Annotated in this window: 61 protein-coding genes and 2 tRNA genes (1 of these 63 running past the window's edge); 33 read left to right on the top strand and 30 right to left on the bottom strand. The window is 60.1% G+C overall.

Annotated features, from left to right (window positions below; genetic code table 11):
- Positions 1–708, top strand: the 3' portion of a protein-coding gene (locus ACTJLA_RS15735) for a substrate-binding domain-containing protein (RefSeq protein ID WP_070415480.1). 51 nt of this gene lie to the left of the window's left edge; the window shows 708 of its 759 coding nt (coding positions 52–759); its start codon lies beyond the left edge, outside the window; the stop codon is at positions 706–708.
- On the opposite strand, the gene ACTJLA_RS15730 is transcribed toward ACTJLA_RS15735, so the two are convergent.
- Positions 700–1602, bottom strand: coding sequence for a LysR family transcriptional regulator (locus ACTJLA_RS15730; protein WP_034127031.1), 903 nt, complete (start codon positions 1600–1602; stop codon positions 700–702). The two genes, ACTJLA_RS15735 and ACTJLA_RS15730, sit on opposite strands and share 9 nt — an antisense overlap.
- Before the next feature lie 210 nt (positions 1603–1812).
- On the opposite strand from ACTJLA_RS15730, the gene ACTJLA_RS15725 reads away from it, so the two are divergent.
- Positions 1813–2217, top strand: a complete 405-nt coding sequence (locus tag ACTJLA_RS15725) for a ribbon-helix-helix domain-containing protein (protein ID WP_440841557.1) — start codon at positions 1813–1815, stop codon at positions 2215–2217.
- Positions 2214–2567 (top strand): type II toxin-antitoxin system RelE/ParE family toxin, encoded by a 354-nt coding sequence (locus ACTJLA_RS15720; RefSeq protein WP_054917741.1) that lies wholly within the window; start codon positions 2214–2216, stop codon positions 2565–2567. The genes ACTJLA_RS15725 and ACTJLA_RS15720 overlap by 4 nt, the downstream gene beginning before the upstream one ends.
- A gap of 18 nt (positions 2568–2585) precedes the next feature.
- Here ACTJLA_RS15720 and ACTJLA_RS15715 read toward each other — a convergent pair whose 3' ends face one another.
- The 3 genes from ACTJLA_RS15715 to ACTJLA_RS15705 form a co-directional block, all read right to left on the bottom strand.
- On the bottom strand, positions 2586–3638 hold the full coding sequence (locus ACTJLA_RS15715) for a histone deacetylase family protein (protein ID WP_314549525.1): 1053 nt from the start codon (positions 3636–3638) through the stop codon (positions 2586–2588).
- 115 nt (positions 3639–3753) lie between these two features.
- Positions 3754–4986: a Zn-dependent hydrolase gene (locus tag ACTJLA_RS15710; RefSeq protein ID WP_127881265.1), complete on the bottom strand. Its 1233-nt coding sequence runs from the start codon at positions 4984–4986 to the stop codon at positions 3754–3756.
- Between the two features lie 11 nt (positions 4987–4997).
- Complete coding sequence (locus ACTJLA_RS15705; RefSeq protein WP_054897601.1) at positions 4998–6314, bottom strand: MFS transporter; 1317 nt, start codon at positions 6312–6314, stop codon at positions 4998–5000.
- A 156-nt stretch (positions 6315–6470) separates the two neighbouring features.
- Here ACTJLA_RS15705 and ACTJLA_RS15700 point away from each other — a divergent pair, with 156 nt between their 5' ends.
- Together ACTJLA_RS15700 and ACTJLA_RS15695 are read left to right on the top strand one after the other, a co-directional pair.
- Positions 6471–7412, top strand: a complete 942-nt coding sequence (locus ACTJLA_RS15700) for a LysR family transcriptional regulator (RefSeq protein ID WP_096143713.1) — start codon at positions 6471–6473, stop codon at positions 7410–7412.
- Positions 7413–7545: 133 nt separating this feature from the next.
- A complete protein-coding gene (locus ACTJLA_RS15695; protein WP_054897603.1) occupies positions 7546–8772 on the top strand; it encodes an MFS transporter in 1227 nt (408 codons plus the stop codon).
- Between the two features lie 72 nt (positions 8773–8844).
- Here the strand turns inward: ACTJLA_RS15695 and ACTJLA_RS15690 are convergent, their stop codons facing one another.
- Positions 8845–9099 carry a DUF6124 family protein gene (locus ACTJLA_RS15690; RefSeq protein WP_314549516.1) on the bottom strand — a complete coding sequence of 85 codons (255 nt, stop codon included), beginning with the start codon at positions 9097–9099 and terminating at the stop codon, positions 8845–8847.
- Positions 9100–9504: 405 nt separating this feature from the next.
- On the opposite strand from ACTJLA_RS15690, the gene ACTJLA_RS15685 reads away from it, so the two are divergent.
- Positions 9505–9744 (top strand): type II toxin-antitoxin system RelB/DinJ family antitoxin, encoded by a 240-nt coding sequence (locus ACTJLA_RS15685; protein ID WP_014717442.1) that lies wholly within the window; start codon positions 9505–9507, stop codon positions 9742–9744.
- Positions 9734–10027 (top strand): type II toxin-antitoxin system RelE family toxin, encoded by a 294-nt coding sequence (locus tag ACTJLA_RS15680; RefSeq protein ID WP_034126587.1) that lies wholly within the window; start codon positions 9734–9736, stop codon positions 10025–10027. The genes ACTJLA_RS15685 and ACTJLA_RS15680 overlap by 11 nt, the downstream gene beginning before the upstream one ends.
- Positions 10028–10122: 95 nt before the next feature.
- Here ACTJLA_RS15680 and ACTJLA_RS15675 read toward each other — a convergent pair.
- From ACTJLA_RS15675 to dapA, 5 genes are all read right to left on the bottom strand, one after another.
- Positions 10123–10212 (bottom strand) — tRNA-Ser (locus tag ACTJLA_RS15675).
- An 83-nt stretch (positions 10213–10295) separates the two neighbouring features.
- Positions 10296–11009 (bottom strand): phosphoribosylaminoimidazolesuccinocarboxamide synthase, encoded by a 714-nt coding sequence (purC, locus tag ACTJLA_RS15670; protein WP_027604309.1) that lies wholly within the window; start codon positions 11007–11009, stop codon positions 10296–10298.
- A 27-nt stretch (positions 11010–11036) separates the two neighbouring features.
- Positions 11037–11795 carry an MBL fold metallo-hydrolase gene (locus ACTJLA_RS15665; RefSeq protein ID WP_054897606.1) on the bottom strand — a complete coding sequence of 253 codons (759 nt, stop codon included), beginning with the start codon at positions 11793–11795 and terminating at the stop codon, positions 11037–11039.
- A gap of 4 nt (positions 11796–11799) precedes the next feature.
- The gene (gene bamC, locus ACTJLA_RS15660; protein ID WP_314549508.1) at positions 11800–12915 is read right to left on the bottom strand and encodes an outer membrane protein assembly factor BamC; all 1116 of its coding nucleotides are present in this window, start codon (positions 12913–12915) and stop codon (positions 11800–11802) included.
- A gap of 17 nt (positions 12916–12932) precedes the next feature.
- Complete coding sequence (gene dapA, locus ACTJLA_RS15655; RefSeq protein ID WP_054897607.1) at positions 12933–13811, bottom strand: 4-hydroxy-tetrahydrodipicolinate synthase; 879 nt, start codon at positions 13809–13811, stop codon at positions 12933–12935.
- A 262-nt stretch (positions 13812–14073) separates the two neighbouring features.
- On the opposite strand from dapA, the gene ACTJLA_RS15650 reads away from it, so the two are divergent.
- Together ACTJLA_RS15650 and ACTJLA_RS15645 are read left to right on the top strand one after the other, a co-directional pair.
- On the top strand, positions 14074–14634 hold the full coding sequence (locus tag ACTJLA_RS15650; RefSeq protein ID WP_003189463.1) for a glycine cleavage system protein R: 561 nt from the start codon (positions 14074–14076) through the stop codon (positions 14632–14634).
- Between the two features lie 14 nt (positions 14635–14648).
- Positions 14649–15122: a peroxiredoxin gene (locus tag ACTJLA_RS15645; protein WP_057701165.1), complete on the top strand. Its 474-nt coding sequence runs from the start codon at positions 14649–14651 to the stop codon at positions 15120–15122.
- A 19-nt stretch (positions 15123–15141) separates the two neighbouring features.
- On the opposite strand, the gene ACTJLA_RS15640 is transcribed toward ACTJLA_RS15645, so the two are convergent.
- Positions 15142–15381, bottom strand: coding sequence for a sulfurtransferase TusA family protein (locus tag ACTJLA_RS15640; RefSeq protein ID WP_054897608.1), 240 nt, complete (start codon positions 15379–15381; stop codon positions 15142–15144).
- Positions 15382–15476: 95 nt separating this feature from the next.
- Between ACTJLA_RS15640 and ACTJLA_RS15635 the strand changes: the two genes are divergently transcribed.
- Positions 15477–16910 (top strand): M48 family metalloprotease, encoded by a 1434-nt coding sequence (locus ACTJLA_RS15635; protein WP_314549496.1) that lies wholly within the window; start codon positions 15477–15479, stop codon positions 16908–16910.
- A 68-nt stretch (positions 16911–16978) separates the two neighbouring features.
- Here ACTJLA_RS15635 and ACTJLA_RS15630 read toward each other — a convergent pair whose 3' ends face one another.
- The 4 genes from ACTJLA_RS15630 to rpoE form a co-directional block, all read right to left on the bottom strand.
- A complete protein-coding gene (locus ACTJLA_RS15630) occupies positions 16979–18415 on the bottom strand; it encodes a DegQ family serine endoprotease (protein ID WP_014717365.1) in 1437 nt (478 codons plus the stop codon).
- A gap of 234 nt (positions 18416–18649) precedes the next feature.
- The gene (locus ACTJLA_RS15625) at positions 18650–19609 is read right to left on the bottom strand and encodes a MucB/RseB C-terminal domain-containing protein (RefSeq protein WP_314549492.1); all 960 of its coding nucleotides are present in this window, start codon (positions 19607–19609) and stop codon (positions 18650–18652) included.
- A 16-nt stretch (positions 19610–19625) separates the two neighbouring features.
- On the bottom strand, positions 19626–20213 hold the full coding sequence (locus ACTJLA_RS15620) for a sigma-E factor negative regulatory protein (protein WP_034126575.1): 588 nt from the start codon (positions 20211–20213) through the stop codon (positions 19626–19628).
- 32 nt (positions 20214–20245) lie between these two features.
- The gene (gene rpoE / locus ACTJLA_RS15615) at positions 20246–20827 is read right to left on the bottom strand and encodes an RNA polymerase sigma factor RpoE (RefSeq protein WP_003172477.1); all 582 of its coding nucleotides are present in this window, start codon (positions 20825–20827) and stop codon (positions 20246–20248) included.
- A gap of 461 nt (positions 20828–21288) precedes the next feature.
- Here rpoE and nadB point away from each other — a divergent pair, with 461 nt between their 5' ends.
- Complete coding sequence (nadB, locus tag ACTJLA_RS15610) at positions 21289–22905, top strand: L-aspartate oxidase (protein WP_220382847.1); 1617 nt, start codon at positions 21289–21291, stop codon at positions 22903–22905.
- Here nadB and ACTJLA_RS15605 read toward each other — a convergent pair.
- Positions 22874–23320 carry a protein YgfX gene (locus tag ACTJLA_RS15605; RefSeq protein ID WP_198791469.1) on the bottom strand — a complete coding sequence of 149 codons (447 nt, stop codon included), beginning with the start codon at positions 23318–23320 and terminating at the stop codon, positions 22874–22876. The genes nadB and ACTJLA_RS15605 overlap by 32 nt on opposite strands.
- Entirely contained in the window at positions 23304–23558 is a 255-nt protein-coding gene (locus tag ACTJLA_RS15600; protein WP_003189444.1) for an FAD assembly factor SdhE, read from the bottom strand. The genes ACTJLA_RS15605 and ACTJLA_RS15600 overlap by 17 nt, the downstream gene beginning before the upstream one ends.
- 140 nt (positions 23559–23698) lie before the next feature.
- Here ACTJLA_RS15600 and ygfZ point away from each other — a divergent pair, with 140 nt between their 5' ends.
- The gene (gene ygfZ, locus ACTJLA_RS15595) at positions 23699–24640 is read left to right on the top strand and encodes a CAF17-like 4Fe-4S cluster assembly/insertion protein YgfZ (protein ID WP_314549480.1); all 942 of its coding nucleotides are present in this window, start codon (positions 23699–23701) and stop codon (positions 24638–24640) included.
- Between the two features lie 35 nt (positions 24641–24675).
- The gene (locus tag ACTJLA_RS15590; RefSeq protein WP_034126564.1) at positions 24676–25497 is read left to right on the top strand and encodes an HDOD domain-containing protein; all 822 of its coding nucleotides are present in this window, start codon (positions 24676–24678) and stop codon (positions 25495–25497) included.
- Here the strand turns inward: ACTJLA_RS15590 and ACTJLA_RS15585 are convergent, their stop codons facing one another.
- Positions 25498–26883 carry a sensor histidine kinase gene (locus ACTJLA_RS15585; RefSeq protein WP_003189439.1) on the bottom strand — a complete coding sequence of 462 codons (1386 nt, stop codon included), beginning with the start codon at positions 26881–26883 and terminating at the stop codon, positions 25498–25500.
- Complete coding sequence (locus tag ACTJLA_RS15580; protein ID WP_014717358.1) at positions 26876–27547, bottom strand: response regulator; 672 nt, start codon at positions 27545–27547, stop codon at positions 26876–26878. The genes ACTJLA_RS15585 and ACTJLA_RS15580 overlap by 8 nt, the downstream gene beginning before the upstream one ends.
- Before the next feature lie 235 nt (positions 27548–27782).
- On the opposite strand from ACTJLA_RS15580, the gene ACTJLA_RS15575 reads away from it, so the two are divergent.
- The 5 genes from ACTJLA_RS15575 (at position 27783) to ACTJLA_RS15555 (ending at position 33245) form a co-directional block, all read left to right on the top strand.
- Positions 27783–29075: an OprD family porin gene (locus tag ACTJLA_RS15575; RefSeq protein WP_054897614.1), complete on the top strand. Its 1293-nt coding sequence runs from the start codon at positions 27783–27785 to the stop codon at positions 29073–29075.
- Positions 29076–29103: 28 nt separating this feature from the next.
- A complete protein-coding gene (locus ACTJLA_RS15570) occupies positions 29104–30093 on the top strand; it encodes a Bug family tripartite tricarboxylate transporter substrate binding protein (protein WP_161793218.1) in 990 nt (329 codons plus the stop codon).
- A 147-nt stretch (positions 30094–30240) separates the two neighbouring features.
- Entirely contained in the window at positions 30241–30699 is a 459-nt protein-coding gene (locus ACTJLA_RS15565; RefSeq protein ID WP_003189430.1) for a tripartite tricarboxylate transporter TctB family protein, read from the top strand.
- A gap of 1 nt (position 30700) precedes the next feature.
- Positions 30701–32215, top strand: coding sequence for a tripartite tricarboxylate transporter permease (locus ACTJLA_RS15560; protein ID WP_003189428.1), 1515 nt, complete (start codon positions 30701–30703; stop codon positions 32213–32215).
- Complete coding sequence (locus ACTJLA_RS15555; protein ID WP_198791467.1) at positions 32208–33245, top strand: AbrB family transcriptional regulator; 1038 nt, start codon at positions 32208–32210, stop codon at positions 33243–33245. The genes ACTJLA_RS15560 and ACTJLA_RS15555 overlap by 8 nt, the downstream gene beginning before the upstream one ends.
- Positions 33246–33274: 29 nt before the next feature.
- On the opposite strand, the gene ung is transcribed toward ACTJLA_RS15555, so the two are convergent.
- Entirely contained in the window at positions 33275–33967 is a 693-nt protein-coding gene (gene ung / locus ACTJLA_RS15550) for a uracil-DNA glycosylase (RefSeq protein WP_020301023.1), read from the bottom strand.
- Between the two features lie 136 nt (positions 33968–34103).
- Here ung and ACTJLA_RS15545 point away from each other — a divergent pair, with 136 nt between their 5' ends.
- Positions 34104–35216, top strand: coding sequence for an enoyl-CoA hydratase/isomerase family protein (locus ACTJLA_RS15545; RefSeq protein WP_057975658.1), 1113 nt, complete (start codon positions 34104–34106; stop codon positions 35214–35216).
- Here ACTJLA_RS15545 and ACTJLA_RS15540 read toward each other — a convergent pair.
- Together ACTJLA_RS15540 and ACTJLA_RS15535 are read right to left on the bottom strand one after the other, a co-directional pair.
- Positions 35202–35654, bottom strand: coding sequence for a DUF3757 domain-containing protein (locus tag ACTJLA_RS15540; protein ID WP_054897618.1), 453 nt, complete (start codon positions 35652–35654; stop codon positions 35202–35204). The two genes, ACTJLA_RS15545 and ACTJLA_RS15540, sit on opposite strands and share 15 nt — an antisense overlap.
- Before the next feature lie 157 nt (positions 35655–35811).
- The gene (locus ACTJLA_RS15535; protein ID WP_019818497.1) at positions 35812–36171 is read right to left on the bottom strand and encodes a hypothetical protein; all 360 of its coding nucleotides are present in this window, start codon (positions 36169–36171) and stop codon (positions 35812–35814) included.
- Between the two features lie 67 nt (positions 36172–36238).
- Between ACTJLA_RS15535 and ACTJLA_RS15530 the strand changes: the two genes are divergently transcribed.
- The 7 genes from ACTJLA_RS15530 (at position 36239) to ACTJLA_RS15500 (ending at position 39925) form a co-directional block, all read left to right on the top strand.
- Positions 36239–36406, top strand: a complete 168-nt coding sequence (locus ACTJLA_RS15530) for a hypothetical protein (protein WP_155290838.1) — start codon at positions 36239–36241, stop codon at positions 36404–36406.
- Positions 36407–36414: 8 nt separating this feature from the next.
- Positions 36415–36627, top strand: a complete 213-nt coding sequence (locus tag ACTJLA_RS15525) for a cysteine-rich CWC family protein (protein WP_034126556.1) — start codon at positions 36415–36417, stop codon at positions 36625–36627.
- Positions 36617–37309, top strand: coding sequence for a pseudouridine synthase (locus ACTJLA_RS15520; protein ID WP_314549454.1), 693 nt, complete (start codon positions 36617–36619; stop codon positions 37307–37309). Before ACTJLA_RS15525 ends, ACTJLA_RS15520 begins: the two co-directional genes overlap by 11 nt.
- Before the next feature lie 304 nt (positions 37310–37613).
- On the top strand, positions 37614–38498 hold the full coding sequence (locus ACTJLA_RS15515; RefSeq protein WP_096143733.1) for an alpha/beta fold hydrolase: 885 nt from the start codon (positions 37614–37616) through the stop codon (positions 38496–38498).
- Between the two features lie 113 nt (positions 38499–38611).
- Positions 38612–38685, top strand: a tRNA-Gly gene (locus ACTJLA_RS15510).
- Positions 38686–38994: 309 nt separating this feature from the next.
- Positions 38995–39327: a hypothetical protein gene (locus ACTJLA_RS15505; RefSeq protein WP_314549450.1), complete on the top strand. Its 333-nt coding sequence runs from the start codon at positions 38995–38997 to the stop codon at positions 39325–39327.
- Between the two features lie 97 nt (positions 39328–39424).
- Complete coding sequence (locus tag ACTJLA_RS15500) at positions 39425–39925, top strand: methylated-DNA--[protein]-cysteine S-methyltransferase (RefSeq protein ID WP_034126552.1); 501 nt, start codon at positions 39425–39427, stop codon at positions 39923–39925.
- A gap of 91 nt (positions 39926–40016) precedes the next feature.
- On the opposite strand, the gene ACTJLA_RS15495 is transcribed toward ACTJLA_RS15500, so the two are convergent.
- The 4 genes from ACTJLA_RS15495 to ACTJLA_RS15480 all read right to left on the bottom strand — a co-directional run bounded on the left by ACTJLA_RS15495 (position 40017) and on the right by ACTJLA_RS15480 (position 42701).
- A complete protein-coding gene (locus ACTJLA_RS15495) occupies positions 40017–40544 on the bottom strand; it encodes a DUF4142 domain-containing protein (protein ID WP_003189402.1) in 528 nt (175 codons plus the stop codon).
- Positions 40545–40663: 119 nt separating this feature from the next.
- Positions 40664–41305 (bottom strand): LysE family translocator, encoded by a 642-nt coding sequence (locus tag ACTJLA_RS15490; protein WP_198791464.1) that lies wholly within the window; start codon positions 41303–41305, stop codon positions 40664–40666.
- Between the two features lie 46 nt (positions 41306–41351).
- Complete coding sequence (fos, locus tag ACTJLA_RS15485; protein ID WP_314549444.1) at positions 41352–41768, bottom strand: fosfomycin resistance glutathione transferase; 417 nt, start codon at positions 41766–41768, stop codon at positions 41352–41354.
- Positions 41769–41783: 15 nt separating this feature from the next.
- Positions 41784–42701, bottom strand: a complete 918-nt coding sequence (locus ACTJLA_RS15480) for a LysR family transcriptional regulator (protein ID WP_440841541.1) — start codon at positions 42699–42701, stop codon at positions 41784–41786.
- Positions 42702–42778: 77 nt separating this feature from the next.
- Here ACTJLA_RS15480 and ACTJLA_RS15475 point away from each other — a divergent pair, with 77 nt between their 5' ends.
- Positions 42779–43255 carry a DMT family transporter gene (locus tag ACTJLA_RS15475; RefSeq protein WP_054917607.1) on the top strand — a complete coding sequence of 159 codons (477 nt, stop codon included), beginning with the start codon at positions 42779–42781 and terminating at the stop codon, positions 43253–43255.
- On the opposite strand, the gene ACTJLA_RS15470 is transcribed toward ACTJLA_RS15475, so the two are convergent.
- Both ACTJLA_RS15470 and yiaY read right to left on the bottom strand, forming a co-directional pair.
- Positions 43227–43901 carry an epimerase gene (locus ACTJLA_RS15470; RefSeq protein WP_060764400.1) on the bottom strand — a complete coding sequence of 225 codons (675 nt, stop codon included), beginning with the start codon at positions 43899–43901 and terminating at the stop codon, positions 43227–43229. The two genes, ACTJLA_RS15475 and ACTJLA_RS15470, sit on opposite strands and share 29 nt — an antisense overlap.
- Before the next feature lie 86 nt (positions 43902–43987).
- Positions 43988–45136 carry an L-threonine dehydrogenase gene (gene yiaY, locus ACTJLA_RS15465; protein ID WP_072446836.1) on the bottom strand — a complete coding sequence of 383 codons (1149 nt, stop codon included), beginning with the start codon at positions 45134–45136 and terminating at the stop codon, positions 43988–43990.
- A gap of 123 nt (positions 45137–45259) precedes the next feature.
- Between yiaY and ACTJLA_RS15460 the strand changes: the two genes are divergently transcribed.
- Entirely contained in the window at positions 45260–46276 is a 1017-nt protein-coding gene (locus ACTJLA_RS15460; RefSeq protein ID WP_198791463.1) for a DUF4917 family protein, read from the top strand.
- A 97-nt stretch (positions 46277–46373) separates the two neighbouring features.
- Here the strand turns inward: ACTJLA_RS15460 and ACTJLA_RS15455 are convergent, their stop codons facing one another.
- Positions 46374–46901, bottom strand: a complete 528-nt coding sequence (locus ACTJLA_RS15455; protein WP_014717336.1) for a helix-turn-helix domain-containing protein — start codon at positions 46899–46901, stop codon at positions 46374–46376.
- Between the two features lie 160 nt (positions 46902–47061).
- Here ACTJLA_RS15455 and ACTJLA_RS15450 point away from each other — a divergent pair, with 160 nt between their 5' ends.
- On the top strand, positions 47062–47844 hold the full coding sequence (locus tag ACTJLA_RS15450) for an aldolase (protein ID WP_034126544.1): 783 nt from the start codon (positions 47062–47064) through the stop codon (positions 47842–47844).
- Positions 47845–47874: 30 nt separating this feature from the next.
- Positions 47875–48753 carry a dihydrodipicolinate synthase family protein gene (locus ACTJLA_RS15445; protein ID WP_314549421.1) on the top strand — a complete coding sequence of 293 codons (879 nt, stop codon included), beginning with the start codon at positions 47875–47877 and terminating at the stop codon, positions 48751–48753.
- 48 nt (positions 48754–48801) lie between these two features.
- On the opposite strand, the gene ACTJLA_RS15440 is transcribed toward ACTJLA_RS15445, so the two are convergent.
- Positions 48802–49134: a YegP family protein gene (locus ACTJLA_RS15440; RefSeq protein WP_034126542.1), complete on the bottom strand. Its 333-nt coding sequence runs from the start codon at positions 49132–49134 to the stop codon at positions 48802–48804.
- Between the two features lie 168 nt (positions 49135–49302).
- On the opposite strand from ACTJLA_RS15440, the gene ACTJLA_RS15435 reads away from it, so the two are divergent.
- From ACTJLA_RS15435 to ACTJLA_RS15425, 3 genes are all read left to right on the top strand, one after another.
- Entirely contained in the window at positions 49303–49842 is a 540-nt protein-coding gene (locus tag ACTJLA_RS15435) for an RNA polymerase sigma factor (protein ID WP_034126541.1), read from the top strand.
- Positions 49839–50807, top strand: a complete 969-nt coding sequence (locus ACTJLA_RS15430) for a FecR family protein (protein WP_089041247.1) — start codon at positions 49839–49841, stop codon at positions 50805–50807. The genes ACTJLA_RS15435 and ACTJLA_RS15430 overlap by 4 nt, the downstream gene beginning before the upstream one ends.
- A gap of 127 nt (positions 50808–50934) precedes the next feature.
- Complete coding sequence (locus tag ACTJLA_RS15425; protein WP_314549413.1) at positions 50935–53493, top strand: TonB-dependent receptor; 2559 nt, start codon at positions 50935–50937, stop codon at positions 53491–53493.
- Positions 53494–53751: the final 258 nt, after the last annotated feature.

Genomic DNA, 53751 nt, shown 5'->3' with positions numbered 1-53751 from the left:
CTATCAGCCCAGGCTGAACAACTCAAGGTCATGACCTCGGGCGGCTTCACCGCCGCGTATAAATTGCTCGGCCCGCAATACGCCGAGCAAAGCGGTGACACCCTCGACACCATCCTTGGCCCGTCCATGGGCAAGGCGCCGGAAGCGATTCCCAACCGCCTGGCCCGTGGCGAACAGGCCGATGTGGTGATCATGGTCGGCTATGCCCTGGATGAGTTGATCAAACAAGGCAAAGTCGACCCCGCGTCCCGCGTGGAGCTGGCGGACTCGCGGATCGGCCTGGTGGTGAAGGAAGGTGCGGCCAAACCTTCGATCAATACCGATTCCGAGCTCAAGGCTGTGTTGAGCCAAGCCAAATCGGTGGCCTATTCGGATAGCGCCAGCGGCGTTTATGTCGAGAAGGAATTGTTCAAGAAGCTCGGCATGCCTGCCAAGGGCACCATGATCCAACGCGTGCCGGTGGGCGAACAGGTGGCCAAGGGTGATTACGAGGTCGGCTTGCAACAAGTGGCGGAATTGTTGCCAGTCAAGGGCGTGACGTTCGTAGGCAAGATCCCGGAAGACGTGCAGTCCGTTACCCGTTTCGCCGCCGGTATTCCAGTGAACGCCAAACACCCTGAGCAGGCCAAGGCACTGTTGCAGTTCATGGCATCGCCCGAGGCCCAGCAGGAGGTGCAATCCACCGGCCTGGACTCGGTGTCACGCTGATCGGAACGGCATCTCCCGCACCAGTCGCTCCAACTCCAGCGCCGCCGGTGGCAACGTCCGCCCGCGGCGCTTGATCAAGCCCACATTGCGCAACACCTGGGGCTCCACCAGCGGCACACTGACCAGAATCGGGTGAGTGTGCGCCGGCATCGCAATCGACGGCACCATCGCCACGCCCAGCCCCGCCTCCACCAGTCCGATCATGGTGGTCACATGGTGCGTCTCGCAGATACTCGGCTTTTTCACCCGCACGCCACGCAGGGCCTGGTCGAGCAGGAAGCGGTTGCCCGACGTCTTGTCCACCTCGATGTAGTCATGCTCATAGGCCTCGGTCCAGCTCACGCTGTCACGCCCGGCCAGAGGGTGATCACGCCGGCAGGCCAGCACGTAGCGCTCCTGCAGCAGCAACTCGAATTCCACCTCATCGGCCAGGCTACCGCTGAAACTCACGCCAAAGTCTGCCTCGCCGCTGGCCACCGCATTGCACACCTCGCCGGCACTGGCATCCAGCACCCGCAGGCGAATCTTCGGATACAGCTTGTGGAACTCGGAGATCACATGGGGCATGAAGTAGTACGCGGTAGACGGCACGCAGGCGATGGTGACATTCCCCATGCGCGTCGAGGCGACGTTGCTGATACCCATCAGCGCGATGTCGAGATCGTCGAGCATGCGCTCAACCTGGGGCAAAAACGCGCGCCCGACCATGGTGAGGCTGACCCGCCGTGTGGTGCGTTCGAACAGCTTTACATCCAGTGCGGATTCGAGCTTTTCGATACGCCGGCTGAGGGCCGGTTGCGAGATACGGATGGCCTCGGCAGCGCCACGAAAACTGCCCTTGTCCACCACGGCGCGGAAAGCTTGGAGGTCGTTGAGGTCGAAGTTGATGATCACGGGAGGCAGGCCAAAGGTGGTCGAGGTGGCGAGCATTATCGTATGGGAGCCGGTGGGACGCCATGTGTGCCGAGACGGTTTGCCGAGATCATCCTGTTACACATATGAAGTCATACATATCAGCAGGTTATCGGCCGCCTGCGGCCACGCGATCGCCAAAACGGGTCAATACTTTCGGCCTGACCTACACAACTGGAGACGTAGCAACTCATGGAAACCTACCCCTTCTGGATGGACGACGAGGCGCCGGGCATCGGCATCGATCAGTTGCTTCTTGCATCGCGCCAATGGTCGAGTAGGATTGAATCCCACTCAGCTCAGGCGGATACACCCATGCGCTCAACCCAGCAAATGAGCATCACCTTGCCCCTTGAAATGGCGGCTCTGGTCAAAGCCAAGGTGGCTGCTGGCGAATATGCCAGCGAAAGTGAAGTGATTCGCGACGGCCTGCGGGCGTTGCTGGCGCGTGATCGTGCCATGGAGGATTGGCTCAGAGCCGAAGTCATCCCCGCAGCGACCGCCCTTGAGGCGAAGCCTGAGCTTGGGTTATCGCCAGAACAGGTCCGCGAACATATGGCCGCCAGACGTCAGCGCAAAGGCACAGGGGAAGCGTGAGCTACTCGGTAGTTTTTTCGCCCGAGGTCTTGGCGCAACTCGATGCCCTTGAAGACTACATCAGCGATGTCGGCTCCCCTCCTGAAGCGGCGCGTTTTATCGACAATCTTGTCAGCTACTGTGAAAGCCTTGCCCTGTTTCCCTTGCGTGGCATGCGCCGTGACGACCTGCTGAAAGACTTGCGCATCACTCACTATCGTCGCAGCACCATTATTGCTTTCAGGGTGAAGCCTGACTTCAAAACGGTATCAATAGTGGGGGTGTTTTACGGCGGGCAAGATTACACGGCGTTGTTGCACGCAGATCAGAACGAGCACCCGACAAGGGCTGAAAAGCCTGCTGAAAACTGATCAGCAGGCTTTTAGCGTTCAAACACCCTTTAATAAAGGGTCTGATAGCGTGTTCCAAGCCGCTGGTGCACCGAAAAACGCCTGGGCATTACTGTCCAACGTTTCCAAGTGATACCCGCCTTCCTGCACGATCACGCAGGGCAACCCCAGCGCACGGATGCGGGCTCCCAACCGCGCAAAGCCTTCCCGCGTCACCGCGACTTTGCTTTGTGGGTCCAGCTCATAGATATCGAAGCCCAGTGACAACACCAGCACATCCGCCGAGAAGTCCTTCACCGCTGCCAGGGCCTGCTCCAGTTTTTCAAAGAACACCGCTTCGCTGGCACCATGGGGCATCGGCAGGTTGAGGTTGTACCCCTCGCCGGCGCCGTTGCCTTTTTCCTCGGCAAAGCCTGCGACGCCAGGATAGAAGTTGGTCGGGTCGCCGTGGATCGACACATACAGCACGTCGTCGCGGTCGTAGAAAATTTCCTGGATGCCTTGGCCGTGATGCATATCGGTATCGAGCACGGCGACACGCTGGAAACCTTGGCGCAGTGCCTGCGCAGCCACGGCCGCATTGTTGATGTAACAGAAGCCACCGGCCGCGTCGAAGCGGGCGTGATGGCCCGGCGGCCGGCACAAGGCGTAGGCGGCAGGGGCGCCATCGAGGATTTCTCCCGCTGCGGCGATGGCGCTTTGGGCTGACCAATAAGCCGAGCGCCAGGTCAACTCACCGATGGGGCAACTGCCATCGGCCAGGTAGCGTGCCGCCTGGGCCAGGATGCCGCGCAAGGCATTGGGTTCACGCACGAAGATGTTGGACATGACTTCGTCGCCCCAGTCTTCGGGGATTTCTTTCCAGCGCTGGTGAGCTTCTTGAAGAAAAGCCAGGTAGTCGCCGCCGTGCACGGCGAACAACGGATCCATACCGTAATCAGTCGGTTGCTGGATATCGAAGCCCAGGGTTTGCGCAGCCAGCAGCAAGTTGCGCGCTCGCTCGGGAACCTCCTGGGGCGTGCGCATCTGGCCGCGGGAATAGTAGCTACGCGGGTGATGCAGGAGTTGTTCGGGGTGAAAAAACGTCTTCATGAGTTGCTCCTGGATAAACACAGAACCTGTGGGAGCTGGCTTGCCTGCGATGGCGGTGAATCAGGCAATACATTGCTCTCTGNAGCCAGCTCCCACAGGGGTGCGGCGTCGGCCTTTAGAAATGAACATGCCCGGCGCGTTTCAAGACGGCGTTTAGCAAGACATCGGTACCCTGGCGCACATCGTCGGGCAAGACATCCTCGGCTTCGTTGTGGCTGAGGCCGCCGACGCAGGGGATGAAGATCATCGCGGTGGGGCAATAGCGCGCCAGGTGAATCGCATCGTGGCCGGCGCCGCTGACGATGGTCTGCTGGCTGTAGCCCAAGCCGTCCACCGCAGCCTGCACGCAAGCCACGCACTCGGCGTCGAACGGCGTAGCCGGGCTGATCCAGTGAGGCGTGATGGTGACGCTCAGGCCACGGTTGTCCGCGATAGCCTGCAGGCGTGCACGCACTTGCTGCTCCATGGCGTCGATGTCGGCGTCGCGGTGATGGCGCAGGTCGACGGTAAAGTTGAGCAAGCCGGGGATGGTGTTGCGCGACGACTTGGCGATGCTCAGTTCACCCACAGTGGTAAGGCCCTGCGGGGCAAAATCGGCAGCGAGGTTTTCCAGGGCCTGGATCATTTTTGCCGCGCCGTACAGCGCATCTTTACGCAACGGCATCGGCGTGGTGCCAGCGTGCGCGGCCATGCCTTCGACCCGTACATCGAGCCAGCGAATCGCTTGACCACCGGTGACTACGCCGATGCTGTTGGCGTTGTCTTCCAGAATCGGGCCTTGCTCGATATGCGCTTCGAAATACGCATCCACTGCGCCACCCAACGGGCGCTCACCGTTGTAGCCGGTGGTGCGCAACGCCTCGTTCACGCTGATACCGTCTACATCAGCGGTTGCCAGTGCCATGTCCAGGGCAAGTGTGCCGGTGAACACTGCCGAGCCCAGCATCGCCGGGGTGAAACGGGCGCCCTCCTCGTTGGTCCACACTGCAATTTCCAACGGCTTGCGCGTCTGGATGCCGTGGTCGTCGAGGCTGCGGATGACCTCCAGGCCAGCCAACACGCCGTACACCCCATCGAAGCGTCCGCCTTCGGGCTGGGTATCCAGGTGGCTGCCCATCATCACCGGGGCGGCGTCATTGTCGGTACCCGCGCGGCGGGCGAACAGGTTGCCGATGGCATCCATGCTCAACGTCAGGCCGGCTGCTTTACACCAGTGGCTGAACAGCTCACGACCGGCCTTGTCTTCAGCGCTCAACGCCAGGCGGCAGCTGCCACCGCGTGCGGTCGCGCCGATCTCGGCCATGTCCATCAGGCTACGCCACAGGCGCTCGCCATTAATCTTCAACATTGCTGACTCCCTCAACTGTGTGCCATTTCCAGGCGGTGGGCCGTGGCATGGCGGCGGGACAAGGCCAGTACGCACACCAACGAAACCGCCGCGATCACGCTGTAAAACACTGCCATCGGCCACCATTGGCCCAGGTATTGATGGGCCAGCCAGGTGCCGATCAACGGTGTCAGGCCGCCGGCCAGCGCGCCGCATACCTGGTAAGCCAGGGAGATCGCGGTGTAGCGCACACGGGTTTCAAACAGGCCGCTGACAAAACCTGCGATGACGGCGTAGAACGACGCCATGCACACCACCGCCAGGGCAATGCCGAGGATGATCAACGGTGCCTGAGCGCTGCTGACCAGGACGAACATCGGGTACGGCGAGGCCATTGCCAGCACGCACATGGCGCACAGAAACCGGGTAGCGCCGACCTTCTCCGCCACCCAGGCGGCCAGCGGCTGGACGCAGAACTGAATAATGGCGACGAAGAACAGGCACTCCAGAATCAACGAGCGCGGCAGGTTAAGTTGCTGAGTGCTGTAGGCAATCATGAAGGTGTTGGTGAAATACACGCCGGCAATCCCCAACGTATTGGCGCCAATGCACAACAACAGTGGACGCCAAGCGGTCTTCAGCACTTCCAGCACGGGGGCTTGGTCCTGCTTGATCGCTCGCGCTTTTTCCGCCAGGGCCTTGTCTTCGAGGAACTCCGGCGACTCGTTCACACCCAGGCGAATCGCGAGGCCGACGATCAACAGCAAGGCACTGGCCAGGAACGGCAGGCGCCAGCCCCAGCTGAGCAGGTCCTCTTCAGGTAAACGAGTGACGGCACTGAACGCCAGCAAGGAAAGAATCAAACCGGCCGGGCTGCCCAACTGCGCGAAGGATGCAAAGAAATTACGCCGCCCTTTCGGCGCGTGCTCGCCAGCCATCAACACCGCCCCACCCCACTCGCCGCCAACCGCAATACCCTGCACCACCCGCAACAGGATCAACAGCACCGGTGCGGCAGCGCCGATCTGGGCATAGGTCGGTAACAGGCCGATGCACACCGTGACCACGCCCATCATCACGAGGGTAATCACCAGGGATTTCTTGCGGCCGATGCGGTCGCCGATATGACCGAACACGATGCCGCCCAACGGCCGCGCAAAAAAGCCGACGGCGAAGGTGCCGAACGCGGCCATGGTGCTGAACAATTTATCGTCGGAGGGGAAGAACAGTTGACCGAACACCAGCGCTGCAGCGGTGGCATAGATGTAAAAGTCGTACCACTCGATCATGGTGCCGATAAAGGCGGCGGCCGCAGCACGGCGAGGCTGCGGCGAAGCGGAAGGCTTCATGGGGCTGGCTCCTTTGTTTATTTTTTTGGCAGGAGAAAGTCAAACCGGTGCGCTCTGGTGGCGCTCGTTAAACCCGATTTTTCGGCCAGGGGCTATGATTAGTCAATTTTCTATTTATTATCTTGATTATAAGAACTGCTTATATCGAGCGCCGCCATGCCCGAATTTCGCCGCGATATTCACCCTCTGCTCAATGACCGCCTGGACTGGAACCTGCTGCGCACCTTCCGCGTGATCGGCCAGGAACTGAGCATCAGCCGCGCCGCCGCCCGCCTGCATCTGACGCAACCGGCCATCAGCCAGGCGCTCAAGCGCCTGGAAGAACAGCTGGATTGCCAGCTCATCCTGCGCCGTGGCCCGCGCTTCGTGCTCACCGAAGCCGGTGAGCAGATCTTCGCCATTGCCGGAGAGATGTACGGCCAGGTCTCGCAGATGAGCAACGCCCTGCAAAAGCCGGGTGATGAAGTGATCGGCAAAGTGCGCTTGCTGATGATCAGCCGGATTAATTCCGACACTTTCGATGACTTTCTCGCGGGTTTTCATCGCGAACATCCACGGGTCGATCTGGAAGTAGAAGTGATGCGCAGCTCCGACATTGTCGCCGCGCTGCTGGAAAAAACCGCGACCCTGGGGCTCAGCCTCAATCGCCGGCCACAACCGCGCCTGGAACAGCACCTGTTTTTGCGTCAGCGCTACGCGTTTTTTTGTGGAAAACATCACCCCTTGTTTGGGCGCACAAACCTGGCCGAGGGGGATTTGCAGTCGGAAAATTTCGTGAGTTTTACCAGCGACCAGATCGGCGGAATGCTCTCGCCGCTGACGATTTTTCGCGATCAGCAAGGGTTCGGCGGGCGGATCGTGGCGTCGTCATCCAGCCTGGAAGAAGTGCGGCGATTGGTCATTGCCGGGTTTGGCTTGGGCTGCTTACCCACTCATGTGGTGGCGGACGATGTGGAGCGCGGGCTGCTCTGGCGGTTGCCGCCGGATGACGGGATTGCGGATGTGGATATTCATCTGTTGTGGAACCGGGAGCAGAAGTTGAGTCGGGCGGAGGGGGTGTTTATTGAGTGCCTTCTGGAACGGTTGGCCGAAAAATGATTGCTCACATCGATAGCACTGATGATTACTATCGAAACGAGCGCCTGAACGATTGCCGACACTGATTCCTATAATCGCCCCACATTCCCTCCTCGCCTGGCTTCAGGCGACATTCCTCCCGGAACCCAATCCCATGCCAAGCGCGAGCCAGGCCCCTAGCGGGCATCCTGAACATAATCAACAAAGCGTCAAACAGCAGTGGTTGGCGATTCTTTCGGTCGCCGTGGGTGCTTTCGCACTGGTGACCAGTGAATTCCTGCCGGTGGGCGTACTCAACGACGTCGCCAGCGACCTGGGCATCAGTGCCGGTCATGCCGGATTGATGGTGACATTGCCCGGCATCATGGCTGCCCTCGCCGCGCCGTTTCTGTCGGTCAGCATTGGCGCCATGGACCGTCGTTACTTGCTGATCGGCCTGACATTGGTGATGATCATCGCCAACTTGGTGGTGGCCTTCGCTAATGATTTCAGCCTGCTGCTGTTCGGCCGCGTATTGCTCGGCATCAGTATCGGCGGCTTCTGGGCCACGGCCATTGCCCTCAGCGGGCGGCTGGCGCCCAAGGGCGTGGGCGTAGCAAAGGCCACCTCGATCATCATGATGGGCGTGACCCTGGCCACCGTTCTGGGCGTGCCTGTGGGTACCTGGCTCAGCGGCCTGATGGGCTGGCGGATGACCTTCCTGGTCACGGCGTTGGTGGGCATTCCGGTGCTGTTGGCGCAAATCTTCCTGCTGCCGCGACTCACTCCTGAGAAAGCCATTCAGATCCGTGACCTGCCAGCTTTGTTTATCAACCCACAAGCGCGGGTCGGGTTGATCGCCGTACTGCTGATTGGCCTGGCGCACTTTGCTGCGTATACCTATGTCGCGCCGTTCTTCAAACACAGCTCCGGCTTCGACGGGCCAACGATTGGCTCATTGTTGCTGCTGTATGGCGTGGCAGGCGTGCTGGGCAATGTGTTCGCCGGCTTCGCCGCCAACCGCAGCGTACGCAACACCCTGCTGCTGGTCGCGCTGATGATCGGTACCAGCACTGCACTGTTCCCCTACTTCGCCACCGGTATGACAGGCGCCGTGGTGCTGATCGCGCTCTGGGGCTTTGCCTTTGGCGCCTTCCCGGCCTGCGCCAGTATCTGGATGTTCGTGGTAGCGCCCAAGGATGTGGAGCGAGGCATGCCGCTGTTCGTGGCGCTGTTTCAGGTGATCATTGCCCTGGGCTCGTTCTTTGGTGGGCGGATCGTCGACCAAATGGGCAGCTCGGTGTTGTTGAGCCTGGCCACTGTGTTGGTGGGGTTGGGGTTTGCGACCGTGCTGGTGTTGGGCCGCAAGGTGAGTAATAGCCTGGTGGCGCAGCCTGCCTGACCGGGTTGTAGGCGCAAAAAAGCCTGCTGAGCGTTGAGTTCAGCAGGCTTTTTTCGTTTCGGGAGCAGGTATTTATTTGGCCGTGGGGAAATCACGCTCCAAGACAGCGTCCACCAAGGCTTGCGCGTTATCAATCAATTGAGCCAGGGCCATGATCACGGGCGACTGCGTGCTGACTGGATCTTCGGCGCATTGGTAGGCGGATTGAAGGGCGGATGAGAGGGTTTCGGTGGCGTTTATAAGGGTTTCTTCGGTGCCGACATCATCGGCTACGCAAAAGATTTTGCGTGCGTGCCCTTCGGTAGAATCAGCGGTGATCTTATTCATGATGTAACCCCAGCCAACGCAACCCTGCACGAAAACTGCCGAACCTGCACAACGTAAGCACCTGTTTCGGAAAAGCTTGGTAACCAGAACCCCACCAGGAACCTTGTGTGCATAAGCCTGCAAGCTAGCCTCAAAAGGTCGCCGCCGTGGCGACATACTGTCAAGGGTGCTGATATGCCAACGAGATATCGCGATGCGGTCACTGGTGAATACGTAACAGAGCAAGAGGCGAAGAGAAGACCAAGGGAAACGGTGAAGGAAACCGATAAAAAGCGCCCGGCAAAGCCGACGGCCAAGAAGTAGGATTAACAGATGAGAGCGACTGCCGTATGTCCAGACAGACTTGCCAATGAAACCCGATTGCTCCAATGTAATGACCAACGTCATTACACAAGGAGCTATCTCTTGGCATCTATCAACATCCGTATCGATGACGACCTGAAAGCTCGTGCCTACCTAGAACTGGAGAAACTCGGTGTCACACCTTCTGAACTGATACGTCAGGCGTTGCAATATGTTGCCGAACGCGGCCAGTTGCCATTTAAGCCTGTGCTGATGACTGAAGAGGATGAAGCCTTGATGGCGACCGTACGTGAGCGTCTTGCATCGCCTCAACGCGTAAGGGTTTCTTTGGATGACCTATAGCCTTGATTTTGATGCGCGTGCATTGAAGGAATGGCAGAAACTCGGCGACACCCTCCGTCAGCAACTCAAGAAGAAGCTGGTCGAAGTCCTGAACAACCCACGTATTGAGGCTAACCGCCTACATGGGCTGCCTGACTGCTACAAGATCAAACTGCATAGCAGCGGATACAGGCTGGTGTATCAAGTGATAGATCAGGAAGTTACGGTGTTCGTGGTCGCCGTCGATAAACGTGAACGAGATCAGGCTTATCGCAAAGCGTCTGAGCGCCTTGTTCAGCGTTAGGCAGGACTACAACAATTCCCTGAAGCAGCCGTTAATAAAGGCTGAAAACGAAAAAGCCCCGCAGTTTATTCAGCTACGGGGCTTTTTCTATGTAATGGCGGAGAGATAGGGATTCGAACCCTAGGTACCGGTGAAGGTACAACGGATTTCGAATCCGTCCCATTCGGCCACTCTGGCATCTCTCCAACGGCGCGCATCATAACAGCATGATTGATGGATGCAAAGCGCCGAAGCGATTTTTTTCCGTGCTATCAGATGCTTGCGTCGATTACAGCGGTACGCCGAGGCGCTTGGCGACTTCTTCGTAGGCTTCGATCACGTCACCGAGGCCTTGGCGGAAGCGGTCTTTGTCCATCTTCTTCTTGGTGTCCTTGTCCCACAGGCGGCAACCATCCGGGCTGAACTCGTCGCCCAGGACGATGGAGCCGTCGTGGAACACGCCGAATTCGAGCTTGAAGTCCACCAGCAACAGGCCGGCGTCGTCGAACAGCTTGCTCAGCACGTCGTTGACCTTGAGGGACAACTCCTTCATGCGCGCCAGTTGCTCAGCGGTGCCCCAGCCGAACGCCACGACGTGGGATTCGTTGATGAACGGGTCGCCCTTGGCGTCGTCCTTCAGGAACAGTTCGAAGGTGTAAGGGTTGAGCTTGAGGCCCTCTTCCACGCCCAAACGCTTGACCAGGCTGCCGGCGGCGTAGTTACGCACGACGCATTCCACCGGGATCATGTCGAGCTTCTTGACCAGGCACTCGTTGTCGCCCAGCAGTTTGTCGAATTGGGTCGGGATGCCGGCCGCTTCGAGCTTCTGCATGATGAAGGCGTTGAACTTGTTGTTCACCATGCCTTTGCGATCCAGCTGTTCGATGCGCTTGCCGTCGAACGCCGAGGTGTCGTTGCGAAACAGCAGGATCAGGCGGTTGGCGTCGTCGGTCTTGTACACCGACTTGGCTTTGCCGCGGTAGAGTTCTTCACGTTTTTCCATGATGGGCTCCGCTTTGAGTAAGGTGGGCTAGGCGATGTGTCGCCAGTCGAGCCCTGAATCTTGATCGGCCAGTTGCAGCCAGTCCGGGTCGCACCCTAGGGTGTCGACAAAACATTGCCGGGCAAGCGTCGGCAGGTTGTTCTTGCTGCTGAGGTGAGCCAGGACCAGGTGTTGCAGGTCTTGCCAGCCCAACTCGTACACCAGATATGCCGCCTGGTGATTGTTCAAATGTCCCAGCTCGCCGCCCACCCGTTGCTTGAGAAAGTAAGGGTAGTGACCGCGTGCCAGTAGATCCCTGCAGTGGTTGGACTCGATCATCAAGGCATCGAGGTCCCGGTATCCGTCCAGCACCCTGGCGCAGTAGGAACCCAGGTCGGTCAGCACGCCGAAACGCCGCTGGCCGTCACTGAATACGTATTGCGTGGGCTCCTGGGCATCGTGGGCAACCGCGACGACATTGATGCTCAGGGCACCGATTTGCAGTTGCTCGCCACCGGCCAGAAAACCTGCCGGCTCAATGGGTTTGCGCATCCCGCGCAACGTGCCGCGACTCAAGTACACCGGCAGATTGTAGCGCCGAGACAGCAAACCCACGCCATGCACATGGTCGGCATGTTCGTGGGTTACCAGAATCGCGCTCAGTTGCGTGGGGTGAACCCCCAGGCGCAACAGGCGCCGCTCGGTTTCCCGCAGGGAGAAACCACAATCGACCAGCACGTACGTGTCATCATGGGCGACCAGCGTACCGTTCCCTTGGCTACCGCTGCCGAGAACGGCAAAACGCATCGGATCAGCCCAGGTTGTCTTGAATCACGCCCAACACTTTGCGCGCTGTTTCAGCTGGCGCGACGGTGTTGATGTTTTTCTCGACGGTGACTTGCACGCTGTCGCCCACCTTGCTCAAACGAACCTGATAACGCTCGGCACGGGTTTCGATCTCTTCCTTGGTCGGCGCGCTGCCGAACAATTTGCCGAAGAAACCTGGCTCATCGTCTTTCTTCTCGGCCTTTTCAGCCACGTTGATGTAGTACAGGCCCAGGCTGCGGTTGATGTCTTCAACGCGCCAAGGGCCCTGCTCCAACGCACGGCCAACACTGGCCCAGGCACGGTCGAGGTCTTCACCCAGGTTCAGCACGACGTTACCGCTGCCGTCTTCGGTGAGGCTGATGCGGCTAGGGGTGTCGTAATCACGGGCGGCGAGCAGGGAAACGGAACCGCCCTTCTCGGAGATACGGCTCATGCTGGCCAGCATCTCGTCGACCAGCGCGGCGTCGACGCCGGTGTTAACCGAGCGCGGCGTGAAGTCGACGTCAGCCGTGCTGCCGGCAGGCCGCTCGGCGCTGACGACATAGACTTCGCTGGTATTGCGCTGCACGCCGGGCTCGATGCGCACACGCACACGGGCTTCGCTGTCGGCGGCTACACCGCCCGCCAGCAGGCGCTGGGCCATGTTGGCGGACAGCTCGCGACCTTGCTGCCATGCGGTGGTGAACTCACCGGTCTGCGGGCGTTGCTGGTCGAGGCGGAAACCGTTGTCCTGGAAGAACTGCACCGCCACCGGCCAGACTTCGGCAGGCGGACGCTGAGCCACGATCCAGCGGTTGTCGCCGCTTTTCTGCAGGCTGTAGTCGCTGGCATCGGCCACGGCCATAATCGGCTGTGGGCGTGGCACTACGTACTCACCCTTGACCGTGTCGTCGGCGACGTTGCGTGGAATCGGCAACAATGGGTCAAGGCGCTTGGCGACATTGACATCAGGCGGCAGTTGCATCGGTTTGGTTGCTTGCGCTTCCAGGTAATCGCTGCCGCGGTCACGGAAGTAGCCTTCCGGGCCCCATACCCAACCGCAGCCACTGGTGCTGGAGATAATCAAGGCAAGTGCGGAAAGTCCGGCCAATCGCTTCATGCGTAGTGCTTCCTCAATTAAACCAGGACGCCGGACTGGCGCAGGGCCTGTCGCAGCGGTTCGTGACAGGCTTCGCTGAGGGGGGTGAGCGGCAGACGGATACCGTCCGGCATCAGGCCCATCTCAAACAGCGCCCACTTCACGGGAATAGGATTGGATTCGATAAACAGTGTCTTGTTGAGCGGCATCAGCTTTTCGTGGATGGCGCGAGCGGTGGCTGCATCGCCCGCGATGGCGGCGGCACACATATCGCTCATGGCGCGCGGGGCCACGTTGGCGGTCACGGAGATATTGCCCTTGCCACCCAGCAGGATCAGCTCGACAGCGGTGGCGTCGTCACCGGAATACACCAGGAAGTCGCTGCTCACGCCGGCCAGGATGTCCTTGGCGCGTTGCAGGTCGCCAGTGGCTTCCTTGATGCCGATGATGTTCGGCACGGTGGACAGGCGGATCACGGTCTCGGCCTTCATGTCGCACGCGGTGCGACCCGGTACGTTGTAGAGGATCTGCGGGATCTGCACGGCTTCGGCGATGGCTTTGAAGTGCTGGTACAAGCCTTCCTGGGTCGGCTTGTTGTAGTACGGGGTTACCAGCAGGCAAGCGTCGGCGCCAGCCTTCTTGGCGTTCCTGGTCAGCTCGATCGCTTCACGCGTCGAGTTGGCGCCCGTACCGGCGATCACGGCAATGCGGCCCGCAACGCGCTTGACCACGAACTCGATCACCTGGATGTGCTCTTCCACATCGAGGGTGGCCGATTCACCTGTGGTGCCGACCGCCACAATGGCGTTGGTGCCCTCTTGCAGGTGGAAGTCCACCAGTTTGCCCAGGCTGTCCCAGTCGAGACGACCTTGTGCATCCATGGGTGTGACCAGTGCCACCATACTGCCCGCAATCATGCAACCGCTCCTGCCGGAAAAAGAGAGCCGTAATGGTACTGGCGCCAAGATGCTTGTACAAGCGAAGTACCGCGTGAGGATGCGTTCTGGCGCAACTAAACGTCGGGCAATGACATCAGCGGGCCAAAGCACCGCCCGAAGCCGGCTGATCACGCAATGAAAACGCCACCTCCTAGCCCTTGGCGACGCTTTTCGCTACCCTTGATCCTTTGATCGATACAGCCCACACGGTATCGACCGCTCATCGCTTTAGGAAGGCTGCATGTCCACCCCCACAGTTCGCGAACAATTCCTTGTTATCAGTGCCCTCGGCGCCAACCCCATGGAGCTGACCAACGTCCTGTGCCGCGCCAGCCATGAGAACCGCTGCGCCGTCGTGACCTCCCGCCTGACCCGCCACGGCGAGTGCAGTGCGCTGGTCCTGCAGATTTCTGGCTCCTGGGATGCCTTGGCACGCCTTGAAACCGGCCTGCCGGGCCTGGCCAAAAAGCACGACTTTACCGTCAACGTGGTACGCAGCGCCGCCCTGGAAAATCGCCCACAGGCTTTGCCTTACGTGGCCTATGTCAGCTCGGCCTACCGTTCGGACATCGTCAACGAGTTGTGCCAGTTCTTTATCGACCATAACGTCGAGCTGGAAAACCTGACCTGTGACACCTACCAGGCGCCACAAACCGGCGGCACCATGCTCAATGCCACCTTTACCGTGACCTTGCCGGCCGGCGTACAGATCAGTTGGCTGCGCGACCAGTTCCTCGATTTCGCCGATGCCCTGAACCTCGACGCCTTGATCGAACCATGGCGCCCACAGAACCCCATGTAAGGAAGTACCTCTCTATGCCGGTAGCCATCGACACACCCGTGGCCGATTTCGAGGCCCAGGCCACCAGCGGCCAGACCTTCAGCCTCGCGGCCCTCAAGGGCAAGCAAGTGGTGATCTACTTTTACCCGAAGGACAGCACCCCAGGCTGCACTACCGAAGGCCAAGGCTTTCGTGACCAGTACGCCGCATTCAAGGCCGCCAATACCGAAGTGTTCGGCGTGTCGCGTGACAGCGTGAAGTCCCACGAGAACTTCAAGGGCAAACAGGCATTTCCTTTCGAGCTGATCAGCGATAAGGACGAAGCGGTCTGCCAGCTGTTTGATGTGATCAAGTTGAAGAAGCTGTATGGCAAGGAATACCTGGGTGTGGATCGCAGCACATTCCTGATCGACAGCCAAGGCGTGCTGCGTCAGGAATGGCGCGGAGTGAAAGTGCCGGGGCATGTTGATGCCGTGTTGGCGGCAGCGCAGGCGCTGAATAAGGCCTGATTCTGCGTCGACAAGGCCGTCAGGCCTTGCGCAACCAATAACGGTACACACCCTCGGCGGCGTCTTCATGCTCCAGGGTGTGGCCGGCCAGCTTGGCAAAGGTGCGAAAATCACGCTGGGAGCCGGCGTCGGTGGCAGTCACCTTGAGCACGGCACCGCTGGCCATTTTATTGAGCTCCAGCTTGGCCTTGAGCAACGGCAAAGGGCAGTTAAGACCGCTGGCGTCGAGTTCGGCGTCACAGGCTACAACGTCGGTCATGGTGCTACTCCAGGCAAACATTCGGGCCGCTTAGAATATCTGGTCCCAAGCTCAGTGTCCGGCTACAGTAAGCTCTTTGTCGAAAGGCTTTGTGCATGACTTTTTTGCGCCCTACCCTGCTGACGCTGGCCTGCCTGCTGGCCTCCCCGGCCTTTGCTGACGACCTGCCGTCACTTGGTGACGCCAGCTCTGCCATAGTCTCGCCGCAACAGGAATACCAATTGGGCCGCGCCTGGCTGGCCTACCTGCGCGGCCAGGTTTCGCAACTCAATGATCCGCAACTCAAGGATTACGTTGAAACCAGCGTGTACAAGCTGGTGGAGACCAGCCAGGTCAATGACCGGCGCCTGGAATTCATCCTGATCAACAGCCCACAGCTCAACGCCTTTGCGGCTCCCGGTGGGATCGTCGGGGTCAACGGCGGCCTGTTTCTCAATGCACAGACCGAAGGTGAATACGCGTCGGTACTGGCCCACGAACTGGCGCACTTGTCCCAGCGTCACTTCGCCCGAGGCGTGGAAGCGCAATCACGCATGCAACTGCCGATGATGGCCGCCCTGCTTGGCGGCATTATCGCCGCCGCTGCGGGTGCCGGCGATGCCGGTATCGCCGCGATTGCCGGCTCACAAGCCGCCGCGATCCAGGAACAGCGCCGCTTCTCTCGCCAGAACGAGCAAGAGGCCGACCGCATCGGCATCCTCAACCTGGAGAAAGCCGGCTACGACCCGCGCTCCATGCCCACGATGTTCGAACGGCTGATGCGCCAATACCGCTTCGACGCCAAGCCACCGGAGTTCCTGCTGACTCACCCGGTAACCGAATCGCGTATCGCCGACACCCGCAACCGCGCCGAACAAGCCAAACCTGGCGGCAAGGAAGACAGCCTGCGCTATCAACTGATTCGCGCACGGGTGCAGCTCAAGTACGAAGACACACCAGGTCTGGCCGCCAAGCGCTTCCAGGCGCAGCTGGATGAGAACCCTAAAAATGACGTAGCGCGTTATGGCCTGGCCATCGCTCAGATCAAGGGTACTCAACTCAAGGAAGCGCGGGAAAGCCTGGCGCCACTGTTGGCCAAGGCGCCCAACGACATTACCTACAACCTGGCCCAAATCGAACTGGACATCACCAGCAACCGCATGCCGGATGCGCAGCAACGTACCGACCGCATGCTCTCCCAGTACCCCAGCAACTATCCGCTGAACCAGGTGCGAGTAGACCTGCTGCTTAAACAGAACCGTACCGCCGATGCAGAAAAGGCGCTGGATGGGCTGCTCAAGTCGCGGCCGGACGATCCGGACGTGTGGTATCAGGTTGCTGAAACCCGCGGTTTGTCCGGCAACATTATTGGCCTGCATCAGGCTCGCGCCGAATACTTCGCATTGGTGGGGGATTTCCAGCAAGCCATCCAGCAGTTGGACTTTGCCAAGCGGCGCGCCGGCAATAACTTCCCGTTGTCCTCACGCATCGACGCCCGTCAGCGCGAGCTGATCGAACAAGAGCGCCTGGTGAAAGGCATGATGAGCTGAACCCGCCACCCACAAAAAAGCCCCGCTGCCGTTAACCGGCAGCGGGGCTTTTTTGTGGGTCTAGCGGATTACTCGGCCAGTTTGAAGGTGATGAAGCTGGCACGGCCTTGACGCAGGACGCGCATCGACACCGAGCGATTCTTCGGCAACGCCTTGGCGATGTCGGCGAATTCCTTGGTGGTATCGATTGCCTGGTTGTTCAAGTGGGTGATCACGTCACCCGGTTGCAGGCCGATCAAGGCGGCTGGGCCGTCCTGAACTTCCTTGATCACTACACCGCTTTGCAGGTCGAAGGTTTTCTTCTGCTCGGCGGTCAGTTCAACGACGGCAATACCCAGACGGTTACTGCTGCGCTCGGCGCCTGGCTTGGCGTTGCCCAGGGCGTCCAGGGTCGCGCCTTCTTCCGGAATTGCCCCAACGGTCAGTTCGACGTTCTGGCGCTTGCCGTCACGAATCACTTCCAGCTTGGCTTTGCCGCCGGCCTTGAGCGCGCCGACCAAGTGTGGCAAGTCCGCCGACATAATGATCGGCTGGCCGTTCATGCTCAGGATTACGTCACCGACTTTCAAGCCGCCTTTGGCCGCAGGGCCATTGTCCTGAATCTGCGCAACCAGTGCACCGGCCGGCTTGTCGAGACCGAAGGACTCAGCCAGGTCCTTGTTCACTTCCTGGATTACCACGCCCAACCAGCCGCGACTGACCTTGCCGCCGCTTTTGAGTTGATTGGAGACGTCCATGGCCACATCGATCGGGATCGCGAAGGACACGCCCATGAAGCCACCGGAGCGGGTGTAGATCTGAGAGTTGATCCCCACCACTTCGCCGGCCAGGTTGAACAGCGGGCCACCGGAGTTACCCGGGTTGATCGGCACATCGGTCTGGATGAACGGTACGTAGTTTTCGTTTGGTAGGCTGCGACCGATGGCGCTGACGATGCCTTGGGTAACGGTGTGGTCAAAGCCGAACGGTGAACCGATCGCGACCACCCACTGACCGGCCTTCAGGTCCTGGGACTTACCCAGCTTAAGCACCGGCAAGTCCTTGCCATCGATTTTGAGCAAAGCCACGTCGGAACGTGGATCGGTGCCAATCAGCTTGGCCTTGAGTTCACTGCGGTCGGCCAGGCGCACGAGAATCTCGTCGGCATCGGCAATCACGTGGTTGTTGGTGAGGATGTATCCGTCAGGCGAAATGATGAAGCCGGAGCCCAGGGACTGGGCTTCGCGCTGACCACCGCCACCACGGGGAGAGCGAGGTTGGGGCATCCCGCGTTCGAAGAACTCGCGCAACATGGGCGGCAAGCCTTCCAGGTCGGGCATCTGCTGGTTCGAGACTTTGCGATCCGGCAGCTTCTGCGTGGTACTGATGTTCACCACGGCAGGCGAGGCCTGCTCCACCAGTTGGGTGAAGTCAGGCAGCTCGACCGCTTGCGCAGGTAAGGCCTGGCCCAGCACCAGCACTGTGGCGACTATGGATAAGTAAGACTTCAAACGTGGTATCGACATACAGCTCCCGTTACGACGAGCAGGGTTAAGCGACAGGGTTCAATAAACGCCGGATACTGCGACCGGCATTTTTGTTCCGCGAACAAACACGGCCAGAGCCATCAAACCCTGACCTATAAAAAACATGGGAAGTTTTTGCAAGTGAAAATGCTGATCCAGAGATTTCATACGCCCCGCACCCAACGAAATTCGGGCTCAGATTGAAAGAACAGGATGAACATAAGATTAACAATCTCAGGGCGTGGCGGCGGCCTTCTCACCACGTACCGACAACGCGATGCGCTCAGCAGTACCAATGGGAATTTCGCCCACTACCGTGACCATTATTTCGCCATCTACTGTATTCAAGCGCCGCGAGACTGCCACGGTCGGCCCAAGCTGAGCGCGGGTTTCATTCACATCGGCGCCATCGGCTAACTCAAGAAACACCGAAAAACGCGCAAGCCCATCGTCATACATCAGGCTGTCGACGGTAGATTTCGTTTGGGCATCTTTGCGCGTAGCGCTGCTGATCTGTTGGAAACCAGGCGGTAGCCAGTCCAGATGCCACTTTTGCGTGGCAGACAACTCAGGTGCTTTAGCGGCGGACATCGTTACTGGCGAACAGTCGCTGCTGGGCTGCAAGTCCTGGTCAGAAGGAGTGGCCGAAGCATCCAGGCGGGTGAACTGAAAACGCTCCAACAACTGCCCTTGGTCATTTAGCAGCAAGGATTTAAGCGGCAGCGCAGTTTCACGGTCCAGGTGTAATTCAAACCCATAACGATAGGGATCACGGGGGCTGATCGACACAATCACCGCATGACGACCGGCCACGCGCGATTTGCCAATGACGGCCAGATCATAGAATGAAGTGAGTTTTTTTGGATCAAGAATACGCGAGGGTGCCTCAGCTGATTGACCGAGACCGGCAGCCAACGTGCCACTGACACATTGTGCCCGACCATCAACCCTGACCGCTTCCCGGGCGGAGCCGTCAAGTTGCAACAAGCGTTCACGAACATGACCATTCTGGACACGGTGCCAGATGTCATGGGTAGAAAAACTGCCGTTACGTTCGTAGACAAACGTACCTTCAAAGCTTTGCTGCTGCTCTGCACGCCCAAGTCGAGTCAGCCAGTCTTGGGCTTCATCGGCATGGGCGGATAGTGCAAACCAACTACTGAGCAAAAGCGTAAGGAGCGGTATGGCGCGCATAGGGCTCCTTAGCGAATCAGCGGTTTTCCTGGCTTGCTGCACGAGCGTATGGCAGAGCGCTGTCAGTGCCTTTGGCAGCCGATTCCTGCGCATGTTGACGCAGGTAGCCTGGAAGGCGCTGATCCTGCCAGCCGGATTGCCCCTGAAGTACACCATTAGCCATAGGGCCGGTGGTATCAGTGCTTTCCTTGTAGCCAGCCAGCACGGCCGGACCTTTGACTTGCGGACCGGCCATGACCGGTTGCTGAGTCTGTTGGGCCAGCTCGTTGCCTGCGATCTCGTCCTGGTTGTACAGGCGAACACCTGCCAACACAGCAACAGTCACCGAAGCGGCCACTGCCAGACGACCCAGGCTGCGCCACGGACCACGCGAGGCTTTTGCCGGAACGGCTTCATCAGCCAGTGCAGCAGAAACGGCCGCAGCAATATCCAGACGAGGGATTAGGAGATCCTTGTGCATCACCGCCCGAGCGACTTGGTAACGAGACCAGGTATCACGGGTTTCGGCGTCATCAAATGCGTTGAGCACTCGACGAAGTTCCAGTTCATCCGCTTCGTTATCCATCACTGCGGACAGCGATTCCTGCAGGGCATCACGACTCATGGCGGTTCCTCTCTTGGCTGTCGCCGCTGTCTTTAGTTTTCCTGCAACAACGGTTGCAAGGCTTTGTCGATGGCTTCCCGGGCCCGGAAAATCCGCGACCTCACAGTCCCCACCGGACATTGCATGACGCTCGCAATGTCTTCGTAACTCAGACCATCGAATTCACGTAAAGTTAACGCCGTACGCAAATCTTCTGGCAGTTGCTGAATAGTGCGATGGACGGTGCCTTCGATCTCGTCGCGCAGCAATGCACGCTCCGGCGACTCGAGATCTTTGAGGCCGTGATCACCATCGTAGAATTCAGCATCTTCTGAACTGACATCACTGTCTGGTGGGCGGCGACCGCGTGACACCAGATAGTTTTTCGCCGTGTTGATGGCGATGCGGTATAGCCACGTGTAAAACGCACTGTCACCGCGGAAATTTCCAAGTGCACGGTAAGCCTTGATAAAGGCTTCCTGCGCAACGTCCTGCGCTTCATGGGTGTCGTGCACAAACCGCACGATCAACCCGAGAATTTTGTGCTGGTATTTCAGCACTAGCAGATCAAATGCTCGCTTATCACCGCGCTGTACGCGCTCGACCAGCTGCTGATCCTCTTCCTGGGTTAGCATGAACACTCCTCGTTGTACTTGAAGGAGGCTTGCATAACTAAACGATCAGGCTTGCAAACATAGACTCGGGCTTTTCGCAAAAGTTCTCCCCCTTCAAGCAAGTTTCCGGCATGCACTGATTTGGCACACACGAAAAACGCAGCACGGTCGGTGCCGGCTGCGCGAATAATCTTGTCGCCGGTTTCGTGACGCGTCCAATGCTCCCGACGGGCCAATAAACTCAACGTTTTCCCAGCTTTCGGGCAACCTGCTATTGAGTCGGGGCTTATGCAAAAAGTTCCCGTCCCGCCAACCGGCCGTTTCCCAAAGCTGCGCAGCATAATCTCACAATGCCACGAAGGCGTGGCTATTGTGCCGCTCCACCCCTCTATATACTAGTGGCCCGTGTGACCCTTTGATTCGCCGATCCAGGCGTCCTGTTTGCGCCCCCCCTTTGGATCGCTTTTTGCGGAATCCGTCAAATGAGCCAACAGTTTCAACACGATGTCCTCGTAATCGGCAGCGGCGCCGCCGGCTTGAGCCTGGCCCTGACCCTGCCCAGCCATTTGCGTATAGCGGTTTTGAGCAAAGGCGACCTGGCCAACGGCTCGACCTTCTGGGCTCAGGGCGGCGTTGCTGCGGTGCTGGACGACACAGACACCGTGCAATCCCACGTCGAAGACACCCTTAACGCTGGCGGTGGCCTGTGCAACGAAGACGCCGTGCGCTTCACCGTCGAACACAGCCGGGAAGCCATCCAATGGTTGATCGACCAAGGTGTACCCTTCACCCGCGATGAACATGCCGGCAGCGACGACGGTAGCTTTGAGTTCCACCTGACCCGCGAAGGCGGCCACAGCCATCGCCGAATCATTCACGCTGCCGATGCCACCGGGGCCGCGATTTTCAAGACCCTGCTCGACCAGGCCCGCCAACGTCCAAATATCCAATTGCTGGAGCAGCGCGTCGCGGTCGACCTGATCACCGAAAAACGCTTGGGCCTGCCGGGCGAACGCTGCCTGGGCGCCTACGTACTCAACCGCACCAGCGGTGAAGTCGATACCTACGGCGCACGCTTCACCATTCTCGCCTCGGGCGGCGCCGCCAAGGTCTACCTCTATACGAGCAACCCCGACGGTGCCTGCGGCGACGGCATTGCGATGGCCTGGCGCTCGGGCTGCCGGGTCGCCAACCTGGAGTTCAACCAATTCCACCCCACGTGCCTGTATCACCCGCAGGCCAAGAGCTTCCTGATCACCGAAGCCCTGCGCGGCGAAGGCGCACATTTGAAGCTGCCCAATGGCGAACGCTTCATGCAACGCTTCGACCCACGCGCCGAACTGGCACCACGCGATATCGTCGCCCGCGCCATCGACCACGAAATGAAGCGCCTGGGTATCGACTGCGTGTACCTGGACATCAGCCACAAGCCCGAAGCCTTCATCAAGACCCACTTCCCGACCGTCTACGAACGCTGCCTGACCTTCAACATCGACATCACCAAGGGCCCGATCCCCGTGGTACCGGCCGCGCACTACACCTGCGGTGGCGTGATGGTCGATCAGCATGGCCGCACCGACGTGCCGGGCCTGTATGCCATCGGCGAAACCAGCTTCACCGGCCTGCACGGCGCTAACCGCATGGCCAGCAATTCATTGCTTGAATGCTTCGTGTATGCGCGCTCGGCGGCAGCGGACATTCTTGAGCAACTGCCGCGCATCCCGGTACCGGCCGCCCTGCCCCGCTGGGACGCGAGCCAGGTCACCGATTCGGACGAGGATGTGATCATCGCCCACAACTGGGACGAGCTGCGGCGCTTCATGTGGGACTATGTGGGCATCGTGCGCACCAACAAACGCCTGCAACGGGCGCAACATCGGGTGCGCTTGCTGCTGGATGAGATCGACGAGTTCTACAGCAATTATAAGGTCAGCCGCGACCTGATCGAGTTGCGCAACCTGGCCCAAGTGGCCGAGCTGATGATCCGGTCGGCCATGGAGCGCAAGGAAAGCCGCGGCCTGCATTACACCCTCGACTACCCACAGATGCTGCCCGAAGCCCGGGACACTATCCTGGTGCCAACCACCTACGGCGGCTGAACTTCAGGCGTACCCGCAGGCGCCGGTGCACATCGGCGGCCTGCGCATCCTTTGGCACGCAGATGGACCGCACTCGCCGTTCACCCTGCACTCGGTAACGCAACACCACGATCAGCGGCAACGCCAGGCTGTCGGGCCGCAGCTGCACTGGGTGCCACCCGCGTGCGGCGCTCCATAATTGCCAACCATCGTCGTCACGGCGCAGGCCACGAATCGACGAACGGTGAGTGAGCAGGATTTGCCGCGGCAATACCCAGGCACAATGAGCCAGGCATAGCAGGATGCCAAGGCTTGAATAAGGCAGGTCGAGAGCCAGCAGGCTGCCCAGTGCGACCATCTGGGCAAGCACATAGGCCGCCAGCAACAGCCGCGAGGCCTGCCAGCGGCATTCGAAACGATTACTTGGGCTGGACACGATCCAGGATCATCCGAACCATGCGCTGCAGCTCCGGGTCTTCGGATTCGGCGCGCTCCATGAACCAGCCAAACATGTCCTGGTCTTCGCACTCGAGCAACCTGACGTAGAGGTCGCGGTCCACCTGATTGAGCGTCGCGTACACCTCTTTGGTGAAAGGCACCAGCAACACATCCAGCTCCAGCATGCCGCGACGGCTGTGCCAGTAGAGGCGATTGATTTCTACATCTTCGACCATGGAGCCCTCCTAAAATAGAGCGCAAGTATACAGCCCCGACGACACTGGAACAGTCGGCTTTGGTCGCCCTATATGGAAACTATGCATTTGCCGGACGCCCCTCTATGATGCACCCATGACTTTTTGACCTGCGATGACCCATGGCTGACTCCGCTTTTTTCTGCTCCCTGTCCCACGAAGGCGTTCTCGCCGTCCGCGGCTCTGATGCTGCCAAGTTCCTGCAGGGCCAACTGACCTGCAACCTCAATTACCTGAGTGATACCCAGGCCAGCCTGGGCGCGCGCTGCACGCAAAAAGGCCGGATGCAGTCGAGCTTCCGCATCCTGCTGCAGGGTGATGGCGTGCTCCTGGCCATGGCCACCGAGTTGCTTGAGCCGCAGTTGGCGGATTTGAAAAAGTACGCGGTGTTCTCCAAATCCAAGCTCACCGACGAAAGCGCTGGCTGGGCGCGCTTCGGCCTGGCGAACGCAGACGCGGCCCTGAGCGCCCTGGGCCTCGCGCTGCCGGTCGAGACCGATAGCGTGGCGCGCAACGAGGCATCGATTGCCGTCCGCGTTTCCCCGGGCCGGGCCGAACTCTGGGTACCTGCCGAACACGCCGACGCCGTGCGCAGCCAATTGGCCGCGCAGTTGCAACAAGCTGAATTGAATGCCTGGCTGCTTGGCCAGATCCGTGCCGGTATCGGCCAGGTGATGCCCCAGACGCGCGAGCTGTTCATTCCGCAGATGCTCAACCTGCAGGCTGTGGGCGGCGTCAGCTTCAAGAAAGGCTGCTACACCGGCCAGGAAATCGTCGCGCGCATGCAGTACCTGGGCAAACTCAAGCGGCGCCTGTATCGCCTGAGCCTGGAGGCCAACGAGCTTCCCGAGCCAGGCACTCCGTTATTTTCCCCGAGCCATAACAGCGCGATCGGCGAAGTGGTCATCGCAGCAAAAGCCGACCAGTCGATTGAACTTCTCGCCGTGCTGCAAGCCGAAGCTGCCGACAGTGGCGACGTGCGCTTGGGCACCCTCGAGGGCCCGGGCTTGAATCTGCTTGACCTACCCTACCAACTGGACCGTGACCGCGAGATCCAGCGTTAATCGCCGTACTTTTTGCAGCACCCTAGAGAGCATGAATGAACAAGCTGGCGGAAAAAGTCCAACAAGCGTTGGTAACGGCCATCGACAACGATGACCTGGTTCTGCCGACATTGCCGGAGGTGGCCCTGAAAATTCGCCAGGCCGCCGAAGACCCGGACATCAGCATCAGCCACCTGAGCAAAGTGATCAGTCGTGACACGGCCCTGTCGGCGCGCCTGATCAAAGTGGTCAACAGCCCGCTGCTACGGGCCAGCCAGGAAGTCACCGACCTGCACACCGCCATCACCCGGCTCGGTACCAACTACAGCAGCAACCTGGCTATCGGCCTGGTGATGGAGCAGATCTTCCACGCCCGCTCAGAGGTGGTCGAACAGAAAATGCGCGACGTGTGGCGCCGCAGCCTGGAAGTGGCGGGCGTGAGCTACGCCTTGTGCCGTCGCCACAGCCAGCTCAAGCCAGACCAGGCGGCCCTGGGTGGCTTGGTGCATCAGATCGGCGTGCTGCCGATCCTCACGTATGCCGAGGATCACTATGAGCTGCTGGCCGACCCCGTCAGCCTCAACCACGTCATCGACAGCATCCACCCGGTGCTGGGGGACAAGCTGCTGCGGGTCTGGGACTTCCCTGAGATGCTGGTGAACGTGCCGGGCCAATACCTGGACCTGACACGCGACTCTGCAAGCCTGGACTACGTCGACCTGGTGCAGGTCGCCGCGCTGTACTGCCACCGCGGCACCGACCACCCCCTGGGGACCGTGCCGATTACCGCCTTGCCGGCCCTCATGAAGTTGCGCATAGACCTGCACAGCGACGCCCTGCGCAGCGAACTGGACGAAGCGCGGTCGATGTTTTACTGATCAACCCGCGATAAAACTCACGCGCACCTTAAGCCCCGCCAGCTCGCCATCATGCAGGCTGATCTGCGCCAGGTGCGCACGGCAAATCTCCCCGACAATCGCCAGCCCCAAGCCCGACCCCATGCCCTGCTGGCTGCGTCGATAAAAGCGTTCGAACACCCGGTCCCGCTCATCCAGTGGGATGCCAGGGCCGTCATCCTCGACTTCCAGCACCGCCGGGGCCGTCACTCGCAAAATCACATTGCCGCCAGGCGGGGTATGGGCCAAGGCGTTATCCACCAGGTTGCTGAGCAGCTCATTCAACAGCGTTGGTTCGCCGCGCAGCCATACCGGCTCGTCGGCCTCCAGTGCCAGGGCCACGCCCCGCGCGTGGGCCAGCGGCGCCATGGCCATACCGAGCTCACGGGCCAATTGGCTTAAATCGAGCAGTTGCGCACCGCCTTCGGCAATGGCGCGGGCACCGTTTTCGATGCGGGCCAGGGACAACAATTGATTCGCCAGGTGCGTCAGGCGGTCGGTGCCCTGGGCGGCCGTTTCCAGGGTGCTGCGCCAGGTGGCCGGTTCTTCGGCACGCAGGCCCAGTTCCAGCCTGGCCTTGAGCGCCGCCAGGGGGGTGCGCAGCTCGTGGGCAGCGTCGGCAATAAACTGTGCCTGGCGCTCGAACTGCCCGCGCAAACGTTCGGTGAAATGGTTGAGCGAGCGCACCAGTGGGCCGAACTCATCCTGAACCTCCACTAATGGCAGAGGCCGCAGGTCATCAGGCTGGCGCTCTTCCACCGCCGTACGCAGGCGTTCCAGCGGGCGCAGTGCGGCGCTCACCGCGAACCACACCAGCAATAACGCACCGATGGCGAGCATGCCCAGACGCAGCAGTGTATCGGCCATCAGGCTGCGGGCCATGGCCACCCGGGCTTCGTCGGTCTCCGCAACACGAATTTCGGCCATGCCGTTCATGTTCGGTTCCGAGACGGCCTTGAGCAGGCTCACCACGCGCACATGCTGGCCCAGGTACATGGCGTTATAGAACCGCGCCAAGGCTGGATAATCGTCGGTGCGGGGCGTGCCAGGCGGCGGGCCAGGCAGGTTTTCGTAACCGGAAATCAGCTTCTGATCAATATCATTGACCTGGTAATAAATGCGCCCGGCACTGTCGTAGGCAAAGGTGTCCAGGGCCACATAGGGCACATTGGCGCTGAGGGTGCCGTCCACCTGGGTCAAGCCGGCGGCAATGGTGCGTGCCGAGGCCAGCAGCGTGCGGTCATAAGCGGTGTCGGCGGCTTCGCGACCGTTCCAATAAGCGCTCATGCCGCTGGCGAGCATCAACAACACCAGCAATAACGCAAGGTTGCACAGCAAGCGCCAGCGCAGGCTGCTGGGCTTATGCATCACGGGCTTCCAGCAAATAGCCAAGGCCCCGGAAGGTGACGATGGCGATGGGTTGGCCATCGAGCTTCTTGCGCAGACGATGCACGTAGATTTCGATGGCGTCGGGGCTGGCCTCCTCGTCCAGGCCGAATACCTGGGACGCCAATTGTTCCTTGCTCATCACGCGCCCCGGCCGGGCGATCAACGCTTCGAGCACCGCTTGTTCTCGGGAGGTCAAGGTCATCAGCTCGCCTGCGACCGTGAAGCGCCGGGTGTCGAGGTCGTACACCAGCACACCGCAGGTTTGCTGACGCTCGCCGCCCAGCACGCTGCGCCGCAACAGTGCCTTGACCCGTGCTTCGAGTTCCGTGAGTTCAAACGGTTTGGCCAGGTAGTCATCGGCGCCCAGGTTCAGGCCGTGCACGCGGTCTTTTACATCACTGCGAGCAGTCAGCATCAGCACCGGCAGGTTTTTTCCACGTGCCCGCAAACGTGCGAGCACCTCGAAACCATCCAGGCGCGGCAACCCTACGTCCAGGATCACCGCGGCGTATTCCTCGCTGCTCAAGGCCAGGTCCGCCGCCACGCCGTCATGCAACACATCAACGGTCAAACCCATGCTCTTGAGCGCTTGGGCCACGCTTTCGGCGAGCTGCAAATGGTCTTCAACCAGGAGGACACGCATGGATTTCTACCTCGTTCAGGGGTGGTCGACGCCACGCTTTGCCCGGCAGTTTACAGCCGCAACCTGGCCTGTGAAGCCCGAAAACATTGAAAGGCGATTGAAAGGTTAGTGAAAGCTTCGCCCTTTAGCATCCAACCACGGTGGTCTATGCCCGCCGAGTTGCCTGACCCGTAGCGCCCGAAAAACGCCTCGAAGCGTTTTCGCCAGAATAAGAACAATAACGGAGTACACCACGATGCTGTCGACCCAGCCACAGGCTTGCCCGCCTGTTCGTTCTTCCCGCCTGACCCACACCGCCCTCGCCAGTGCCGCTGCCCTTGCCGGCTTTTCGCCGCTCAGCCAGGCTGCCTTCTTCGAAGACAGTAGCGCGACCCTGGAAACCCGCAACATGTACTTCAACCGCGACTTTCGCGACGGTACCAGTGCCCAGCAATCCAAGCGCGACGAATGGGCCCAGGGCTTCATGCTCAACGTGCAATCGGGCTACACCGACGGCACCGTCGGCTTTGGCGTTGATGCGCTGGGCATGCTCGGCGTCAAGCTCGACTCCAGCCCCGACCGCACCGGCACCGGCCTGCTGCCGACCCACGATGACGGGCGCGCCGCCAACGAGTACTCCAAGCTGGGCCTGACCGGCAAAGTGAAAATCTCCGCCACCGAGTTGAAGATCGGCTCGCTGATCCCCGAACTGCCGATCCTCAAGCCCAACGACGGGCGCATCCTGCCGCAGACCTTCAACGGTGGCTTGATCACCTCCAAGGAACTCAAGAACCTGGTATTCACTGGTGGTCGCCTGGACAAAGCCAAGGACCGCGACGACACCAACTACGAAGACATCGCGCTCAATAACAAGAACAGCCGCTTCCTCAGCGGTGCCACCGGCAAGCACTTCAACTTCGGTGGCGTCGACTACAAGTTCGCCGACAAGATCACCGGCAGCTACCACTTCGCCCAACTCGACGACGTGTATCGCCAACACTTCCTCGGCATGGTCGCCTCACGCCCGATGGGCCCTGGCACTTTCGCCGCCGACCTGCGACTGGCAATCAGCGATGACACCGGCTCGGCCCGCGGCGGCAATATCGACAACACGTCCCTCAACGGCCTGTTCAGCTATGCCCTCAATGGCCATAAGCTCAGCGCCGGCTACCAGCACATGTCCGGCGACAGCGCCTTCCCGTATGTGGATGGCAGCGACCCGTACCTGGTCAACTTCGTGCAGATCAACGATTTTGCCGGCGCCGAAGAACGCTCCTGGCAGGCACGCTACGACTACGACTTTGCCAAGCTGGGCATTCCTGGCTTGAGTTTCATGAGCCGTTACCTCTCGGGTGACAACATCAAGCTCAAGAACGGCGAGACCGGCAAGGAGTGGGAACGCAACAGCGAGATCAAATACGTGGTGCAAAGCGGCACGTTCAAAGATGTGGCCGTGCGCCTGCGTAACGCCACCTATCGTTCCAACTATTCGGCCCGTGACGCAGATGAAATGCGCTTGCTGGTCAGCTACAGCGTCGCACTTTGGTAGTAACCCCCTCATAACAAAAACGATGGAGATCACCATGACCCTTTCACTGCGTAAATTTGCCCTCGCCGCTGGCTGCATGCTGTTCGCCGGCCAACTGCTGGCCGCCGACGAACCCAAGCGTCCGGAATGCATCGCCCCGGCCTCCCCAGGCGGCGGTTTTGACCTGACTTGCAAACTGGCGCAAAGCGCGCTGGTGAACCAAAAGCTGCTGACCAAGCCGATGCGTGTGACCTACATGCCAGGCGGCGTGGGCGCGGTAGCCTACAACGCGGTCGTCGCCCAGCGCCCTGCGGATGCGGGCACGTTGGTCGCCTGGTCGAGCGGTTCGCTGCTGAACCTGGCCCAGGGCAAGTTCGGCCGTTTTGATGAAAGCGCCGTGCGCTGGTTGGCGGCAGTGGGCACCAGCTATGGCGCCATCGCGGTGAAAAGCGACTCGCCCTACAAAACCCTCGACGACCTGGTCAAAGCCCTGAAGAAAGACCCAGGCAGCGTGGTGATCGGCTCCGGCGGCACCGTCGGCAGCCAGGACTGGATGCAAACCGCACTGATCGCCAAGGCCGCCGGGATCAACCCGCGCGAACTGCGTTACGTCGCCCTTGAGGGTGGCGGTGAAATCGCTACGGCTCTGCTGGGGGGGCATATCCAGGTGGGCAGTACCGACATCTCCGACTCCATGCCGCATATCCAGAGCGGCGATATGCGCCTGCTGGCGGTGTTCTCCGAGCAACGCCTGGATGAGCCGGAAATGAAGGATATCCCGACCGCCAAAGAGCAAGGCTACGACATCGTCTGGCCGGTGGTGCGTGGCTTCTACCTGGGGCCAAAGGTCAGCGATGCCGACTACGCCTGGTGGAAAGACGCCTTCGACAAACTGCTGGCTTCCGAGGAGTTCGCCAAGCTGCGTGACCAGCGCGAGCTGTTCCCGTTCGCCATGACGGGCCAGGAGCTGGACACCTACGTGAAGAAACAGGTGGCTGACTACAAAGTGCTGGCCAAAGAGTTCGGCCTGATCCAGTAATCGCCCCTCTTTTGTGTAATGCCCCTGTAGGAGCGAGCGTGCTCGCGAAGAACCCAAGGACATCCACGTGCGTCCAGAGAGCACGCGTTATCGTTGACGTTTTTCGCGAGCAAGCTCGCTCCTACAAGAGGGGCCTTGGAGTTTTCTATGCTCTTACAACGCATTTTCGCTGCCGTGCTATTGCTGGCCTGTATCGGCCTGGCGCTGATGGCCTGGCCGTATCAGGCGGCTTTTTCCTACGAACCCGTAGGGCCAAGAGCCTTCCCCCTGCTGTTGCTCGGGCTGATGGGCCTGGCGCTCATCTACATGATGATTCGCCCGCAGGCGACCAAACACACTGACGATGAACCCGCGCTGGATCAACCCACGTTGATCAAGATCGGCATCTGTGTGGCCCTGCTGCTGGTGTTTGCAGGCACATTCGAATCCTTGGGTTTCATTCTCAGCAGCATGCTGATCGGTATTCCGATGGCACGGCTGTACGGCGGCCGCTGGTTGCCCAGCGTGGTGATCATCACCTTGATGAGCGTCGGTCTTTATCTGCTGTTCGATAAAACCATGGACGTACCGTTGCCCCTCGGCCTGCTCGACGTTCTGGAGAACTGATATGGATACTTTTGGCTATTTGGGCCAGGGTTTCGGCGTTGCGCTGAGCCCCTATAACCTGGTGACCGCGTTGTGCGGCACCCTGATTGGCACCGTGGTCGGCCTGTTGCCGGGCCTGGGCCCGATCAACGGCGTGGCACTGCTGATCCCCATCGCCTTCGCCCTGGGCTTGCCGCCGGAGTCGGCGCTGATCCTGCTGGCAGCCGTGTACCTGGGCTGCGAATACGGTGGCCGCATCAGTTCGATTCTGCTGAACATCCCGGGCGAAGCCTCCACCGTGATGACCACCCTCGACGGCTACCCGATGGCCCGCAAAGGCTTGGCCGGCGTGGCACTGTCGTTGTCGGCCTGGAGTTCGTTCATCGGTGCGTTTATCGCCACCTGCGGCATGGTGCTGTTCGCCCCGCTGCTGGCCAAGTGGGCAATTGCGTTCGGCCCGGCGGAATATTTCGTCCTGATGGTGTTTGCGATTGTCTGCCTGGGCGGCATGGCCGGTGACAAACCGCTGAAGACGTTTGTTGCCGCGCTGATCGGCTTGTTCCTCTCTTGCGTGGGCATCGACGCCAACAGCGGTGTGTACCGCTTTACCGGCGATAATATTCACCTGACCGACGGTATCCAGTTCGTGGTCCTGGTGCTCGGCCTGTTCTCCATCAGCGAGATTCTCCTGCTGCTGGAAAAAACCCACCGTGGCCAGGAAGCAGTGAAAGCCACCGGGCGCATGATGTTCAACGCCAAGGAAGCCTTGTCGGTGCTCACTGTGAATCTTCGTTGCGGCGTGTCGGGCTTTATCATCGGCGTGTTGCCGGGCGCTGGTGCAACCATGGCCTCGGCCGTTGCCTACATGACCGAGAAACGCATCGCAGGCGCCAGCGGCAAATTCGGTCAGGGCGACATGCGCGGCCTGGCCGCCCCTGAAACCGCGATCGGCGCATCGGTCTGCGGCGCCATGGTACCCATGCTGACCCTCGGCGTTCCTGGCTCGGGCACCACGGCGGTGATGATCGGCGCCCTGTCGCTGTACAACATCACCCCCGGCCCACTGCTGTTCCAACAGCAACCGGACATTGTCTGGGGCCTGATCGCGTCGTTGTTCATTGCCAACATCATGCTGGTCGTGCTCAACATCCCGATGATCCGCATCTTCACCCGTATCCTCGCCGTGCCGAACTGGGCGCTGGTGCCGGTGATCGCCATCATTACCGCGATTGGCGTGTACGCCGTGCATGCCACCACCTTCGATCTGTTCCTGATGATCGCCATCGGCATCTTCGGCTACATCCTGCGCAAGCTGGACTTCCCGCTGTCACCGCTGCTGCTGGGCTTTATCCTCGGCGGCCTGATGGAGCAGAACCTGCGCCGTGCGCTGTCGATCTCCAACGGTGCGCTGGAAATCCTGTGGTCGAGCCCGATCACCTTTGGCGTCTGGGTGCTGACCGCAATCATGCTGCTTGTACCGCTGCTGCGTATCTGGCGTAAACGCGTGCAACAGCGTCGTGCCCTGGCCGATGTCTGAGGTAACCTTTAAACATTGGTGGGGAACACCGCTGGTCGGCCTGGCCGGCGGTTACCTGGCCAGCCTGGTGGGCTGGCCTTTGCCGTACATGGTCGGCTCGTTGCTGGCGATCATCCTGGTGCGCTGCCTGACGCCCTGGCAATTGGCAGAGATTCCCGGCGGGCGCAAATGCGGCCAATGGGTGGTGGGCATCGGCATCGGCCTGCACTTCACCCCGGTGGTGATCGAGCAGGTGATGAGCCACTTCGGCCTGATTTTCTTCGGTGCACTGGTCACCAGCTTGTCGAGCGTGGTGGGCGTGTGGTTGATGCGCCGCAGCGGTGAAGACCGCGCCACGGCGTTTTTCTCCAGCATGCCGGGCGGTTCCGGGGAGATGGTCAACCTCGGCGCCCGCAATGGCGCGGTGCTCAGCCGGGTTGCGGCCGGGCAAAGCCTGCGTGTGCTGGTGGTGGTGCTGTGCGTGCCAGCGATCTTCAAATATTTGCTCGGAGGCGGCGCGCCGCAGTTCCATCCGGCGCCCGTGGACTGGGCGTGGCTGGCCCTGCTGTTTCCGGTGGGTGCGCTGGTTGCCTGGGGCTGGCAGCGCTTGCGCCAACCCAACCCTTGGCTGTTCGGGCCATTGCTGGTGAGCGCGATCGCCAGTGTGACTTGGGATTTACACATCGGCCTGCCAGACGGCGGCAGTCAGATCGGCCAATGGTTGATCGGCAGCGGTTTGGGCTGCCACTTCAATCGGCAGTTCTTCCGTCGCGCGCCATCGTTCATGGGCCGCACCTTGATTGGCACGGCATTGACCATGCTGCTGGCGACGTTAGCGGCGGTGGGCTTGAGCGCCCTCACTCACCTCGACCTGCGATCACTGACCCTGGGCATGATGCCAGGCGGTATCGCTGAAATGAGTCTGACAGCTGAAACCCTGCAGCTGTCGGTGCCCTTGGTGACGGCGATGCAGGTGATGCGCTTGTTGTTCGTGCTGTTTTTGGCCGAGCCTTTGTTTCGGCACTGGAACCGTCAGCCAGCCCCCCGCTAAAACCTCCCACATGTTGAATGTGCCAGGCCTCAGACCGGTGGCAAACGCCACTCGATGGGGGCCTCGCCATTCTGCTCGAGAAACTTGTTGGCCCGGCTGAAATGCCCGCAGCCCAGAAACCCGCGATACGCCGACAACGGCGACGGATGCACCGACGTCAGCACCAGATGCTTGGTGGCGTCGATGAGCTTCTGCTTGCTTTGAGCATGAGCGCCCCACAGCAGGAACACCAGGTGCGGCTGATGCTCGCTGACCACTTCGATAATCCGATCGGTGAAGAACTGCCAGCCCTTGCCGGCATGGGCGTTGGCGTTGGCGCGCTCCACGGTCATGGTGGTGTTGAGCATCAGCACGCCCTGGTCGGCCCAGCTTTGCAGGTAGCCGTGGTTGGGGATGTCGATGTTCAGGTCGCGCTTGAGCTCTTTATAGATATTGACCAGCGATGGCGGCGCCGGCACGCCCGGTTGTACCGAGAAGCACAGGCCGTGAGCCTGGCCAGGGCCGTGGTACGGGTCTTGTCCGAGGATCACGACCTTGACCTTGTCCAGCGGCGTTGAATTGAGCGCGTTGAAAATCAACGGGCCGGGCGGGTAGATCTCTTTGCCAGCGGCATGTTCCTGGCGCAGAAATTCGCGCAATTGCGCCATATAGGGCTTCTCGAACTCCTCCCGCAGGGCGTGTTTCCAGCTGGGTTCGAGTTTGATACGGTCGCCATCGGTCATAGTTGAATTGTCTTGTAAAAAAGAATGAGGCGAACCCTAGGAAAGCCGACCCCGCTTGTCAATTGATCTGACACAGCACCGGCACTTTCTCACGAAGGGATCATACTCATCCTTCACCTTCTCGATTGAGGCCACGATGAACCTGCATTTCGAAGAACTGACCGGCAGTGGCGGCGCTCGCATCGGTATCGCCAGCCTGGACGCGCCAAAGTCCCTTAACGCCCTCTCCCTGCCGATGATTGTAGCCCTGGATGAGCGCATGGAGGCTTGGGCCAAAGACCCGCAGATCGTCTGCGTGCTGCTGCGCGGCAACGGCCCCAAAGCCTTTTGCGCCGGTGGCGAAGTGCGCAGCCTGGCTCAGGCTTGCCGTGAACAGCCGGGCGAAGTTCCGACCCTGGCCGCGCAGTTTTTTGCCGCCGAATATCGTCTTGACTACCGCCTGCACACCTACCCGAAGCCGTTGATCTGCTGGGGCCACGGTTATGTCTTGGGCGGCGGCATGGGCCTGTTGCAAAGCGCCGCCGTGCGTATCGTTACGCCAAGCAGTCGTTTGGCCATGCCCGAGATCAGCATTGGCTTGTACCCGGATGTGGGGGCCAGTTGGTTCTTGTCCCGCTTGCCGGGCAAGCTCGGCCTGTTCCTGGGCCTCACCGGCGCCCATATCAACGGTCGCGACGCGCTGGACTTGGGCCTGGCCGACCGTTTCCTGCGTGATGACCAGCAAGACGATCTGCTCGATGGCCTGCTGCAGCTGAACTGGCAGGAACAGAGCGCGATGCAACTCAACAGCTTGCTCAAGGCCCTGGCGCAGGAGGCAAACAGTGATCAACCCGAAGCGCAATGGCTACCGCGCCGCGCACAGATCGACGAATGGCTTGATGTAGGAGATGTGCGGTGTGCCTGGCGCGCCTTGAGCCTGCTGCGCGACCACAGCGACCCGCTATTGAGCCGGGCCGGCAAAACCCTCAGTGAGGGCTGCCCACTGACGGCGCATCTGGTGTGGGAACAGCTCCAGCGTGCCCGTCACCTCTCATTGGCCCAGGTGTTCGAGATGGAATACACCCTGAGCCTCAACTGCTGCCGTCATCCGGAATTCGCCGAAGGGGTTCGGGCGCGCCTGATCGACAAAGACCAGGCGCCTCGTTGGCACTGGCCGGATATCAACACACTCCCGGAAACGGTGGTGCAGGCGCACTTTGACAAGGCCTGGGAAGGTAGGAATCCTCTGGCGGATTTATCTGACTACTGACAGGTCTGTACGCTTGTCGTTGACCTTGAAAGCGCAATTGTCCGGCTGGCTGTCCTCGCACGTATACACCGGCAACTCGAACGCATCGGGCTGCAGCCTCCAATACAAGGTGCTGGTCAACGACATGTTGATAACCTCATTTCCGCTGCTTGGCCTCAACGCTACAACACCGTTCCAACTGGTGCGGTAGATGCACTTGTCCATGTAGCCGTTTCCTCTCTCCTCGCCGTCGCCCGGCATGAAGATTGCGCCAATGAACCCGTCGACAACACCACGCGACGCTACCTTCGGGCTTTGCCAGCGCAGGCCATTGTCCTGGGCGCGATAATGGCCGTCTGCATACGCGACCTGCGACGGATAAGGACAGCCTTGCTCCGCTCTTGCCGATGCAATGAAGCAGCTCATCAGCAGGAGCACGCAAATCAATTGTTTGAACATAGGGTTTCCATCTGCTCAGTCTCACCACGCAAAAGCACAAGGCTCCTCGTTAGTGAAGTACAGCTAGCGCCTCAAAGATAGCTGTTAAATCTGACAGTACGGACATACGGTACCTATAAAAAACGGCGCATGATGCGCCGCTTGTTTTTCAAGATATTTAACGGTGACCGCCGCGGCCACCTCCGTGGTCGGAACCGCGTCCACGCCCGCCATTGCCCCAGCGGTCGCCCCACCCCTGGTTTGGGTAGGGCCGGTACCCGGCGCGGGGGTAATAGCGCGGGGCCGGTTGGTAGTAGCGCGGCGCCGAATAGTAGCGAGGCTGTGGCGCATAGTAGCGAGGCGCTGGCGCGTAATAGCTGCGCCCAGAAGGGTAATAACGCGGGCCGCCGTAGTAATAGGCTGGCGCCGGCGCGGTGTAGACCTCGGAGCGATAGTAGGTAGCGCCTCCATCGTAATAGGGCACGCAGGCTGAAAGGGTCAGGCCGAGCAAAGCGATGAGCAGCAGTCGTCGATACATGGCGGCCTCCTGGACCGCGGAAGAGCTCCTCCAGCGACGCTGGCGAGCGGCATTCAGCTTTCACTGAATGACGAAACATCTGACATCAAAAACCGAATCTGGTGCGTTCGCGACACAACTGGAAACACCTGTTTCAGACGAAGTGAAAGCCCGCCAAAACGCCATGATGATGGAATGCCGCGCAGCCGCGCTGTATCGTGCAACAACTAACGCGCCCTACCCGATTCCCTTCTGAACCGACCCATGATCACACCGACCCTTTGCCCCGCCTGTGGTGCCCGCAACGACTGCTCCCTGGCCGATCCGCGCACTGCCGATCAAGCCTGCTGGTGCTACGGCGTCATCATCGACCCGGCGGTGCTTGAAGCCCTGCCGGATGAGTTGCGTGATAAAGCCTGCCTGTGCCCACGCTGCGCCCAGGTGGACGAACAGTTGCGTAACCGCAATGCGCGTTGATCGTTTCCTCAGCAACCTGCCACAGTTCAATCGCAAGCAAGTGCGCCTGTTGCTGGTGGAACGCCGGGTGACCGTTGAAGGGGTTGCGGTCAGCGATCCTCACCATGACGTACGTGAATTCAGCCAGGTCTGCGTTGACGGTGAAATCCTGCAAGCGGGCAAGCCGGCGCGCTATTTCATGCTGCACAAACCCCGGGGTTGCGTCAGCGCCACGTCGGACCCGCAACACTCCACGGTCCTTGACCTGCTGGACGAACCGGACAAAGCCGAACTGCATATCGCCGGGCGCCTGGATTTCAACACCACCGGCCTTATCTTGATCACCAACGACGGCCAATGGTCGCGGCGCCTCACGCAACCGCAGACCAAGTTGCCCAAGGTGTACCAGGTGCAAACCGAACAGGACATCGGCCCGCAGTACGCGGTGACGTTCGCGGCGGGCGTGTATTTCGCTTTCGAAGATCTCACCACCCAACCTGCCGAACTTGAACTGCTGGGCCCCAGGACAGCGCGGTTGAGCATCATCGAAGGCCGATATCACCAGGTCAAACGCATGTTCGGTCATTTTGATAACAAGGTGATCGGCCTGCACCGCGAGCGAATGGGGCCCTTAGTGCTCGATGCGTCGCTTGCGCCGGGTCAGTATCGACCACTGACTGACGAAGAGATCCTAAAAGTCTGACGACCGTTCAGCCGATGATGGCAAAAAACCAGCCGCTCGCCTTGCGACATGCGTTCCGTACTGCTTGAATCAGGGCTTCAGCCAGATAATGACTGATGAGTCGCCTATAACCTCCAAGAAACACCTTGCCTCGCCCGCGCTTGATCCATGGGTCTTCCCGGCAAACCGCCCGCCATAACAACACCCGCCGGCCAGCCGTCATCGGACCGACATGGGCCCTCATTTTCCAGGCGTATGCCTACCTGTCATAAAGCTCGTGCAGAGTGATCTGCGCGCACTACCCGCTTGCCAGGAGTCTTACGACATGAGGCCAGAAATCGCTGTGTTGGATATACAGGGTCAGTATCGGGTGTACACGGAGTTCTATCGCGCGGACGCGGCGGCAAAGACCATCGTCCTGGTCAACGGCTCAATGGCGACCACAGCGTCCTTCGCTCAAACCGTGAAAAGCCTGTACCCGCAATTCAATGTGGTGTTGTACGACCAGCCCTACGCTGGCCGTTCCAAAATCCATAACCGTCATGAGCAGATGCTTACCAAGGAAGTCGAAGGCCAGATCCTCCTTGAACTGCTCGACCACTTCGCCGCTGAACACGTATTGTCCTTCTCTTGGGGCGGGGCCGCCACGTTGGTTGCCCTCGCACAGCGACCCCGTCGGGTAGAAAAAGCCGTGATCAGCTCATTCTCGCCGGTGATCAATGCGCCCATGCGTGACTACCTCGAACGTGGCGTCGACTACCTGGGCAACCTCGACCGCGACCGCGTCGGCCATCTGGTTAACAGCACCATCGGCAAGCACCTGCCTTCGCTGTTCAAACGCTTCAACTACCGCCATGTCAGCAACCTGGCCGCACACGAATACGGGCAGATGCACTTTCACATCAGCCACGTGCTCAACAGCGACCGGCAGTGCTACCTCAAGGCAGCCAGGCAGATCGATATTCCAGTGCTGTTCTTGAACGGCGAATGGGACGAATACACCAGTGCAGACGACGCCAAGCTGTTTGGCCAGCATGTCGCCAAGAGCAGCTTCAGCACCATCCAGGCAACGGGGCATTTCCTGGACATGGAACATAAAGCCGCCTGCCGCGATAGCCGTGAGGCCGTGGTGGGCTTCTTGAAAGGGCAGCGGCCCGCAAGCCCGTTCCGGTATAGCCAGGGCCAAGCGCAGCATGCATGGACGCTTTGAAATCAGGCCCGACACTGTGGCGAGCAAGCTGTGTCGCCACACGCAACTCTCACATTTTTCAAAGAAAAACTTCAAATCCAGCTGAACATCTGGTACAAAGTCAGCCGCTCTGAGCGGGTATAGTTTAGTGGCAAAACGAAAGCTTCCCAAGCTTTAGTTGAGGGTTCGATTCCCTCTACCCGCTCCACTCAGATTTGCACTTGCGTCAGGGGGTTTCTGGCGGAGGCTGCACAAAAAACCGGTCCTTGGTGACCGGTTTTTTTATGCCTAAAATTTAGTCTCCAGCACTCATCTGCTGCTCGGCTATCTGTTGAATCGCATCGTTGAATACCTGTTGAATCATCCACAGGAAAAAGCTGCTCGGGGTTTCTGGCATTCGCAGCGCGAAAGGCATTACAGCAGGAGCGATAGGTACGCCTAAACAAAGTCTTACAGGAAGACCGGCAACACCTCACGATAATGTAGGCTCATCGGCCCAGAGCTTGGAAACATGGCAATGCTGGACACCAAAAAAGCCACACCCAAAACCATCCTGTGCCAAGTAGCCGGCTGGGTGTTGGTTTTGCCGCTGCTGGTCTCGTTTGTACGGCTGCCCTTCCCCCTCGGATTATTGCTGGAGTCAGGAGTGATTGCCGCCTCAGCGTATGGCGTGAGGTTTGCCTGGCGTCACGCAACCCCACGCGTGGCTGTGTTCGCTTTGTTTGTCACCCTGCTCAACGTCATTTCTATGGTCATGTTAGGTACAGCGTCAGTACTCAAGGCCCTTTACATTATCGCCTGGCTCTACTGGTCCCCCCATTATTCCAGCTGGGTTTACTGGAATGTCTAGTTGGACAAGAATTTGACCGCAAGAAACGTAGTTCCCAACCCCCTTGGTGGAACTACAGTGGCGTGGTCCCCATCAACGCCCTTCAAGGAAACTGCTCATGGACTACCAGTACAAGCTCATGCCTTCCCCTGTCGGTGAACTCACCCTGGTGGCACGGGATGGCAAACTCAACGCCATCCTCTGGGAAGTAGAACGTGCCAATCGCGTGCGCCTGGGTGAATTGATCGAAGCCGACGACAGCCCAGTGCTCTTGGAAACCGAGCGCCAATTGCAGGAATACTTCACCGGAAAGCGTAACCACTTCGAACTGGAACTGGACTTCACCGGCACTGACTTCCAGAAGCAAGTCTGGCAAGCACTGCTGACCATTCCCTTCGGCGAAACCCGCAGCTATAGCCAGATCGCACAGCAGATCGGCAACCCCAAAGCCGTGCGCGCCGTCGGCGCCGCGAATGGGCGCAACCCCATTTCAATCATTGCGCCATGTCACCGGGTGATCGGCGCCTCGGGCGGACTGACCGGGTTCGCGGGCGGGTTGGCAGCCAAGCAGTATTTACTCGCACTTGAAGGCACAGGCCAGACGGAACTGGCGTTATAGGCGGCATTGACCCACACCCAGTCTGAAACCCGGCATGAAAACGGCGGTGGGAGTCCCCTCCAACCGCCGTTTTTCAGATCGGGCAGGGGCCTCAACCGTCGCCTTGATGGCCCTTACCGTAGGTCGACGCCAGGGCCCGGGCTTTTTGCAAGCGCTCTTCGAGCTTGGGCAGCGTCTCATCTACCAATGCCTTTATCTCTGGCACATCCGACGCCGCACCTTCTTTCTGGAACAGGGCAATGGCGTCTTCGTTCTCCTTGACCTGCTGCGCGGTATAGGCAGCGTCAAACGAATCGCCGTCCTTGAGTTCAGGCATCAGGGTTTCGGCCTTATCAACGATCTTCTCCCGTGGGGCCACTGGCAAATCAAGCTTCTTGGCGATCGCCGCCAAGTGCTGGTTGGCCAGCGTGCGCTCGTTGATGACCTCAATGGTGTAGTCCTTGATTTCCTGGGACGAGGTCTTGGCGTGGGCCATGCGGCTGGTTTCGATATCGGCCATACCTTTGGCCGAAGCCTGCTCGATGAATTCTGCAGGCGACTGGGCGAAAGCATTGCTGGCGCCGAGGCCCAGCAGCATCGCGAAACTGGCGGTGCGTAACCGGATAGCCATGCGGCTCATGATGGGTTCCTCCAGGGCAAAAATAGGCGCGGGAGCATATAACCCGCCCTGAATTCGAATTTTCAGGACGGTAAAGGTTTAGAAAAAACTTACCTGGGCGACGAACGGTCTTCGTCACCTCAGGCCGGTTTGCTGCCGAACAGGCCCGGCAATGCGTGCGCCAGGGCATTGAGGGCGAAGCCGATAAACATCACGCCGCAGAGTTTGGTGATCAGGATTTCATGGCGTTGATACAGCGTGCGCACCCGTCGTGCACCCACCACGCCGATCAGGATCGCGTAGGCCAGCAAACCACCGATAAAGCTCAGCAGGATCAAGGTCGGCAGCATCGACCAAGTCAACAACTCGGCCCGGCTGGACAGCAACGCGGTGAACGTCGCCACGGCAACCGGGTAGGCCTTGGGGTTGGTCAAGCCAAACAGAATACCGTGCCAGAACGGATGGCGCGCCGCGCCCTGAGGAGCGTCGCTGTTGCGGCGTTGGGTACGGATCGCACGCCAGCCGAGCCAGAACAAATACATTCCACTGAGTACACCGAGTACGTCAAACGCACTGCTGCCGACTTCCCGCGCACCAACGATGGCAATCAGCGCCGTGCTGCACCACACCACATCGCCGAGCAGATGACCGCACAAGAATCCTGCCCCGGCACGCCGGCCACGGGCCGCACCGATGCCGAATACGGCCAGGACACCGGGGCCAGGGGTAATGCCGTAGATAAAACCCGAAGCCAGTACGGCGAACAGCAAGGATGGGGTCATGGTAGACGCTCCGACAGACGCTTGAAGGTGAACGATTCTGCATGTTTCAGCGCGGTGGGTAAAACTTCATTCCAGCATAGGGCCGGGCGCGACAGGCTTGCAGCCGCGAGGCCAGATCGCCGACATGAGCCTCCAGCTTATGGCCGTCGGGATCGAGAAAATAAAACGATGCGCCTTCACTGCGGTTGTCTCGCCACTCCTGTACGCCGGCGGCGCGCAGGCGTTCGACCAAGGCAATGAAATCAGCAGCATCGATAGTAAGGGCATAGTGGGTGTAATCCATCGCCGGAGCAGCCGAGCGCAACGGGTCCAGCGACAGGCACAGCCAAAGCCCAGGCAGTGAGAGGTAGGCACCGTTATCCCAGGTTGCGTCGAGCTGCAGGCGCAGCAGGTCGTGATAGAAACTGACGCTGCGCGGCACATCGGTGACGGCCAGGGTCAGGTGGTTGAAACCGCTGAGCATCTAGGTGTTCTCGCGTTATCGTGGGTCTGCGGACAATACACCCACCACCCTGCCAATCAACCACTGCAACCCCACATCCCCCCCCCGCCGCGTATGCCAGGCCAGCTCAAAGGCAAACGACGGAATATGAAACGGCGGTGGCACGGCCAGCAATTGCCGAGCGTCGATATTCATCAAACCCCGGGACGACACCGTCAGAATCAGGTCCGTGCCCTGGATCAACTGCGGCGCCACGCTCCAGTGCGGCAGGCTGATCGCCACGTGGCGGCGTTCACGAATGGCCGTCAGCGCCCGTTCGATTTCTGGCGTGCCGCTGCCGCGCATCTCCAGCAGCACATGGGGGCGTGACAGATATGTCGGCAGGTCCAGCACTCCGTTGGGCGCAAGGCTGGTGGGGTCGACCAGGCAGGTGTAATGCTCTTCGAACAGCGGCGTAGTACGCAGTTCGGCGGGCATGTCGGGGAATACGCCCGCAGCCAGATCGAGATCGCCATTGAGCACACCCTCAACCATGCCTTCGCGGCTGGCCTGGATGATCTGCAAGTCGATACCGGGCGCTTCATGGCGTAGGACGCGAACCAAACCGGGCAGGAATATCGCCGCGCTGTAGTCCGACATCGCCACACGAAAGCGGCGCTTGGCAGAAGTGGGGTCAAAACGATTCGGCGCCAGTAATGCCTGCACCTGGGCCAGAGCTTCGGTCAATGGCGCCGCCAATTCCAGGGCGCGGGCGGTTGGCACCAGTGTGCCGCCCTGACGCATAAGCAGCGGGTCGCCCAGCATATCGCGCAGCCGTGCCAACGCATGGCTGACCGCCGGCTGGCTCAGGTGCAGGCGCTCGGCGGCGCGGGTGACGTGTTGCTCGCTGAGCAAAGCGTCGAGGATCACCAGCAGGTTAAGGTCGACGCGGCGCAGATCATTCATCAACTGCATGTCCAGCATAAGAATTTGGAATTTAAATTTGCGCGACGAATACCCTAGAGTCCAGCAAAACCTTTGGGAGCGTCGAGATGACTGTGTTGCATTGGGTAGGTTTGTTAGCGCTGGCGGTGTTAGCCGGCGCGGTAGTGCCGTTTCAGAGTGCGATCAACGCCAACCTCGGGCGCGGGCTCGGCCATCCGTTGTGGGCCACCCTGGCGTCGTTACTGGTGAGCATCATCGTGCTGCTGCCGGTGATTGTGGCGATGCGTTTACCCCTGCCGAGCCTGGCCTTTATCAGCAAGGCACCGTTGTGGATGTGGGCCGGTGGTGCCTTTGGCGTGTGTTTTATTTCATTGGCGTTGATGCTGCTGCCCAAGCTCGGCGCATCGGGCTTCATTGCGCTGGCCATGGCCGGGCAGATTCTCGCGTCGTTGCTGCTGGACCATTTCGGCCTGTTCGGCCTGGTGGAACGTCAGTTGACAACCTCCCGGGCGTTGGGCGCGTTACTGCTGATCAGCGGCGTTGCGCTGATTCAGCTCAGCGGCGCTCAGCCGCCAGGCGATTGATCTGGGCCTGCTCCACCACGGGCTGCGGCGCGCCTTGGCTGGCCGCCTGCAACATCGCACGGCCGACGGTCTCGGTGCTCACCACCCAATCCGGTTTCAGTCGCCGCACAAACGAAAGCACCGGCCCAAGCACGCTGTAGAAGGATTGGTACAACGGCGTCTTCGAGCGCACACCGTGCAACGGCTGGATGATCCCGGGGCGGAACAGATACACCGCCTTGAACGGCAAGCGCAGCAAGGCATTTTCGGTCTTGCCCTTGACCCGCGCCCACATCGACTTGCCGGCTTCGGAACTGTCCGTGCCGGCGCCGGACACATAGATAAAGGTCATCTGCGGATTGAGCCGCGCCAGGGTGCTGGCCGCCACGAGGGTCAGGTCATAGGTGAGGTGGGTATAGCGCGCCTCCTTCATGCCCGCCGACGAAACACCCAGGCAGAAGAAACATGCATCAAAACCCTGCAGCAGGTTTTCCAGGGGGTGGAAATCCAGCATGTCGTTGTGCAACACCTGATGCAGCTTGCCATGCTCCTGGGTCAAGGGCGTGCGGCCGACGGCCACCACTTCCTGCACATCGACCGCCAGCAGGCACTCGCGCAGCACACCCTGGCCCACCATGCCGGTGGCGCCGAATAACAGAACTCTCATGAAGGGACCTCAGCGGCACGCCGCACGCTTGATGCTTGAATGCATTGAGCGTGTAGCTTACCGCGTGCTGCCATAGGCTGCCCCTATCAAAAAGCGCTACGAAAGATCTCCTCAATCTGACGCTGGTCCGCCCGCCGCGGGTTGGTCAGCCCGCAGGCATCTTTCAACGCATTGCTGGCCAGCAACGGAATGTCCTGCAACTTAGCGCCAAGCTCACGCAAGCCCGCAGGGATTTCCACGTCCTGTGACAACCGACGAATCGCCGCGATGGCAGCCTGGGCGCCCTCCTCGGCGGTGATGCCCTTGATATCTGCGCCAAGGGCCCGGCCCACGTCGCTCAGGCGTTTGGCGCAGACGCTGGCATTGAAGCTTTGTACATGGGGCAATAGCACCGCGTTGCACACGCCGTGGGGCAAGTCGTACAAGCCGCCCAGTTGGTGGGCCATGGCATGCACGAAACCCAGGGACGCGTTGTTGAAGGCCATACCGGCGAGGAATTGCGCGTAGGCCATGTTTTCCCGTGCGGCCTTGTCAGTGCCGTCGCGCACCGCCAGACGCAGGTTGACGCTGATCAATTCGATGGCCTTGATCGCGCAGGCGTCGGTGATCGGTGTCGCAGCGGTGGACACGTAAGCTTCGATGGCGTGGGTCAGCGCATCCATGCCCGTGGCGGCGGTGAGGCCCTGGGGCATGCCGACCATCAGGGCCGGGTCGTTGACCGACAGCAACGGCGTGACATTGCGGTCGACGATGGCCATTTTTACGTGGCGGCTTTCGTCGGTGATGATACAAAAACGCGTCATCTCGCTGGCCGTGCCAGCGGTGGTATTGATGGCTACCAGCGGCAGTTGCGGCTTGCTCGATCGGTCCACGCCTTCATAGTCGCCGATACGCCCACCGTTGGTGGCGCACAGGGCAATGCCCTTGGCGCAGTCATGGGGCGAACCGCCGCCCAGGGACACGACGAAATCGCAGGCGCTCTGTTGCAGTAACGCCAGGCCTTTTTCGACGTTTTCCACGCTGGGGTTGGGCTTGGCGCCGTCGTAGATCACTGAGTCGATATCCTGCATCGCCAGCTTCTCGGCGATCATGCCGGCCACACCGGCTTTGGCCAGGCCGACGTCGGTGACGATCAACGCCTTGCCAAAGCCGTAGTTGCGGATGGCGGTCATCGCTTCGTCGAGGCAATCGATGCCCATGATGTTGACGGCGGGGATAAAGAACGTGCTGCTCATGATCAATCCTCAAAGGCTTTATGCCGACAGAATCAACCTGTACCGCGTGGCGCATCTTGATCAGGATCAATGCCGGCTCGTGATAAAGTCACCCCCCAGCCGATTTCGAGTAGACCCGCCGCAATGAAGGATTTCCAGGATATTGACGCCCACCTTGAAGACTGGAGCGCCCTGCGCGCTGCCGTCGACTTCAGCGGGATTCTGATCGGCAACGGCGCCAGCCGCACGATCTGGGAAGACTTTGCCTACGACTCGCTGTTCGAAAACGCCCGTACCGTCGAAGAAAAACCCCTGAGCGCCTCCGAGCTCAGCGTGTTCGACGCCTTGCAAACCCGCAGTTTCGAGCAAGCCTTGGGCGCCTTGAAAACCACCAGCCGGGTCAACAAGGCCCTGGCGGTCAGCTCGGCGGCGCCGCGTAACCGTTACTACGCGATCAAGGAAGCACTGATCAACACCATCCATGCCGTGCACATTCCCTGGCGCCTGGTGCAACCGTCGACGCTGGCGACGATCAACGCGGAGCTGGCCACCTACGCCACCGTCTTCACCAGTAACTACGATTTGCTCAACTACTGGGCGACCCTGCACGCACCGGGTATCGACGACCTGTTTCGCAGCGCCGACTCAAGCTTCGACCTGCGCAATACGCGCACCGACATCACCCGCATCCTGTACCTGCACGGCGGCCTGCACCTGGTGCGCAACCTCGACGGCACGGCGCGCAAATTGCCGTCCACCGACAGCACCCTGCTCAGCAGTTTTGCCATCAACAACACGATCAAGACCCTCGACGATGTGCCGCTGTTTGTCAGTGAAGGCAAGGTGGAGGAGAAACTCAAAAGTATCCGCAGTTCGGATTATCTGTCGTTCTGTTATGAACAGCTGTTGAGCCATGAAGGCGCGCTGTGCATCTTCGGCCATGACTTGGGGCCGCAGGATAAACACCTGGTGGATGCTATCGGCCAGGCCAGCATCAGCACCTTGGCGATCTCGGTGTCGGGGCGCAGTGATGGCTTTGTTCGTCAGCAGAAGCGGCGGTATCTGGAGCTGTTCGAGGGCTCTAATGTGGAACTGAGGTTCTTTACCGCGCGTACGCACCCACTGGGCAATCCGGCATTGTCCGTCCCTGTAGAACGCTGAGCAAAATGTGGGAGCTGGCTTGCCTGCGATGGCGGNTAAACCGCTATCGCAGGCAAGCCAGCTCCCACATTGAATGCATTTCAAGTCGGGCTCAGTCTCACTCCTCAGCGCTGTGCACCACCACCAGCAACTGCGCCTGCACCTCTCCCACCGAGCGAATCCGGTGGGGTTTCTGCGCGTTGAAATGCAGCGCATCACCGCGCGCCAACAGCACGCGCTCACTCATGAAATCCACTTCCACCTGGCCTTCATGCACGAATAAAAACTCCTCCCCCAGGTGCTCCTTGAAGGTCTTGTCGGTGAACTCCGCCGGCGGGTAGATGATGAACGGCAACAGGCTGCGCTCGCTGACTTGATGGGCCAGCACCGCATAACCCGGCGAGGTGTCGGGCCGCTCATGGCTACGCACCAGGCTGTAGCTGTCGAGGCTGACGTTGTCTTCGCTGAACAGTTCTTCGACCTTCACGTTCAACGCCTTGGCAAGTTTCAACGCCGCAGCGATGGATGGCGTATTAAGCCCGCGTTCGACTTTCGACAGGTAACTCTTGGTCATCCCGGATTTTTCGGCCAAGGCCTCCAGGGTCACGCCAAGTTTTTTTCTTAATATTTTCAAGCGGATAGACATGTGCTGCGGTTAATCCCTGCAGAAAGCGATGAGACAGGCTTGCCAATGACACAAAGTGTCATATAGCATCTTTAGTGTCATTTGCATTCACCCAACGACCTTGCGAGCAGCGGGCGACCAGCAAATCCGACGTCCATTGAACCACCCAAAGGACACCGATATGGCCAAGACATTAGCACTCCCAAAAGACCAACTGGTCAAGCAAGCACTGAGCCAGATGCAAAACAGCCTGGCAGATAATACGTGGACCGACCGGCAAAAGCTGGCGCTGACCTGCCGAATCCTGTTCGAGTACGGCCACGACTCCGGCCTGGCCGGGCAGATCACCGCACGTGGGCCGACGCCCGGCACCTACTACACCCAGCAACTGGGCCTGGGCTTTGACGAAATCACCGCCAGCAATCTGTTGCTGGTCAACGAAGACCTCGAAGTACTGGAAGGCCATGGCATTCCCAACCCCGCCAACCGTTTTCACACCTGGGTGTACCGCGGCCGCCCGGATGTAAACTGCATCATCCACACACACCCCACGCACATTGCCGCGCTGTCGATGCTGGAAGTGCCGTTGCAGGTGTCGCACATGGACCTTTGCCCGCTGTACGAAGACTGCGCGTTCCTGGAGGCCTGGCCCGGCGTGCCGGTGGGCAATGAAGAAGGGGAAATCATCACCGCGGCCCTGGGCGACAAGCGCGCCATTCTGCTCTCGCACCACGGCCAGTTGTCCACCGGGGCCAGCATCGAAGAAGCCTGCGTGATTGCGCAGTTGATCGAACGGGCTGCCAAGTTGCAGTTGCTGGCGATGTCTGCTGGTACCGTCAAACCGATCCTGCCGGAGCTGGGGCGCGAGGCCCACGACTGGATCTCCAAACCCAAACGCCACGGCGCCGCGTTCAACTATTACGCCCGGCAAAACCTGCGCAAGCACGCCGATTGCCTGAACTGATTGCCCCCCTTTTCGACCGGAGTTTCCCCCATGTCCAACCCAACCATTCACGGCATCATCGGCTACACCATCACGCCCTTCAGCGCCGACGGCCAGCGCGTTGACCTCGATGCCCTCGGGCACTCCATCGACCGCTTGATCAACAGCGGCGTCCACGCCATTGCGCCCTTGGGCAGCACGGGCGAAGGCGCTTACCTGAGCGATGCCGAGTGGGATGAAGTCAGCGCCTACAGCATCAAGAAAGTCGCCAAGCGCGTGCCGACCATTGTCAGCGTGTCCGACCTGACCACCGCCAAGGCCGTGCGCCGCGCCCGCTACGCCGAAGAGCACGGCGCCGATGTGGTCATGGTGCTGCCGGCCTCGTACTGGAAACTCAGTGACGCGGAAATCCTCGCTCACTACGCCGCCATCGGCGACAGCATCGGCGTGCCGATCATGCTTTACAACAACCCGGCCACCAGCGGCACCGACATGTCGGTGGAGCTGATCCTGCGTATCTTCAAGCAGGTCGAGAACGTGACCATGGTCAAGGAGAGCACTGGCGACATCCAGCGCATGCACCAGTTGAAACTGCAGAGTGACGTGCCGTTCTACAACGGTTGCAACCCGCTGGCGCTGGAAGCCTTCGCGGCTGGCGCCAAAGGCTGGTGCACCGCGGCGCCGAACCTGATCCCGCAACTGAACCTGAGCTTGTATCAGGCCGTACTGGCCGATGATTTGAACAAGGCGCGGGAGCTGTTCTACCGACAGTTGCCCTTGCTGCAATTCATCCTCAAAGGCGGGCTGCCGGCGACGATCAAGGCCGGGTTGCGCTTGACCGGTTTGGAGGTGGGTAATCCGCGCTTGCCGGTGTTCCCGTTGGGTGAGGCAGGGATCGGACAGCTCAAAGCGTTGCTGTCATCGGTATAAAAAACGCCCGGCTCTCGCGAGCCGGGTGCAGGTCTTCTTGCACAACCGTCAGGTCTTGTCCTTGATAGTGACACTGGGACCATTGGTCTTGACGCTGGCAATGCCATTGTCTCGTGCGGCTGTAGAGGTGTACTGCTCACTGCTGCCGATCACTTGATGATTGGCCGCCTTGAGGTTGAAGAACGGTTGGCCGTTGCTGGCCACTTTTTTCTCATAACGTTCATCATGTGGGCTGTTTGTCTGCACTGAAGCAATGCCGGCTTCAGTAGCACCGCGGGTGGTGTAAAGCTCGCTGGTCAATATGGTTTCTGCGTTCGCCGCCTTAAGCACGAAACGAAACTGCCCGTTACTGCTTTTACTCAACTCATACCATCCAGCCATGACTTTCTCCTTTGAGTGGGATATCGCTCCCAAACTTGTAGGATTAAAGGCCATGCCCCAATTTTTTCCAGCCAAACACGGGAGATCTATTTAGCTGGAGACAAATGACAATAGTTCTCGATATCATTCGCGACTTTTCCACGTCGTACTTCGTCAAGAAGGGTATCCATGTCTCGTCCCCAGCCCGACCCGTCGGCGGCCGATGCCTGTCGCGGGTTTTATGCAGACATTCTGTATTTCCTGCGTAAACGCACGGACAACGCCAGCGACGCGGCGGACATGGCCCAGGATGTATTTACCCAATGGCTGGGCTACCGCGACCGTGCCAAGGTCGAGCAGCCACGGGCGTTTCTGTTCCAGATGGCGCGCAACCTGCTGCGCGATCACTGGCGCAAACAGAAGGTACGGCAAACCGTCCACCCTGATCACGCCGAAATGGATGCCGAGCCGGTCACCGACGAGCACAACGACCCCATGGCCGCCGCCCTTCGCCTGCAACGCCTGGAACAGTTGAAAGAAGTCCTTGCCGAACTCTCGCCGCGCCGACGAGAAGCCCTTATGCTGCACCGCTTCGAAGGCTTGAGCCAGGCGCAGATAGCAACGCGCATGGGCATCTCCACCAGCATGGTGGAAAAGCACATCGCCTTTGCCCTGCTGCACTGCAAGCGCCGCCTTCAACCCGCCCCCGGCACGGAGCAGCCAGAATGAATCGCCCGAGCGACACAGACGCGCTGGACAGCCAAGCGAGCGATTGCATCGACGCCCAAGCCGCCAGTTGGTTTGCACGCAACCGCAACGAAGCAAGCCGCGCCGACCGTAAAGCCTTTGCAGACTGGCAGGCGGTGCCCGCGCATGCGCGCGCCTATGCCGAATTCGAACAGCTGTGGGCCGACCTCGCCCAGTTGCAACAACTGAACAAACCGTTGGCACTGCCCAAGCGCAAGCCCAGCCTTTGGCGCCCTACCCTGGCGATGGCGGCCGCTCTGCTCTGCGCCGTGCTGGCGACCTCTATCGGCGCACCGCGCGAGCTGTATCACAACCAGGTTGCCACCCATGCCAAGGGCGTGCGCACTTTGAATCTGCCAGATGGCAGCACCTTGTATGTGAATGCCAACACCCATATCCGCGTGGACTTCAGCGCCCATCAACGGGTGCTGCATCTGGACAAAGGCCAGCTGTACATCGAAGTGGCCGCCGACAAGGAACGCCCCCTCTACGTGCAGGCCGGCGAGTCGAGCGTACGGGTGGTGGGCACGGCTTTCGATGTGCGCCGTGGGCAGCAGCAATTGGTGGTCAGCGTTGCCCATGGCCAGGTCGCTTTCGCGCCAAATGGCGAAAGCCCCGTCACCCTGCTCGACGCCCAGCAACGGGCCTCATACAACTACGCCAAAGGCACCGTGCAATCGCAAAGCCTCAGCGCCGAAGAGATCGCCGATTGGCGCAGCGGGCATTTGTCGTTTCGCAATCGAGAGCTGGCCAGCCTGATCGACGAACTTAGCCTCTACCGTCCACAAACGCCGTTGCAGGTCAGCAAGGCCGTCGCGCAGCTCAAGGTGTCGGGCAACCTTGATGTGAGCGACCCGGACGCCCTGCTCAACGCCTTGCCCGCGCTGTTGCCAGTGAAAACCGTGCTCTCGGCGGATGGCATCATGAGAATCGAGCCGAGCAAATAAACGGCAGAAACCACACATGAGAATATTTTGCATTCGCATGTGTGGTTTTTTTTGCCTGCCCCGTCTTCCTCCTGTCTGTGTTTGATACGCACACCTTTTTGGCTATTTAGCCGCTCCGGGGGATTTCATGTTTCGCGCGCCTTGCCACGCTTCGCACCTGTTTCTTCGACCGACACTCATGGCTACGTGCCTGGCCTTGAGCCTCAGCGCCGAAGCCGAGTCGTTCAAGCTGCACCTGCCGGCCCAGTCGCTGGCCACGTCCCTGAGCCTGGTGGCCCAGCAAGCGAAAATCCAGCTGCTGTTCGATGAAACCCTGCTCAAGAACGTGCAGGCCCCAGCGCTTGACGGTGACTACACCCCGGAAGTGGCCATCCGTTCCCTGCTCAAAAACGGTGAGCTCAACCTGATCAAGGTCGGCAGTACCTATGTGGTGCGCCCCGACGAGGGCAAAACCACCACTGGTGGCGCAATCCAGTTGGACACCCTGAGCGTGATCGGTACCGGCAATGAGGTAAACGCCAGCACCGTCAACCGCTCCACCCTGACCCAGGCCGACATCGACCGTTACCAGTCCAATAACATTCCCAGCCTGTTGCAGACCTTGCCCGGTGTCAGCCAGGGCGGCTCGCTGAAGCCCGGCGGCCAGACCATCAACATCCGTGGTTTCGGCGATGCCGAAGACGTGCCGCTGACCGTTGACGGTGCCACCAAGACAGGCTTTGAGCGTTACCAGCAAGGCACGGTGTTTATCGAGCCCGAGCTGATCAAGCGCATCGAAGTGGAAAAAGGCCCCAACTCGCCGTTCACCGGCAATGGCGGCTTCGGCGGCACGGTCAACATGGTCACCAAGGACGCTCCGGACCTGCTTAAGGACGGCCGCAACAGCGGTGCGATGCTCAAATATGGCTACTCCAGCAACGACCATGAACAGGTCTACAGCAGTGCCATCTATGGCCGTACCGACGACGGCCGTTTCGATGCGCTGGCCTACCTGACCCAACGCGACGGCGGCGATATGAAGGTGGCCGCCAAATTGCCCAACGACAACAATGAGTACCCGATCAACCCCCAGCGCCTGCCCAACAGCGCCCAGGATGTGGACGGCAAGCTGTTCAAGGTCAACGCGCACTTTACCGATGAGCACAGTGTCGGGCTGTCATACTCGCGCTCCCACAGCAACCGCTGGACCCCGTTTTCCGCCGCCAGTTACCCAACGCCACCGACCCAGTTCAACATCGACCGCTACGGCTACGAAGGCGCGTTGAAGCGCTTCCTCGCCCACCGTGACACGGTCGACACCACCTGGTCGGGCAAGTATGAATACCAGCCGCTGGACAACCCGCTGGTGGACTTGACCATCAAGTACTCCCAGTCCAACACCGAGCAGACCGATGAGCGTGACGCCACGGCGTTTTTCCAGTTGGCCACCGGCGGGCGCAAGATGGACACCGCCTACACCGACAAGCTCCTGGATATCCGTAACGTCAGCCTGTTTGACACCGGCCCCTTGCAGCATGCCGTGACGGTCGGCGGGCAAATCCGCAAGCACACCCGCGAAACCGAGATGTGGATGCCCGGCGCCACCTACAACACGCCGCGCTACAACTACGGGCACTTCCAGCCGGGCTTCATGCCCCACGGCAAAGTCGATACCAACAGCTTCTTTATCCAGGACGCGGTGACCTTGGGCGACGTGACGATCACGCCTTCGCTGCGCTACGACCATGTGCGCAACCGCGGCGAAGGCAACGATGCGCCCTACTACAACAACCCCAACCCGGCAGTGGGTCACGACTACAGCGACCGCACCTACACTGGCTGGTCACCACGCCTGGCGCTGTTCTGGACCGTGACGCCGAACGTGGGGCTGTTCGCCAACTGGAGCCAGACCTGGCGCGCCCCGGTGATCGACGAACAATACGAAGTGCAGGGCGTGGGCAGTCGCACCGCCACCAGCGTCGACCTGGACCCGGAGCGCATCACCTCGATCACCCTGGGCAACATCACCAGCTTCGATAACCTGATCGCCCAGGACGACAACCTGCAACTGCGCACCACCCTGTTCCACAACAAAGTCGAAGACGAGATCTTCAAGGCCACCGGCGTGGGCTGCCAGAACCAGGCTGTCAATGGCGGCAGCATCGCTTCAGCTTGCCCGCCAGGGCCGATGTCCAACTACCGCAATATCGGCAGCCTGACCATCAAGGGCGTTGAGCTCGAATCGATCTACAACTCCACCTACCTGTTTGGCTCGGTCTCGTTCGCCTATGCCAAGGGCCAGCACCAAGGCGCCTACACCAATCCCTGGGGTCCGGACGTAGCCGCACGGGATATTCCGCCGACCAAATGGGTACTGGTACTGGGCACTCACATCCCGGCCTGGGATGCCCAGGTGGGCTGGATGGGCCAATTCATCGGCGCCACCGACCGCCTGCCCAGCGACAAATACTCTGGCGGCCCGGGCTCCAGCATCGGCGATGTGTTCTACGACCAGTACGGCAACAAGCGCTACAACACCCAGGGCCTGTTCGCCAAATGGACACCGCAGCAGGCATATCTCAAAGGCACCGAGGTGAACTTCACGGTGGACAACCTGTTCAACAAAAACTTCCGCCCGGCCTTGAGCGGCGACCGGGCGTACACCAAGGGGCGTGATGCGAAGATCAGCGTGACGCGGTTCTTCTAAGCACACACGCATTCCAAATGTGTGTGTGGCTTGCCTGCGATAGCCATAGGTATCTACACAACTGTGCAGTTCGCCGCAGCCACCGGTAACCACGATGCGAAGCGAGCCGCTCTTGATCTTGATCTGCTTGTGATCTTGATCTCAGGCGCCCCGTTAAACCACGCTGGCCGGAATTCGCCAGTGATTTGGGGGGTAAACCGGCAGGGATGCCGGTTTAGCCGCCCCGCGCCATGGATGGCGCGTGGCGGCGGCCCCCCA

Origin of the sequence: Pseudomonas sp. 22072 (genome assembly GCF_052046095.1) — a bacterium.
Taxonomy (GTDB): domain Bacteria; phylum Pseudomonadota; class Gammaproteobacteria; order Pseudomonadales; family Pseudomonadaceae; genus Aquipseudomonas; species Aquipseudomonas paracarnis.
This window is presented reverse-complemented; position numbering and strand designations above follow the sequence as displayed.

Coding starts and splice junctions, on each gene's coding strand:
- ACTJLA_RS15645 (WP_057701165.1), top strand. CDS start 14,649: ATGCCGGTAGCCATCGACACACCCGTGGCCGATTTCGAGGCCCAGGCC.
- ACTJLA_RS15500 (WP_034126552.1), top strand. CDS start 39,425: ATGGACTACCAGTACAAGCTCATGCCTTCCCCTGTCGGTGAACTCACC.
- ACTJLA_RS15460 (WP_198791463.1), top strand. CDS start 45,260: ATGAAGGATTTCCAGGATATTGACGCCCACCTTGAAGACTGGAGCGCC.
- ACTJLA_RS15640 (WP_054897608.1), bottom strand. CDS start 15,381: ATGACCGACGTTGTAGCCTGTGACGCCGAACTCGACGCCAGCGGTCTT.
- ACTJLA_RS15700 (WP_096143713.1), top strand. CDS start 6,471: ATGCCCGAATTTCGCCGCGATATTCACCCTCTGCTCAATGACCGCCTG.
- ACTJLA_RS15555 (WP_198791467.1), top strand. CDS start 32,208: ATGTCTGAGGTAACCTTTAAACATTGGTGGGGAACACCGCTGGTCGGC.
- ACTJLA_RS15565 (WP_003189430.1), top strand. CDS start 30,241: ATGCTCTTACAACGCATTTTCGCTGCCGTGCTATTGCTGGCCTGTATC.
- ACTJLA_RS15535 (WP_019818497.1), bottom strand. CDS start 36,171: ATGTATCGACGACTGCTGCTCATCGCTTTGCTCGGCCTGACCCTTTCA.
- ACTJLA_RS15435 (WP_034126541.1), top strand. CDS start 49,303: ATGTCTCGTCCCCAGCCCGACCCGTCGGCGGCCGATGCCTGTCGCGGG.
- ung (WP_020301023.1), bottom strand. CDS start 33,967: ATGACCGATGGCGACCGTATCAAACTCGAACCCAGCTGGAAACACGCC.
- ACTJLA_RS15600 (WP_003189444.1), bottom strand. CDS start 23,558: ATGGTCGAAGATGTAGAAATCAATCGCCTCTACTGGCACAGCCGTCGC.
- ACTJLA_RS15470 (WP_060764400.1), bottom strand. CDS start 43,901: ATGAGAGTTCTGTTATTCGGCGCCACCGGCATGGTGGGCCAGGGTGTG.
- ACTJLA_RS15525 (WP_034126556.1), top strand. CDS start 36,415: ATGATCACACCGACCCTTTGCCCCGCCTGTGGTGCCCGCAACGACTGC.
- rpoE (WP_003172477.1), bottom strand. CDS start 20,827: ATGCTAACCCAGGAAGAGGATCAGCAGCTGGTCGAGCGCGTACAGCGC.
- ACTJLA_RS15490 (WP_198791464.1), bottom strand. CDS start 41,305: ATGACCCCATCCTTGCTGTTCGCCGTACTGGCTTCGGGTTTTATCTAC.
- ACTJLA_RS15520 (WP_314549454.1), top strand. CDS start 36,617: ATGCGCGTTGATCGTTTCCTCAGCAACCTGCCACAGTTCAATCGCAAG.
- ACTJLA_RS15710 (WP_127881265.1), bottom strand. CDS start 4,986: ATGTTGAAGATTAATGGCGAGCGCCTGTGGCGTAGCCTGATGGACATG.
- ACTJLA_RS15430 (WP_089041247.1), top strand. CDS start 49,839: ATGAATCGCCCGAGCGACACAGACGCGCTGGACAGCCAAGCGAGCGAT.
- ACTJLA_RS15690 (WP_314549516.1), bottom strand. CDS start 9,099: ATGAATAAGATCACCGCTGATTCTACCGAAGGGCACGCACGCAAAATC.
- ACTJLA_RS15440 (WP_034126542.1), bottom strand. CDS start 49,134: ATGGCTGGATGGTATGAGTTGAGTAAAAGCAGTAACGGGCAGTTTCGT.
- ACTJLA_RS15580 (WP_014717358.1), bottom strand. CDS start 27,547: ATGCGTGTCCTCCTGGTTGAAGACCATTTGCAGCTCGCCGAAAGCGTG.
- ACTJLA_RS15560 (WP_003189428.1), top strand. CDS start 30,701: ATGGATACTTTTGGCTATTTGGGCCAGGGTTTCGGCGTTGCGCTGAGC.
- ACTJLA_RS15475 (WP_054917607.1), top strand. CDS start 42,779: ATGACTGTGTTGCATTGGGTAGGTTTGTTAGCGCTGGCGGTGTTAGCC.
- ACTJLA_RS15545 (WP_057975658.1), top strand. CDS start 34,104: ATGAACCTGCATTTCGAAGAACTGACCGGCAGTGGCGGCGCTCGCATC.
- dapA (WP_054897607.1), bottom strand. CDS start 13,811: ATGATTGCGGGCAGTATGGTGGCACTGGTCACACCCATGGATGCACAA.
- yiaY (WP_072446836.1), bottom strand. CDS start 45,136: ATGAGCAGCACGTTCTTTATCCCCGCCGTCAACATCATGGGCATCGAT.
- ACTJLA_RS15530 (WP_155290838.1), top strand. CDS start 36,239: ATGACGAAACATCTGACATCAAAAACCGAATCTGGTGCGTTCGCGACA.
- ACTJLA_RS15445 (WP_314549421.1), top strand. CDS start 47,875: ATGTCCAACCCAACCATTCACGGCATCATCGGCTACACCATCACGCCC.
- ACTJLA_RS15625 (WP_314549492.1), bottom strand. CDS start 19,609: ATGCGCGCCATACCGCTCCTTACGCTTTTGCTCAGTAGTTGGTTTGCA.
- purC (WP_027604309.1), bottom strand. CDS start 11,009: ATGGAAAAACGTGAAGAACTCTACCGCGGCAAAGCCAAGTCGGTGTAC.
- ACTJLA_RS15635 (WP_314549496.1), top strand. CDS start 15,477: ATGACTTTTTTGCGCCCTACCCTGCTGACGCTGGCCTGCCTGCTGGCC.
- ACTJLA_RS15725 (WP_440841557.1), top strand. CDS start 1,813: ATGGAAACCTACCCCTTCTGGATGGACGACGAGGCGCCGGGCATCGGC.
- nadB (WP_220382847.1), top strand. CDS start 21,289: ATGAGCCAACAGTTTCAACACGATGTCCTCGTAATCGGCAGCGGCGCC.
- ACTJLA_RS15455 (WP_014717336.1), bottom strand. CDS start 46,901: ATGTCTATCCGCTTGAAAATATTAAGAAAAAAACTTGGCGTGACCCTG.
- ACTJLA_RS15630 (WP_014717365.1), bottom strand. CDS start 18,415: ATGTCGATACCACGTTTGAAGTCTTACTTATCCATAGTCGCCACAGTG.
- ACTJLA_RS15450 (WP_034126544.1), top strand. CDS start 47,062: ATGGCCAAGACATTAGCACTCCCAAAAGACCAACTGGTCAAGCAAGCA.
- ACTJLA_RS15515 (WP_096143733.1), top strand. CDS start 37,614: ATGAGGCCAGAAATCGCTGTGTTGGATATACAGGGTCAGTATCGGGTG.
- ACTJLA_RS15665 (WP_054897606.1), bottom strand. CDS start 11,795: ATGCGTTTTGCCGTTCTCGGCAGCGGTAGCCAAGGGAACGGTACGCTG.
- ACTJLA_RS15585 (WP_003189439.1), bottom strand. CDS start 26,883: ATGCATAAGCCCAGCAGCCTGCGCTGGCGCTTGCTGTGCAACCTTGCG.
- ACTJLA_RS15680 (WP_034126587.1), top strand. CDS start 9,734: ATGACCTATAGCCTTGATTTTGATGCGCGTGCATTGAAGGAATGGCAG.
- ACTJLA_RS15540 (WP_054897618.1), bottom strand. CDS start 35,654: ATGTTCAAACAATTGATTTGCGTGCTCCTGCTGATGAGCTGCTTCATT.
- ygfZ (WP_314549480.1), top strand. CDS start 23,699: ATGGCTGACTCCGCTTTTTTCTGCTCCCTGTCCCACGAAGGCGTTCTC.
- ACTJLA_RS15505 (WP_314549450.1), top strand. CDS start 38,995: ATGCTGGACACCAAAAAAGCCACACCCAAAACCATCCTGTGCCAAGTA.
- ACTJLA_RS15575 (WP_054897614.1), top strand. CDS start 27,783: ATGCTGTCGACCCAGCCACAGGCTTGCCCGCCTGTTCGTTCTTCCCGC.
- ACTJLA_RS15425 (WP_314549413.1), top strand. CDS start 50,935: ATGTTTCGCGCGCCTTGCCACGCTTCGCACCTGTTTCTTCGACCGACA.
- ACTJLA_RS15715 (WP_314549525.1), bottom strand. CDS start 3,638: ATGAAGACGTTTTTTCACCCCGAACAACTCCTGCATCACCCGCGTAGC.
- fos (WP_314549444.1), bottom strand. CDS start 41,768: ATGCTCAGCGGTTTCAACCACCTGACCCTGGCCGTCACCGATGTGCCG.
- ACTJLA_RS15495 (WP_003189402.1), bottom strand. CDS start 40,544: ATGAGCCGCATGGCTATCCGGTTACGCACCGCCAGTTTCGCGATGCTG.
- bamC (WP_314549508.1), bottom strand. CDS start 12,915: ATGAAGCGATTGGCCGGACTTTCCGCACTTGCCTTGATTATCTCCAGC.
- ACTJLA_RS15480 (WP_440841541.1), bottom strand. CDS start 42,701: ATGCAGTTGATGAATGATCTGCGCCGCGTCGACCTTAACCTGCTGGTG.
- ACTJLA_RS15695 (WP_054897603.1), top strand. CDS start 7,546: ATGCCAAGCGCGAGCCAGGCCCCTAGCGGGCATCCTGAACATAATCAA.
- ACTJLA_RS15620 (WP_034126575.1), bottom strand. CDS start 20,213: ATGAGTCGTGATGCCCTGCAGGAATCGCTGTCCGCAGTGATGGATAAC.
- ACTJLA_RS15590 (WP_034126564.1), top strand. CDS start 24,676: ATGAACAAGCTGGCGGAAAAAGTCCAACAAGCGTTGGTAACGGCCATC.
- ACTJLA_RS15650 (WP_003189463.1), top strand. CDS start 14,074: ATGTCCACCCCCACAGTTCGCGAACAATTCCTTGTTATCAGTGCCCTC.
- ACTJLA_RS15705 (WP_054897601.1), bottom strand. CDS start 6,314: ATGAAGCCTTCCGCTTCGCCGCAGCCTCGCCGTGCTGCGGCCGCCGCC.